The organism is Pseudomonas multiresinivorans, from assembly GCF_012971725.1.
Classification (GTDB): Bacteria; Pseudomonadota; Gammaproteobacteria; order Pseudomonadales; family Pseudomonadaceae; genus Pseudomonas; species Pseudomonas multiresinivorans.
In genome coordinates, this window is sequence record NZ_CP048833.1 from 226,360 (window position 1) to 282,191 (window position 55,832).

Here is a 55,832-nt window from a genome sequence, read left to right on the forward strand (position 1 = left end):
CAGGCGCACGGTGCTCGCAGTGGCGGCCTCGATGGCCGATTGCGCCTCGATCACCTGGGAGCTGGCGGCAGCGATGCTGGCCTGAGCCGAGACAACCTGCGAGCGCGACGCAGCCAGCGCCGCCTGGGCGCTCTGCAGGGTCGCGCGGTCATCGTCGAGTTGCTGTTGCGGCAGGGCGTTGCGCTTGACCAGTTGCTCGGTGCGGGTGAAGCGCTTCTGAGCGGCGGTCAGCTCGGCCTGGCGCTGGGCGACCATGGCTTCGGCGGTGGCCTTCTCGCTGTGCCGCTGGGCCACCAGGGACTCGGCGGTGAGCTTGGCGTTCTGCGCCCGCCGCACCTCGGCCTCGGCTTGTGCCAGCTGGGCCCGGAGCACCTGCGTGTCCATCTTCGCGACAACCTGGCCGGTCTTCACGAAGTCGCCTTCGTCCACGAGGATTTCCGCCACCCGCCCGGCGAGCTTGGTCGCGACATCCACCTCGGTGGCTTCGATACGCCCATTGCCGCTGGCAAAACCTTCGCCCAGCCCGGTCGGCTTGAACGTCTGCCAGGCCAGCGCGGCGAGCACGGCCACCACCAGCACCGCGAGACCGCGGGTGCGCCAGCTTTTTGCGTTTCCTGTCATCCGATTTCCCCTTGTCCAGGCGCTCGAATTCGAGCGAGTCATGAGGGGATGTTCGGCGACCGGCGGCAAATGGGGTTTGATTCAGGTCAGGCGCGCAGAGGAAATTCCCTACGCGCCTTGCGCGGCGGGACTTTCAGACCGGCATTGCGGCGGGTGGCCGCAGCTGGAAAACGGAGGCGCCTGCGGTACGCAGATGAGTTGCGCTCATGCAGGCGCCTCGGGAAACGCTCAGGGCTGGACGATCAGGTTGTTGAACAGCAGGTCGTCGACCAGTGGTTTGCCTTCTTCCTGCTGGATGACCGTCTGCACCTGCTTGAGGGCTTCCTGGCGCAGCTTCTCCTTCCCGTCGACACTGCCGAGGGAGTCGTCGGTCTGTTGAGCGAAGAGCATGACCAACTGGTTGCGGATGAGTGGCTCGTGGTGCTCAACCTTCTCCGACGCTTCCTTGCCGATAACCTTCAGGGCGATATCGGCCTTGAAGTACTTCAGGCGCGGACCGCTGCCGTAATTGCCGACGAGCGCGGGCGTGAGGTCGACGAAGACCGGCTTGTTGGCGTCTTCCGGCTTGGCCTCTTCGGACTCGGAGGCGATAACGAAGGGGCTGAAGGAAAGGACCAGCAACAGGGCGAGGAAAGCTCTCAAGGCGATGTCTCCGGATTCGATGGGCGAAAGGATAGCCACACTCGCGCCGCCGCCCAAGCTATATCGGGGCATAAGCCCAGACCATGGTGATTTGCCCCCTTCGCCTGCGCTCCTACACTGCGGCCATACCCAGAGTGGAGTACTCCCCATGAAAGCCGTGCTGTGCAAAGCCTTCGGCCCCGCCGAAACCCTGGTGCTGGAAGACATCGCCAGCCCCGAGCCGAAGAAGAACGAAGTCCTGCTGCAGGTGCATGCCGCCGGGGTGAACTTCCCCGACACGCTGATCATCGAGGGCAAATACCAGTTCAAGCCGCCCTTCCCGTTCTCTCCGGGTGGCGAGGCTGCCGGTGTGGTCGGCGCGGTCGGTGAGAAGGTTACCCATGTGAAGCCCGGCGACCGCGTGATGGCGCTGACCGGCTGGGGCAGCTTCGCCGAGGAAGTGGCGGTGCCCGGCTACAGCGTGATGCCGATCCCCGACGGCATGGACTTCGCCAGCGCCGCCGCCTTCGGCATGACCTACGGTACTTCCATGCACGCACTCAAGCAGCGTGCCAATCTGCAACCGGGCGAGACCCTGCTGGTGCTTGGCGCCTCCGGTGGCGTGGGCCTGGCTGCCGTGGAAATCGGCAAGGCCATGGGCGCCAAGGTGATCGCCGCCGCCAGCAGTGAGGCCAAGCTGGAAGTGGCCAAGGCCGCCGGTGCCGACGTGCTGATCAACTACAGCGAAGGCAGCCTGAAGGACAAGCTCAAGGAAATCACCGGCGGCCAGGGCGTGGACGTGATCTACGATCCCGTCGGTGGCGACCTGTTCGAAGAAGCCTTCCGCTCCATCGCCTGGAACGGCCGCATGCTGGTGGTCGGCTTCGCCAGCGGCACCATCCCGGCTCTGCCGGCCAACCTCACCCTGCTCAAGGGGGCCTCGCTGGTCGGCGTGTTCTGGGGCTCCTTCGCCCAGCGCCAGCCGCAGGACAACGCGGCGAACTTCCAGCAGCTGTTCAAGTGGTTCGCCGAAGGCAAGATCAAGCCGCTGGTGTCGCAGACCTTCCCGCTGGAGAAAGCCGCCGACGCAATCAATCACCTGGGCCAGCGCAAGGCGGTGGGCAAGGTGGTGGTGACGGTTCGCTGATAGCTTTGCACGACATGAAGAAGCCCCGCTGATGCGGGGCTTTTTCATTGCGTCGCTCCGGCGTTGGGCGATTCGCGAGCAAGCTCGCTCCTACAGTTACACCCAGCTGTGGAGCGCTTTTCGTAGGAGCGAGCTTGCTCGCGAACAGCGTCAGGCCGGAGCTCAGGAATACAGCGCCTTGAACTGCTCGCGCAGCACGTTCTTCTGCACCTTGCCCATCACATTGCGCGGCAGCGCATCGACCACCATCACCCGCTTGGGCTGCTTGAAGCGCGCCAGTTTGCCGTCCAGCGCGGCGAGTACCTGGGCCTCGCTCGGCGCCTGGCCCTGGGTGGCCACCAGCACAGCGGTAACGCCCTCGCCGAAGTCCGGATGCGGCACGCCGATCACCGCCGACTCGACCACGCCCGGCAGGGTGTCGAGGATTTCCTCCAGCTCCTTGGGGTACACGTTGAAGCCGCCGCTGATGATCATGTCCTTGTTGCGGCCGACGATCTGCACGTAGCCCTTGTCGTCGATGAAGCCGATGTCGCCGGTCATGAAGTAGCCGTCCGCGCGCAGTTCCTCGGCGGTCTTCTCCGGCATGCGCCAGTAGCCCTGGAACACGTTCGGCCCACGCACCTCGATCATCCCCGGCTCGCCCTGGGGCAGCGGGGTCGGCTCGGACTGCGAAGGATCGGTGATGCGCAGTTCGACGCCCGGCAGCGGGAAGCCAACGGTGCCGGCGATGCGCTCCCCATCCAGCGGGTTGGAGGTGTTCATGCCGGTCTCGGTCATGCCGTAACGCTCGAGGATCGCCATGCCGGTACGCTCGGAAAACGCCTTGTGGGTCTCGGCGGTGAGCGGCGCGGAACCTGAGATGAACAGGCGCATGTGCGCCACCGCCTCGCGGGTCAGGCCGGGTTGGTCGAGCAGGCGGGTGTAGAAGGTCGGCACGCCCATCAGCAGGTTCACCTGGGGCAGCAGGCGGAGCATCTGCGCGGCGTCGAACTTGCTGAGGAAGAGCATCGAACCGCCCGCCATCAGCAGGCTGTTGCAGGCCACGAACAGGCCGTGGATGTGGAAGATCGGCAGCGCATGGAGCAGCCAGTCCTCGCTGGTGATCTGCCAGGCATCCACCAGTGCGTGGGCGTTGGAGACGAGGTTGCCGTGGCTGATCATCGCCCCCTTGGAACGCCCGGTGGTGCCGGAGGTATAGAGGATCGCGGCGAGGTCGCTGGAGGCGCGCGGCACGTCGACGAAGCGCCCCGGCTTGCCATGCACGGCGTCCATCAGCGAGCCGTCGCCCTGGTCACCCAGGGTCGCCACACGAGCCACACCGCTGGCTTCGGCCAGTTCGCGTGCCTGGGCTTCGAAGGCCGGCGCACAGACGAACAGCGAAGGCTCAGAGTCGTCGAGGAAGTAGCGCAGCTCATCGCCGGTATAACCGCTGTTGAGCGGCAGGTAGACCGCGCCAACGCGCAGCACGGCAAGGTAGAGCATCACCGTCTCGGGGCTCTTGTCGACCTGCACGGCAACGCGGTCGCCCGGCTGCACGCCGAGTTCCACCAGCGCATGGGCGAACTGCGAAGTGCTGCGCAGCATGTCAGCATAGCTGTAGCCGCCACCCAATGGCGTGCGGATGAAGGGTTTGGACAGGTCGCTGGGCAGGTGCTTGCCGACTTCGGCGAAAAGGCTCTGGTTCATGGTGAGGTCCTAGCGTTTTGTTTTCGCCGACAGCGTCGCGAGCTTGCGCACCTCGAGTGAGGCCGCGACCGCGCCCTGGTTGGCGTAGGCTTCGTGGTTCTTTTCGATCTGGCGCAGTTCGTAGCGGTAATTGACCATCAGCCCGGCGGCCTGGCGCAGGCCGCTGGCGGAAAGGTCCCCGCGCCAGTTCAGGCGCTCCAGGCGAGCGCCGTTGCCAAGGTGGAAGCGTGCCACCGGGTCGAGCGGCAGGCCGGCGCCATTCTTGGCGTGCAGGAAATATTCGGCGGCCAGCGCCAGCAGCGGCTGCTCGGTGCGCGGCGGTGGCGGCGCGTCGGGCTTGAGTGCCTTGAGCAGGTCGGCGGCGGCCGCGCCCAGTTGCGGGTCGTCGCCCAGGCCGTCGAGCCAGCGACGGAAGCCGGGTACCGGCGACAGGGTGACGTACTGGCGCAGGCCGGGAATCTCCCGCGCCAGCTCTTCCACCACCTGCTTGATCAGGAAGTTGCCGAAGGAAATGCCGCGCAGGCCGTCCTGGCAGTTGCTGATGGAGTAGAAGACGGCGGTGTCGGGTTCTTCCAGCGGCTGCGCGGGCGAACCAGGCTCCAGAATATCGGCGATCGCACCGGGCATCGCACGGGTCAGCGCCACCTCGACGAAGATCAGCGGTTCTTCCGCCAGCGCCGGGTGGAAGAAGGCGAAGCAGCGGCGGTCGGCCGGTTGCAGGCGGCTGCGCAGGTCGTCCCAGTCCTTGATGGCGTGGACGGCCTCGTACTTGATGATCTTTTCCAGGATCGACGCCGGGGTCGACCAGTCGATGCGCCGCAGCACCAGGAAGCCACGGTTGAACCAGGACGCCAGCAGGTGCTGCAGGTCGTGATCCACGGCCGCCAGCTCGGGCTTGCCCTTGAGTTCCCCCAGCAGCCGGCGGCGCATGGCGATCAGCTCAGCGGTACCGCCCGGCGCCTGATTGAGGCGGCGGAACAGTTCCTGGCGCGGCGGTTCGCTGGCCTCGAACAGCTTCGTGGTGTTGGCCGACGAAGGATCGTCGAGATAGCGCTGGCAGGCTTCGGCCAGCGCGTCATGGGGCGGCGCGAAGTCCTTGAGCAGCGTGTCGAAGAAAGCCTTCTGCTGCTCCTCCGGGCAGTCGCGGTAGGCGCACAGCACCTGCCGCGCCAGCGCCACGCCGGAAGCCTCACCGTGGCCGGAAATCAGTTTGCGACAGGCCTGCGCCAGCGCCTGGGCATTGCCCGGCGCCGGTTCGCGCGACTCCAGCAATTGCCGGCCGCGCTCGCTGATGCTCTGCAGCAGTTCCTGGAAGAAGCTGATGTTCATGCGTCCCCCTCGCTTGTGAATAAGTGATCAGTCGCCCTTCAGCATGGGCGGCGGGCAGCGCTGGTACCAGCGCGAAGCCTGCTCGTAGGCGTGGGCCAGTTGCAGCACGGCCATGTCGGCCTGGTGCTTGCCGATGATCTGGATGCCCATGGGCAGGCCCTGTTCATTGAAGCCCACCGGCACGTTGGCCACCGGGCATCCGGACAGGGTGGCCGGGATCACCACTTCCATCCAGCGGTGGTAGGTATCCATGGCCTTGCCGGCGACTTCCTTCGGCCAGTCCCAGCTCTTGTCGAACGGGAACAGTTGCGCGCTGGGCAGCAGCAGGTAGTCGTAGCGCTCGAACAGCTGGCTGATGGCGCGGTACCAGTCGCTGCGCGCGGCAGAGGCACGGAACACGTCCATGGCGGACAGCTTCAGGCCGTTCTCCACTTCCCAGATCGCCTCGGGCTTGAGCAGTTCGCGCTTGGCCGGATCGGTATAGGCCGCGCCGAGGGAGCCGGCGACCATCCAGTGACGCAGGGTGCGCCAGGTGTCCCAGAGACGCTCGGCGGAGAAGCCCATGGCGGTGTCTTCGATGTGGCAGCCAATGGCTTCGAAGTCGGCGAAGGATTTGCGGCATAGCTCCAGCACGCCCTTTTCCATCGGCAGGTGGCCGCCCAGGTCGCCCAGCCAGCCCAGGCGCGCGCCCTTGAAGTCGCGCTCCAGCCTGCCGGCGAACTGCTCGCCACTCTCGGCAATGGACAGCGGCGCGCGGGCATCGCCGCCGGCCTGCACCGACAGCAGCAGCGCCACATCCTGCACGCTGCGGCCCATCGGACCTTCGTAGCCGAGCTGGTCGATGAACAGGTCGGCGCTGTCGTCGAAGGGCACGCGGCCCTGGGACGGACGGAAGCCGACGATGTTATTGAAGGCCGCGGGGTTGCGCAGCGAGCCCATCATGTCGCTGCCGTCGGCCACCGGGACCATCTGCAGCGCCAGGGCCGCCGCCGCGCCACCGCTGCTGCCGCCGGCGGTGCGTTCGGGCGCGTAGGCGCAGCCGGTAGCACCGAAGATCGGGTTGTAACTGTGCGAGCCGAGACCGAATTCCGGGGTGTTGGTCTTGCCGATCAGCACGGCGCCGGCCGCGCGGATGCGCTCGACCATGATGCCGTCGCGTTCGGGCACATAGTCGCGGAACAGCGGCGAGCCGAGGGTGGTGCGGATGCCCTGGGTCAGCGACAGGTCCTTCACCGCATGAGGCAGGCCATGCATCCAGCCGCGGTATTCGCCGCGCGCCAGCTCGGCGTCGCGCAGGTCGGCCTCGGCGAGCAGCTGCTCTTCGGGCTGCAGGCTGATGATGGCGTTGACCGCCGGGTTGTAGCGCTCGATCTGCGCCAGGTGCGCCTGCATGACTTCGCGGCAGGACACCTGGCGCAGGCGGATGTGCTGGGCCAGTTCATGGGCCTGGAGCTGGACGAGTTCGTTGTTGTGCTTGTACTGGCTCATGGAGCGCGGCCTTCTTTCATCGGGAGCTTCCGGCAGATGGGAAGCCTATGTCGGGTTCAGCAACCCCGCTGGCAGGCGAGGCTTGTTGCGTTCTTCAGGCCGAGCGATGCCGCTGCGCCGAGCTGGCGCACGCGTGCATCGCTGTGCCGTATTCCCGTCTGGCGAGATCAGCGCATCAGGTTGGTCCAGATACGGTCGGCCAGGCGGATCGCGCCTTCGCCGCAGGTCTTGCTGAACACCACCTTGGTGCCCTCGGGGATGTGCAGTTCCGGCGCATCCTTGAGGCTGGCATCGAGGAAGGGTTCCACGCCCTTGATCGGGCTCTGGTGCTTGAGGAAGTTCTGGGTCATCGCCGAGTTTTCCGGCTGGCTGAGGAAGGCGATGAACTTCTTCGCGTTCTCCGGGTGCTTGGCGCCGGCCGGGATCACCAGGTTGTCCACCCAGGCCATCACGCCCTCTTTCGGGTAGAGGTACTTCAGGCTGGATTTCATCTCACGCGCACGCATCGACGAGCCGCCCCAGAACATCGACATGTCGACTTCGCCCGAGGCCAGGTTCTCGCGGATCGAGCCGGCCTTGGAGCTGTAGGTCTTCACGAAGGGCTTCTGGGTCTTCAGCAGGGTCAGCACCTGTTGCATCTGCTTGGGGTCCTCGCTGCACAGCGGGATGCCCAGGTAGAGGCTGGCGGTGTCGATCACTTCGCTGGCCGAGTCGAACATGTTGATCTTGCCCTGCAGCTCCTTCGGCGGGGTGAACAGCACCGAGTAGCTGTCGGCCGGGCCGCTGTATTTCGCGCTGTCCAGCACCACGCTGGTGGTGCCCCAGATGAAGGGCACGGCGTAGGCGCCTTCCGGGTCCCAGGCGGGTTTCTTCAGGTTGTCCTCGACGTTGGCGTAGTACGGCTGGCCGGCCGGGTCGAAGCGCTCCAGCAATTTTTCCTGGATCAGGATCGGCACGAACTGGTGCGAGGGAATCGCCACGTCGTAACCGGTGCCACCCTGCTTGAGCTTGGCCAGCAGGGTCTCGTTGGAGTCATAGGAATCCACGGTGACCTTGATGCCGCTTTCCTTCTCGAACTTCTCCAGGATCTGCGGGGTGAAATAGCCACTCCAGCTCACCACGTTGAGTTGCTCGGCGGCCTGTGCGTTGGCCATGGCCAGGCCCAGCGTCAGCGAGGCCCCTACAGCAGCGATCAGTTTGCTCATCTTCTACTCCGGTATGTGGGCTCAGGCCTTCTTCTTGCCGAGCAGGTAGGACAGGGTTACGAACAGCACGGAAACGCCAAGGATCAGGGTCGACACCGCGTTCACATCGGGCGTCACGCCCATGCGCAACAGGCCGAAGATGAAGATTGGCAAGGTGGTGGTACCGGCCTGGGAGACCATCATCGAGATCACGAAGTTATCCAGCGAGACGATGAAGGCGAGCATCACCCCGGAGAAGATCCCCGGCATCAGCAGCGGCAGGGTGACCTTGCGGAAGGTCCGCCAGGGCCCGGCGTAGAGGTCGGCGGCGGCCTGCTCCAGGGACAGGTCCATGTCGTTCAGCCGCGCGCGGATCGGCAGGTAGGCGAACGGGATGCAGAACACCGTGTGGGCGATGATCAGGTTGCCGTAGCCCAGCGACAGGCCGAGGGTGGAGAACAGCGCCAGGGTGGCGACGCCGACCACGATCTCGGGCAGCACCAGCGGCAGCATGATCGTTCCCATGGACAGGCGCAGGCCCTTGAACTTGGCCCCGCGCGAGGTGCCCAGAGCGGCCAGGGTGGCGATCGCCGTGGCGATCACGCTGGCGCACACGGCGATCAGCAGGCTGTTGCCGGCGGCCTGGCGCAGCGCCTGGTTGGCGAAGGCGCTGCGGTACCAGTCGAGGCTGAAGCCGGTCCACACGGTGGCGGACTGGTTGGCGTTGAACGACAGCACCACCAGCACCACGATGGGCGCGTAGAGGTACAGGTAGAACAGGAAACTCAGGACGCCGAAGCCACGGAAATCCTGCACGCCCAGACGGCGCTTGGTCAGCAGCGAGAGCATCATTCACCTCCCCGGGCGATGCGCAGGCGCTCGGCGCGCATCGCGTAGAACATCAGCACCAGCATCACGGCTCCCATCAGCACCAGCGACAGCGCCGCGCCGAAGGGCCAGTTCCGCGAGTCGCTGAACTGCCGGAAGATCAGGTTGCCGAGCATCATCTTGGTGCCGCCGCCGAGCAGCTCGGGGGCGATCATCGCGCCCAGGCAGGGCACGAAGGTGAGGATGGCGCCGGCGAGAATCCCCGGCCGGGCGATCGGCAGGACCACCTTGCGCAGGGTGCGGATACGCCCGGCGTAAAGGTCCTGGGCCGCTTCGAGCAGGCGCATGTCCATCTTCTCGAGGGTCGCGTAGATCGGCAGCACAACGAAGGGCGCGTAGGTGTAGACCAGGCCCAGCAGCACGGCGCCGTCGGTGTAGAGCAGGTTCAGCGGCTGGTGGATCAGCCCTAAGCTCATCAGCGTGCCGTTGACCACACCGGTGCCGCGCAACAGCAGGATCCAGGCGTAGGTGCGGATCAGCAGGTTGGCCCAGAACGGCACGGTGATCAGGAAGATCAGCAGGCCGCGACGGTGCGCCGGCTGCATGGCCAGCCACACCGCCACCGGGAAGCCCAGCAGCAGGGTGATCACGGTAGTCGCCGCGGCGATGCCGATGGAGCGCAGCGCGATCATCACGTAGGAGTCGGCGAAGGCCAGGCTGTCGTCGAGCTGGCGCTCGAACAGCAGCGAGACGTAGGCGTCGATACTGAAGTGCGGGTTCACGCCACCGTAAGGGTTGGCCTGCATCAGCGAGTAACCGACGACGATGAAGATCGGCACAATCAGGAACAGGCCGATGGACACCAGCGCGGGCGATACGCCAAGGAAGCTGCGCAGCGCCTGGCGCCGCTCCAGCGCATTGCCGGAGGTTGTGGATAACGGGTTCATGCTCACCTCCGCTCAGTCCACCAGGACGCTGGCGCTGCCTTTCTCGAACAGCAGCCCGGCGCGTTGCCCGGCTACCAGGCGCTGACGCTGGCCGGCACTGTTGGGCGCGCGGACAGTCAGCTTGCTGCCGTCGGCGAGTGCCACCTGGTACTGCAGGTCGGTGCCCAGGTAGATCTGCTGGACGACGGTGCAGGGCGCGGCGGACGACGCGTCCTCGGCCACCAGTTGCAGGCGCTCGGGGCGGATCGACAGGGTGACTTCGGCGCCGACCTTCAGGCCCTCGCGGGAGCCGGCCTCGATCAACTGCTCGCCGCCGATGCGGTAGTACGCGCGGTCGCCGTCGAAGTTCTCGACGCGGGCCGGGAGGAAGTTGGTCTCGCCGATGAAGTCGGCGACGAAGCGGTTGCGCGGATGCTCGTAGATGTCGTCCGGGCGACCCACCTGCTGCACCTCGCCCTCGGAGAGCACGGCGATGCGGTCGGACATGGTCAGCGCTTCTTCCTGGTCGTGGGTGACGAAGATGAAGGTGATGCCGGTCTTGGCCTGGATCGCCTTGAGCTCTTCACGCATGGCCTGGCGCAGCTTGAGGTCGAGCGCGGAAAGCGGCTCATCGAGCAGCAGCACCTTCGGATGTGGCGCCAGGGCACGGGCCAGGGCGACGCGCTGCTGCTGGCCGCCGGAGAGCTGGGTCGGCTTGCGCTGGGCGAAGCGTTCCATCTGCACCAGGGCGAGCATCTCGCGGACGCGCTCGGCGACCTGCACCTTGCTCATGCGCTGGCCCATCGGGTGGGATTCCAGGCCGAAGGCGAGGTTCTCGGCGATGGTCATGTGCGGGAACAGTGCGTAGTGCTGGAAGACCGTGTTGACCGGGCGCTCGAACGGTGGCCGGTCGGCGATGTTCTCGCCGTACAGCTGGATTTCCCCGGCGGTGGGGAATTCGAAGCCGGCGATCATCCGCAGCAGGGTGGTCTTGCCGCAGCCCGAAGGGCCGAGCAGGGTGAAGAATTCGTTGTCGCGGATGTCCAGGTCGACGCATTTGAGCGCGACGGGACCGCTGGCCGGGTCGCCGTAGACCTTGCGCACGGAGCGGATCGAGACCGCCGCCGTCTGCAGGCTGTGCAGGGCATTCATGGTGAAACCTCCGCATCCTTCCCGTCCGCCGCACGCTGGCGTTCGGGGGATCTTGTAGTTGTTCTGGCAGGGCTGGAGTAAACGCTGGATGCAGCGCTGGCCGTGGGTTCGGCTCGATATTGTGGTGATGCTGCTGGAGCGGATATTCGAAGAAAGGTGGTTGAGCGAAAAGCTCAATTTTCTTACATTCGATATTAAATAATTTAACAGCTGAAATTTAACAGCTCAGCCCGCCTTCGAGGTCAGCCATGTCCATCCAGCGTCTCCCGCCGCTCAATGCCGTCCGCGCCTTCGAGGCCGCCGCACGCCTGGGCAGCTACGTCGCCGCCTCGAAAGACCTGCATGTGACGCAGCCGGCCATCGGCCGTCACGTGAAGCTGCTGGAAGATTGGCTGGGCGTGCAGTTGTTCGAGCGCACCCCGCGCGGAGTCAGCCTGACGCCCGCCGGGCAACGCTACTACGCGAAGATATCCACAGCCCTGCAGCAGATCGCCGATGCCGGCCATGAACTGGCCCCCGGCGGCACCGCGCGCTGGCTGAAGATCCTCGTGGTGCCGGCCTTCGCCAAGCGCTGGCTGATGCCGCGCCTGGAAACCCTGCGCCAGCAGCGGCCCGGCCTGAAGGTGGCAGTGGAACCCAACCCGACTTTCAGCGAAGTGGACGGTAAAAGCGCCGATCTGGGGATTGTCTACGGGCTTCCCGGCGTCTATCCGCAGTGCCACAGCACCCTCGTGCGGCCGGCGGTGTTCCCGGTGTGTTCACCCGCCTATCTCGAGGAACACGGCCCGCTGACCAGCGTGCACGAACTGGCGCAGCACAAGCTGATCCACGTGGACGACGGCGAGTGGTGGAACCTCTGGCTATCCACCATCGGCCTCGACCTGCGGGTGAACTCCGACGTGCTCTACGTCAGCAACGACCACGCGCTGTCCATGGCCGAGGCCGGCCACGGTATCGCCCTGGCCAACCTGGTGCTGGTGAAGCACCAGTTGGCCGCTGGCACGCTGGTGCGGCCGCTGCCCGAGGAAGTGCCGTTGGAGAGCTATCAGCTGCTGCTGCCTACCGGTGCGGTAAGCGCCGACGTGGCCTGGTTCGAGGACTGGATTCGCGCGGCGCTGCAGGAGGAATTCTCCACCGGCATCCCCGTATGAAGCTCGTCGCGCAGCTGAACATGTAGGAGCGAGCTTGCTCGCGAACACGCCCAACACCGACGCCGCCGGACACATCGTTCGCGAGCAAGCTCGCTCCTACAGAAAGCCTCCGCCCCTGAGCTGAATCAGCCTCGTGGGGCGTAGGCGAAGACATCCGCGCGCATTTGATGCGGGTCCATGCCCGCCGCCACCAGCGCATCCAGCGTGCCATAGACCATCGCCGGCGAGCCGCTGGCGTAGACGCGCAGGCCGGACAGTTCGGCAAAGTCCTCGCACACCGCCTCATGCAGCAGGCCGCAACGCCCCTGCCAGCCGCAAAGGTCGCTGACGATCTTGTGCAGCTGCAGGTTGGGCACGCCCTGCCACTCATCCCAGTGCGGCAGCTCGTAGAAGTCTTCCGGGCGGCGCACGCCCCAGTACAGATGGACCGGGTGGGCGAAGCCGGCGGCGCGGCAGAATTCGATCAGGCTGTGCATCTGCGCCATGCCGGTGCCGGCGGCGATCAGCACCAGCGGGCCGTCCGGCAGGTCGGCGAGGTGCGCGTCGCCGAAGGGCATCTGCACGCGGGCGAAACGGTCGCGCTGGAGTTGCGCCAGCAGGTCGATGGCGCTGCTCTCGCGGGCCAGGATGTGCAGCTCCAGGTCACGGCCTTCCTGCGGCGCGGAAGCCAGGGAGAAAGCCGCCGGGTCGCTGCCCTCGCGCTCGATCAGCAGGTACTGCCCGGCGTGGTAGCGCGGCGGCTTGCCGGCCGGCGCGCGCAGACGCACCCGCCAGACGTCGCCGCCCACCGGCTCGCAGAGCGTCAGTTGGCAGGACAGCGCACGCACCGGCAACTCGCCGGGGGCCAGCACGCCGTCCCAGTGCAGCACGCAGTCTTCCAGCGGCTCGGCCAGGCAGGTGAAGAGTTCGCCATGGTCACGCACCTCGCCATCCTGGCGCACGCGGCCTTCCACCAGCAGCGCCGCACAGATGTGGCAGTTGCCGTTGCGGCAGCTCTGCGGGCACTCATAGCCCAGGCGCCGCGCACCGTCGAGGATACGTTCCCCGGGCGTCAGCTCGAGCTGGGCGCCGGAGGGTTGCAAGGTCACTTTCAAGCGTCGTTCTCGTTCTTTTAGTTGTAGGAGCGAGCTTGCTCGCGAACACCCCCAGCAGCGGAGTTGGGTTCACGAGCAAGGACTAGGCGTCCCCCTCGGTCCTACAGGCGGGCGGCCACATCAATCGATGCCCAGGCTCGCCCAGATTTCATCGACCCGACGGGTTACCGCCGGGTCCTTCTCGATCACCCGGCCCCACTCGCGGCTGGTCTCGCCCGGCCACTTGTGGGTGGCGTCCAGGCCCATCTTCGAGCCCAGGCCGGAAATCGGCGAGGCGAAGTCCAGGTAGTCGATCGGCGTGTTGTCGATCATCACCGTGTCGCGCTTGGGGTCCATGCGCGTGGTAATGGCCCAGATCACGTCGTTCCAGTCGCGGGCGTTGATGTCGTCGTCGGTGACGATAACGAACTTGGTGTACATGAACTGTCGCAGGAACGACCAGACACCGAGCATCACGCGCTTGGCGTGGCCGGGGTACTGCTTCTTCATGGTCACCACCGCCATGCGGTAGGAGCAGCCTTCGGGCGGCAGGTAGAAGTCGGTGATCTCCGGGAACTGCTTCTGCAGGATCGGCACGAAGACTTCGTTCAGCGCCACACCGAGGATCGCCGGCTCATCCGGCGGGCGACCGGTGTAGGTGCTGTGGTAGATCGGCTTCTGCCGGCGAGTGATGCGCTCGACGGTGAACACCGGGAAGCGGTCCACCTCGTTGTAGTAGCCGGTGTGGTCGCCATAGGGGCCTTCATCGGCCATCTCGCCGGGGTGGATCACCCCTTCGAGGACGATTTCGGCGCTGGCCGGTACCTGCAGGTCGCTGCCGATGCACTTGACCAGTTCGGTCTTGTGGCCGCGCAGCAGGCCGGCGAAGGCGTATTCGGAGAGGTTATCCGGCACCGGAGTGACAGCGCCGAGGATGGTCGCCGGGTCCGCGCCGAGGGCCACGGCCACCGGATAGGGCTGGCCGGGATGCTTCTGGCACCACTCGCGGAAGTCCAGCGCGCCGCCACGGTGGCTCAGCCAGCGCATGATGACCTTGTTGCGGCCGATCACCTGCTGGCGATAGATGCCCAGGTTCTGCCGTTCCTTGTTCGGCCCGCGGGTGACGGTCAGGCCCCAGGTGATCAGCGGCGCGACGTCGCCGGGCCAGCAGGTCTGCACCGGCAGTTTCGACAGGTCGACATCATCGCCCTCCTCGATCACTTCCTGGCACGGCGCGTCCTTGAGGACCTTGGGCGCCATGTTGATGACCTTCTTGAAGATCGGCAGCTTGGACCAGGCGTCCTTCAGCCCCTTGGGCGGCTCAGGCTCCTTGAGGAAGGCCAGCAGCTTGCCAATCTCGCGCAGCTCGGAGACGTCCTCGGCGCCCATGCCCAGGGCCACGCGCTCGGGCGTACCGAACAGGTTGCCGAGCACAGGCATGTCGAAGCCGGTGGGCTTTTCGAACAGCAGGGCCGGGCCCTTGGCGCGCAGGGTGCGGTCGCACACCTCGGTCATTTCCAGCACCGGGGATACCGGCGCCTGGATGCGCTTGAGCTGTCCGCGCTGCTCCAGGGCAGCGATGAACTCGCGCAGGTCGCGATACTGCATGAGGGTCTCGATGGCGGCAGGATGATGCGACAGTCTACCGCCTATCAGCGCCCGGCAGAAACACGAAGGCCGGGTTTCCCCGGCCTTGTGGCTTGCATCAGAACAACAACGGCGCTTACTTGCTGCGCTTCATCGAATCGAAGAACTCGTCGTTGGTCTTGGTCTGGCGCAGCTTGTCCAGCAGGAACTCGACCGCGGCGATCTCGTCCATCGGGTGGAGGATCTTGCGCAGGATCCACATGCGCTGCAGCTCTTCCTCACCGGTGAGCAGCTCTTCGCGACGGGTGCCCGAACGGTTGATGTTGATCGCCGGGAACACGCGTTTTTCCGAGATGCGACGGTCGAGGATCAGCTCCGAGTTACCGGTGCCCTTGAATTCCTCGTAGATCACTTCGTCCATCTTCGAGCCGGTTTCGATCAGCGCGGTGGCGAGGATGGTCAGCGAACCGCCTTCCTCGATGTTGCGCGCGGCGCCGAAGAAGCGCTTGGGCTTTTCCAGGGCGTGGGCGTCGACACCACCGGTGAGCACCTTGCCGGAGCTGGGGATCACGGTGTTGTAGGCACGGGCCAGGCGAGTAATGGAGTCGAGCAGGATGATTACGTCCTTCTTGTGCTCGACCAGGCGCTTGGCCTTCTCGATCACCATCTCGGCAACCTGCACGTGGCGGGTCGGCGGCTCGTCGAAGGTGGAAGCGACCACTTCGCCGCGCACGGTGCGCTGCATCTCGGTCACTTCTTCCGGGCGCTCGTCGATCAGCAGGACGATCAGGTGGCACTCGGGGTTGTTGCGGGTGATGTTCGAGGCGATGTTCTGCAGCATGATCGTCTTGCCCGCTTTCGGCGGGGCGACGATCAGGCCGCGCTGGCCCTTGCCGATCGGCGAGCAGAGGTCGATCACACGGCCGGTGAGGTCCTCGGTGGAGCCGTTGCCGGCTTCCATGGTCAGGCGCTTGGTCGGGAACAGCGGCGTCAGGTTCTCGAAGAGAATCTTGTTCTTCGCGTTCTCCGGACGATCGAAGTTGATCGAGTCGACTTTCAGCAGGGCGAAGTAACGCTCGCCTTCCTTCGGCGGACGAATCTTGCCGATGATGGTATCGCCCGTGCGCAGGTTGAAGCGACGGATCTGGCTGGGCGAGACATAGATGTCGTCCGGGCCGGCCAGGTACGAGGAATCGGCGGAGCGCAGGAAGCCGAAGCCATCCTGGAGAATCTCCAGCACGCCGTCACCGGAGATTTCCTCGCCGCTTTTCGCGTGCTTCTTCAGCAGCGCGAAGATGATGTCCTGCTTGCGCGAACGGGCCATGTTTTCCAGGCCCATGGCATCGGACATTTCCAGCAATTCGGCAATCGGCTTTTGCTTGAGTTCGGTCAGATTCATAGAAGGGACGTAAATACGCTGAAAGGGGAAAAGGGAACAAGCGTGATGCTTGAAGAGCCGCGCCGTAGATGACGGACAGGATCGCTTTGAATTCGAATGGGAAGTGCGTCGGCGACGGCTTGCAGGGGACAACGAAAAACTCGTTGTGGCCCGAATTTAACACCCGAGTTTCGGAGCGTCTAGGGGCAGAAAGAAAAAAGCCCCGCGAATCTGCGGGGCTTTTCGGACTTCGTCGACTCAGATGTTGCTGTCGAGGAAGGCAGCCAGCTGCGACTTGGACAGTGCGCCGACCTTGGTGGCTTCGACGTTACCGCCCTTGAACAGCATCAGGGTCGGAATGCCACGCACGCCATACTTCGGCGGGGTGTCCTGATTCTCGTCGATGTTCAGCTTGCAGACTTTCAGCTTGCCCTGATAGTCCTTGGCGATCTCGTCGAGTACCGGGGCGATCATCTTGCACGGACCGCACCATTCGGCCCAGTAGTCGACCAGCACGGGACCGTCGGACTTCAGTACGTCCTGCTCGAAGCTGGCATCGGTAACATTGACGATATGTTCGCTCATGTATTCTCTCCGTCAATCGGATGCGAAAAAGTGTCCGCCATCATATCCCGCCTCGGCCCACACCGAAAGGCGCAGCCGATTGAGTGTATCTATCGCTGCCGCGGCGACTTCTGATCGGTGACAACCCCTTCATTGGCACTACCTGCCTAAAATGGCAGGATGTCTCCCGTATTTTCCCGGACCTGCCCCTATGCCCCATACCCCTGCCAAGACCTTCCCGATGATCGCGGCCATTGACCTTGGCTCGAACAGCTTCCACATGGTTTTGGCGAAGGCCGATCACGGTGAGATCCGCATCCTCGAACGCCTGGGGGAAAAGGTCCAGCTGGCCGCGGGCATCGGCGAAGACCGCATGCTCACCGCAGAAGCGATGCAGCGCGGCTACGACTGCCTGAAGCAGTTCGCCCAGTTCATCAACGGCATGCCGCCCGGTTCGGTGCGTGTCGTGGGCACCAACGCCCTGCGCGAAGCGCGCAACCGCGCCGAATTCATCCGCGTCGCCGACCAGATCCTCGGTCATCCGGTGGAGGTCATCTCCGGCCGTGAAGAGGCGCGCCTGATCTACCTGGGCGTTTCCCACACCCTGCCGGACAACCCCGGCAAGCGCCTAGTGGTCGACATCGGCGGCGGCAGCACCGAGTTCATCATCGGCCAGCAGTTCGAATCGCAACTGCGCGAGAGCCTGCAGATGGGCTGCGTGAGCTTCACCCAGCGCTACTTCAAGGACGGCAAGATCACCCCGGCGCGCTACGCCCAGGCCTACACCTCGGCCCGCCTGGAGCTGATGAGTATCGAAAACAGCCTGCGCCGCCTGGGCTGGGACGAGGCGGTCGGCGCCTCCGGCACCATCCGCGCCATCTGCCTGGCGATCCAGGCCGGCGGTCACGGCAACGGCGAGATCAACCCCGAAGGCCTGGCCTGGCTCAAGCGCAAGATGTTCAAGCTGGGCGAGGTCGAGAAGCTCGACATCGACGGCATCAAGCCCGACCGCCGGCCGATCTTCCCGGCCGGCATGGCGATCCTCGAGGCGCTGTTCGACGCCCTCGAGCTGACCCGCATGACCCATTCCGAAGGCGCCCTGCGCGAAGGCGTGCTCTACGACCTGTTGGGCCGCCACCACCATGAGGACGTGCGCGAACGCACCATCGGCGCGCTGATGGAGCGCTACCACGTCGACCCGGAACAGGCCGCGCGCGTCGAGGCCAAGGCGCTGGAATCCCTGGACCAGGTCGCCAAGGCCTGGGGCCTGACCGACGAAGGCCACCGTGAACTGCTGATGTGGGCCGCTCGGGTGCACGAGCTGGGCCTGGACATCGCCCACTATCACTACCACAAGCACGGCGCCTACCTGCTGGAGCACTCGGACCTGGCCGGTTTCTCGCGCCTGGACCAACTGACCCTGGCGCTGCTGGTGCGCGGTCACCGCCGCAACATCCCGGTGGACAAGTTCAACGAACTGGGCGATGAGGGCGACAAGCTGATCCGCTTGTGCGTCGTATTGCGCTTCGCCATCCTCTTCCACCACATCCGTGGCACCCAGGAAATGCCGGCTGTGGCCCTGAAGGCTTCGGGCAAATCGCTGGACGTGCGCTTCCCCGACGGCTGGCTGGCGGCCAACCCGCTGACCCAGGCGGACTTCGAGCAGGAAGCCGAATGGCTCAAGCGCGTGGGTTACTCGCTCAGCGTGAGCTGATCGCACGGAGCAATACGAAGGCCCCGGCGCGCAAACGCCGGGGCCTTTTCACTTCCAGCCCGGGCAGGTGCCTGCACGCCGCGTAGGAGCGGACTCCGTCCGCGATCGCCCATTGCCGGCACCACAATGTCCGGACGCGCATAAAAAAGCCCTGCCGAGGCAGGGCTTTCGATATCACCAGCCTGATCAGCGAACGCTGATCACCGGCGTGCACAGGCGTTCCAGCAGGGTCGCCTGGGCGTTGCGGGCGTTCTGGTTGCCGCTGGGGCTCTGGCGCACGTAGCTGCCGTCGGACTGCAGCACCCAGGCCTGAGTGTTGTCGGTCAGGTAGGATTCCAGCTCCTTCTTCACCCGCAGCACGAGTTTCTTGCCTTCCACCGGGAAGCAGGTCTCCACGCGCATGTCGAGGTTGCGCTCCATCCAGTCGGCACTGGAGAGATAGAGCTTCTCCTCGCCACCGTTGAGGAAGTAGTAGATCCGGCTGTGCTCGAGGAAGCGGCCAATGATCGAGCGCACCTGGATGTTGTGCGACACCCCCGGCACGCCCGGACGCAGGCAGCACATGCCGCGCACCACCAGGTCGATCTTCACGCCGGCCTGGCTGGCCTTGTACAACGCGCGAATGACCTTGGCGTCGGTCAGCGAGTTGACCTTGGCCATGATGTGCGCCGGCTTGCCCTCGGCGGCCTGGGCAGCCTCGCGGTTGATCATCTCCAGCAGGTTCTTCTTCAGGGTGAAGGGCGCGTGCAGGAGCTTCTTCATGCGCAGCGTCTTGCCCATGCCGATCAGCTGGTTGAACAGCTTGTGCAGGTCCTCGCAGAGCGCCACATCGGCGGTCAGCAGGCTGTAGTCGGTGTACAAGCGGGCGTTGCCGGCGTGGTAGTTGCCGGTACCCAGGTGCGCGTAGCGGCGCAGCTCGCCGTCCTCGCGACGCAGGATGAGCATCATCTTGGCGTGGGTCTTGAAGCCGACCACGCCGTAGATCACCACCGCGCCGGCCTGCTGCAGGCGGCTGGCCAGCTGCAGGTTGGATTCCTCGTCGAAGCGCGCCCGCAACTCGATCACCACGGTCACTTCCTTGCCGTTGCGCGCAGCTTCCACCAGCGCGTCGACGATCTCGGAGTTGGCGCCGGAACGGTACAGCGTCTGCTTGATCGCCAGCACGCTGGGGTCCTTGGCGGCCTGGCGCAGCAGGTCAATCACCGGAGTGAAGGACTCGAACGGGTGCATCAGCAGCACGTCGAGCTTGCCCAGCACGTTGAACAGGTTTTCCTTCTTCTGCAGCAGCTTGGGGATCGTCGGGGTGAACGGCGGCGACTGCAATTCCGGGTGACTGGCCAGGCCGGTGACGCTGAACAGGCGCGTCAGGTTGACCGGCCCGCTGACGCGGTACAGCTCGGTCTCGGACAGGCCGAACTGCTTGAGCAGGTAATTGGACAGTGGCACCGGGCAGGTATCCACCACCTCCAGGCGCACGGCGTCGCCGTAGCGGCGCGAGAACAGCTCGCCGCGCAGCGCGCGGGCCAGGTCCTCGACGTCCTCGGCGTCCACCGAGAGGTCGGCGTTACGGGTCAGGCGGAACTGGTAGCAGCCCTTCACCTTCATGCCGTGGAACAGGTCGTCGGCGTGGGCGTGGATCATCGACGACAGGAAGACATAGTTGTCTCCTGGGCCTGCGACTTCTTCCGGCAGGCGGATAATCCGCGGCAGCGAGCGCGGCGCCGGGATGATCGCCAGGCCGGAGTCGCGACCGAAGGCGTCCAGGCCTTCGAGCTCGACCATGAAGTTCAGGCTCTTGTTCACCAGCAGCGGGAACGGGTGGGTCGGGTCGAGGCCGATCGGGGTGACGATGGGGGCGATCTCGTCGCGGAAGAAGCGACGGACCCAGGCCTTGATCTTCGGCGTCCAGTAGCGGCGGCGGATGAAGCGGATGTCGTGCTTGGCCAGCTCCGGCAACAGGATGTCGTTGAGGATGCTGTACTGGCGGGCAACCTGCTCGTGCACCTGCTCGCTGATGCGAGCCAGCGCCTGGTGCGGCAGCAGGCCATCGGCGCCGGCCTGCTCGCGGGCGAAGGTGATCTGCTTCTTCAGGCCGGCAACGCGGATCTCGAAGAATTCATCCAGGTTGCTGGAGAAGATCAGCAGGAACTTCAGGCGTTCCAGCAGCGGGTACGACTCATCCAGCGCCTGCTCCAGCACGCGGATGTTGAACTGCAGCTGCGAGAGTTCGCGATGAATGTAGAGGGCACTGTCGTCCACGTTGATCGCCGGCACCGCCGGTTCGACGGGCGGCGGCGGCGTCTCGACCACCTCCGTTACGACGACTTCGGTGACTTCAGCAGTGGTGTCAGCTTCGATAACTTCGGTTTCGCTAATGCCTTCGGTATTCATCGCTCGTCTCATCGACGGGGTCAGCCCCCGCTTTTCATTTTCAATTGTTGTGCCGCGCGCTTGGCGAAGTAGGTCAGGATGCCATCTGCGCCCGCGCGTTTGAAGGCCAGCAGCGATTCGAGGATCACCGCCTCGCTGAGCCAGCCGTTGTTGATCGCGGCCATGTGCATCGCGTACTCGCCGCTGACCTGGTAGACAAAGGTCGGGGCGCGGAATTCGTCCTTGGCCCGGCGAACGATGTCGAGATAGGGCATGCCCGGCTTGACCATGACCATGTCGGCGCCTTCGGCGAGGTCAGCGTAGATCTCGTGCAGGGCTTCGTCGCTGTTGGCCGGGTCCATCTGGTAGGTGGCCTTGTTGCCCTTGCCCAGGTTGGCGGCGGAACCGACGGCGTCGCGGAACGGGCCGTAGTAGGCGCTGGCGTACTTGGCCGAGTAGGCCATGATGCGGGTGTTGATGTGGCCGGTGGACTCCAGGGCCTCGCGGATGGCACCGATGCGGCCGTCCATCATGTCCGACGGAGCCACGACCTGGGCGCCGGCTTCGGCGTGGGAAAGTGCCTGCTTGACCAGCACATCGACGGAAATATCGTTCAGCACATAACCATCCTCGTCGAGGATGCCGTCCTGGCCGTGGCTGGTGAACGGGTCCAGCGCCACGTCGGTGATGATGCCCAGCTCCGGGAAGCGCTCGCGCAGAGCGCGGGTGGCGCGCTGGGCAATGCCATCGGGGTTGAAGGCTTCGGCGCCGTCGAGGGATTTCTTCTCCAGCGGAGTCACCGGGAACAGCGCCAGCGCCGGGATGCCCAGTTCCACCAGTTCTTCGGCTTCCTTGAGCAGCAGGTCGATGGACATGCGCTCCACGCCCGGCATCGAGGGCACCGCTTCACGCTGATTCTTGCCGTCGAGGACGAACACCGGAAGGATCAGGTCGTTGGCGGTCAGGACGTTTTCGCGCACCAGGCGGCGGGAAAATTCGTCACGACGGTTACGACGCAGTCGAGTGAAGGGGAAGGCACGATCGGCGGGAATGAAGCTCACGGCGTACTCCAGGGCCTGATACAGCAGGCACAGTCTGACAGTTATAGCCCTGAATTATGACCGATTGGTAACAACCGGTAACAGTGACCCTTGGTCGCGGCATCCTGCCGCAGCGGCATGCCGCCGCTCTGCACCGGTACAGACTTGTTCCAGGTCAGTTGTGCGGACCGGGATACCTTCCCTGCGGGCGACAACCGGGTTAGGCTTCGCGTTCATTTCGCTGCGTTGCCTCGATAATGCTCCAACAATTCCTGCAGGATTTCGGCTACTTCGCGCTGTTTCTCGGCACGTTCTTCGAGGGTGAGACCATTCTGGTCCTGGCCGGCTTCCTGGCATTCCGCGGCTACATGCAGCTGGAGTACGTCATCGCGGTGGCGTTCTTCGGCAGTTACGCGGGCGACCAGCTCTGGTATTTCCTCGGCCGCCGCCACGGTCGCAAGCTGCTCGCGCGCAAGCCGCGCTGGCAGAAGATGGGTGACAAGGCGCTGGAGCATGTGCGCAAGCATCCCGACCTGTGGGTGCTGAGCTTCCGCTTCGTCTACGGCCTGCGCACCGTGATGCCAGTGGCCATCGGCCTGTCCGGCTACCCGCCGGCGCGCTACCTGCTGCTCAACGGCATTGGCGCCATCGTCTGGGCCACGGTGCTGGGCAGCGCCGCCTTCTACTTCGGCAGCGTGCTCGAAGGTGTGCTGGGCAACATCAAGAAGTACGAGCTCATGGTCCTTGGCGGCCTTGTGGTGATCGGCCTGCTGTTCTGGCTGCGCCGTCGCTACAAGGCCAGCAAGTCCGAGTAATCGCGCTGACTGATCAGGCCGCCTGCGGCAGGCGCTCGGCGCGCCGCAGGCCGAGCAGACCGATCAGGCTGAGCAGCGAGTAGACCGCCAGCGCCCAGGGCGCCCACTGCGGCAACTCGATCCCTCCCCACAGCGCCAGCGCCGCCACTGCCGGCACGTTCAGCGCCAATCGCAGCAGTTCCAGGCGCAGCGCCCAGGCACGGTTCTCCAGCCAGCAGCCGATGGCGTAGAGCCCGAAAGCCATCCAGCCCCAGCCAATCACCAGCGGCAGCACTTGCCAGCCCTCCCCGACGCCCAGCAACCAGGTGCCGACCACCACGTAGGTGGCGAACTGCAGACCGGCGTACCACTGCCGGCCGCGCGTCAGCGGCACCTCGAACTTGCGGAAGGCCGCCAGGTCAGGCTTGGCCATGGGATAGCGCTGGGCGACGTCCGCGGGGCGCCAGCCGGTACGCATGAACCAGATGCGCAGCTTGTCCCACAGGCTGCCGGTACGGCGCGCATCGTTCCACAGGTGTGCATAGACCTGCAGATTGGCCCACAGCGGGTTCCAGCTGGCCAGGGGGACCGTCACGCCGAACACCACCGGCTCTTCGTCCAGTTCTTCCTGGAAGGTGCCGAACAGGCGGTCCCAGAGAATGAACACGCCACCGTAGTTGCGATCCATATAGACAGGGTTCTGTGCGTGGTGCACGCGGTGGTTGGACGGGGTGATGAACACCCATTCGAACCAGCCCAGCTTGGGAATGTGCCGGGTGTGAACCCAGAACTGGTAGAGCAGGTTCAGCGCACCGACGGTGAGGAACACCAGCGGCGGCACCCCGGCGATGGCCATGGGCAGGTAGAAGATCCAGCCGAAGATGAAGCCGGTGCTGGTCTGCCGCAGCGCGGTGGAGAGGTTGTAGTCCTCGCTCTGGTGGTGCACCGAATGGGCAGCCCAGAGGACGTTGCGCTCATGGCCGAGGCGGTGGTTCCAGTAGTAGCAGAAGTCGTAGAAGACGAAGGCGAACGCCCAGACCCACAGGCTTTTCGCCGACAGCTCGAACAGCGCGAGGTGCTGCCAGGCGATGCTGTAGGTCACCAGCGCCAGTCCCTTGGTCAGCAGGCCGCTGGTGGTCGACAGGACTCCCGCGCTGAGGCTGTTCAGCGCATCGCTCAGGCGATAGGTGCGCAGGCCGCGCCAGCGGTCGGCGAGCAGCTCGATCGCAATCAGCAGGAAAAAGAAAGGCACGGCGAAGAGGATGTAGTTCATGGTGCGACCGAATCGTTATGCTTATGAGGAAGGATCCTAGTCCCTTGCCCGCCGCCGGCCACGGCCGTCGGCGACAGCCCGGGCGGCATATCGCGACAGCCCCGGCCCCCTCGAACAGGAGCAGTCCATGAAGAAAGTTGCCGTTATCCTTTCCGGTTGTGGCGTCTACGACGGCGCGGAAATCCATGAAAGCGTGATCACCCTGCTGCGCCTGTCCCAGCGCGGCGCCCAGGTGCAGTGCTTCGCGCCGAACATCGAGCAGCACCACGTGCTGAACCACCTGACCGGCGAGGAAATGGCCGAGAAGCGCAACGTGCTGGTGGAGTCCGCACGTATCGCCCGCGGCGAGGTCAAGGATATCCGCGAGGCCAAGGCCGAGGACTTCGACGCCCTGATCGTGCCCGGCGGCTTCGGCGCTGCGAAGAACCTCAGCGACTTCGCCTTCAAGGGCGACCAGTGCCAGGTGCAGCCGGATGTGCTGGCGCTGGCCAAGGCCTTCGCCGCCGCGAAGAAGCCGGTCGGCCTGATTTGCATCGCCCCGGCCATGGCCGCGCGCATCTTCGGTGAAGGCGTGGAGTGCACCATCGGTACCGACGAGGGCACCGCCCAGGCGCTGACCAGCATGGGCGCCAAGCACATCGACTGTGCCGTGGAAGACATAGTCGAGGACAAGGACCACAAGCTGGTCACCACTCCTGCCTACATGCTCGCGCAATCCATCGCCGAAGCCGCCAGCGGCATCAACAAGGCGGTTGATCGGGTGCTGGAGCTGGCCTGAAGCTCTCCTCGACTGAGGCATTCGCGAGCAAGCTCGCTCCTACAAAGAGCGGCTGCGACCTGTAGGAGCGAGCTTGCTCGCGAACTGCCGCAACGCCGACATAGCCCATCGGAATAAAATCGCCCGGCATTGCCGGGCGTTTTCGTTTCAGGCCTTGCGGCTCTCCGCCTCGCGCATGAGCCGCGTCAGCAGCCGGTCCAGGCTGTTGGCGAAGGCCTGGCGGTCCTTGTCGCCGTAGGGCGCCTGCCCTCCTCCCACCTGGCCCTGCTCGCGCAGGTCGGTGAACAGGTTGCGCACGGCCAGGCGTTCGCCCATGTTCTTCTCGTCGAACTCACGGCCTCGCGGGTCCAGCGCATCGACTCCCTTCTTCACCAGCCGGTCGGCCAGCGGCACGTCGCTGCAGATCACCAGGTCGCCCGGCTCAGCCTGCTCCACCAGGTAATCATCGGCTGCGTCCATCCCGCTGGGCACGACGATCAGGCTGACGCAGGCGAACGGCGGCTTGGCCACGGGCTGCCCGGCGACCATCACCACCTCCAGCTTGCGCTTGAGGGCGAACTTCGCCACCAGGTCCTTGGCCGCGCGCGGGCAGGCGTCGGCATCGATCCAGATACGCATCGGAAAACCATTCTCCAGAAAGCACGACGGCCAGTATCGCACTGGCCGTCGTGTATCGCTCAGCTATCGCCTCAGGAAGAGGCCACCTCGGCCGCCTTGCGGCGCTCGGAGAAGTAGCTGCGTCCGTAGAGCACAACCACTGCCAGCAATGCCACGGCCTGGGCCGACAGCGAGTAGGCGTCGGCCTTGATGCCGAGCCAGTCGAAGTCGAAGAACGGCACCGGGCGGGTACCGATCACGCCGGCTTCCTGCAGGGCGACCACACCGTGGCCGGCGAAGACCACCGACAGGGCACAGAGCAGCGCGGCGTTGACGGTGAAGAACAGCTTCAGCGGCAACTTCGCCGAACCGCGCAGGATCACGAAGGCAATCGCGATCAGGACCACCACGGCGGTGCCTGCACCGGCAATCACCGCGTTGTGACCGGCCGGACCAGCCTGCAGCCAGAGGGTCTCGTAGAACAGGATGACCTCGAACAGCTCGCGGTAGACCGAGAAGAACGCCAGCACGGCGAAGCCGAAGCGTCCGCCGCCGCCCACCAGGCTGCTGCGGATGTAGTCCTGCCAGGCCGCGGCATGGCGGCGGTCATGCATCCACACGCCGAGCCAGAGCACCATCACGCAGGCGAACAGCGAGGTGAAGCCTTCCATCAGCTCGCGCTGGGCGCCGCCGATATCGATCACATAAGCCGCGACTGCCCAGGTGGCGAAGCCGGCGACGAAGGCCAGGCCCCAGCCGATGTGCACGCCGCGCACGGCCTTCTCCTGCCCGGTGTTGCGCAGGAAGGCGAGGATCGCCGCCAGCACCAGGATCGCTTCCACGCCTTCGCGCAGGAGGATCAGCAGCGCCGAGAGGAAGCTGATGGAGAAGCTCAGCGAGTCGCCGCTCAGGGCCTTGGCGGCATCCACCAGCTTGGCCTTGGCCAGCTCCAGCTGCTGGGCCGCCTCGGCTTCCGGCAGGCCGTCACGCAGCGCCTGACGGTACGCCATCAGTTGCTTCTCGGTGGCCTTGCGCAGGTCGGCGTCGACGTTGTCCAGCGACGACTCCACCAGCTCGAAGCCTTCCAGGTACGCGGCGACGGACAGGTCGTATGCCTGGTCGTGGTCGCCGGAGCGGTACACGGCGAAGCTCTTGTCCAGGGTCGCGCTGGTGTAGTCGATCAGTTGCGCCGGGCCGCGGTGTTCCAGCGGCGGGTGCGCGCGCAGGGCGCGGAAGCTTTCGGCCGCTGCCTCGCCGTCGTGCTCGGCGACATCCGCCGGCGTCTGGGTCGACAGGGTTGCCAGCGGGTAGGCGTGGGCCGGGTCGACCTTGGCCTGGCCGGCGCTGAGGCTGGCGACGTAGGACGCGAGGTCCCAGCGCTGGCGCTCGTCGAGCTGGTCGGCGAAGGCCGGCATGTCGGTGCCGGAAACACCCAGGCCGATGACGTTGCGCAGATCGTAAAGGCTGAGCTGGTCGAGGCGCGCGCGGTCGGTCAGGTTGGCCGGCGGCGGCTCCAGGCCGATTCCGGCCGGGCCATCGCCCTTGCCGCCGTCACCGTGGCAGATCGAGCACTGCTGGGCGTACACCTCGGCGCCGCGGGCCGGGTCCGGGGTGATCGCGGGGGTCTGTACCACCTGGTAGATGTCGGCGACGCGCGCCTCCAGGTGACGAGCCTGCTGGGCAACCTGCTTGCCCGGCTGACGCTGCTCGATGGCCTGCTTGAGGCTCGCGGCGTCCTTTTCCAGGTCGGCGCGCTCAGGGCGCGCCGGCAGGGTGAGGATCAGCGAATGGAGATTGCCGACGAATTCCTGCTGCTCCTTGTATTCGCTGTCGTTGATTACCCTGCCATCGGCGACGGTGGCGGGGTAGTCAGCAGCGAGATAACTGAGCAGGTGAAGCGCTTGAGCCGGGTCGACAGCCGTGTCGGCGTGAGCTCCAAGGCTGCAAAGGCCGACCAGCGGCAACAGCCAGACGAAAAGTTTGGAGGGGCGCATACGGGAAGTTAAATGAGAATGAAAGAGATTAAATTGTCACCTCAGGTTTCCGTCTATGCAAGGACAATGTCCCGCAGAACTGCGCCCGAAGTATTCGTGCGGCCACGCCCGCACTTCCGCCAGCGCCCCTCAAACGCCCTCAGGCCGGGGCTCGGCGCACAGTGGCGAGCAGCGCAGCGGCGCCCACGAAGAGGGTAGCGAAAGTACGATTCATCACCCGCTGCTGGCGCTGCGAGCGCAGCGCACGCAGCACGCGGGCGGCCAATCCGGTGTAGCCGGCCATAACGATCAGGTCGACGGTGATCATGGTCGCGCCCATGATCACGTACTGGATTGCCATCGGACGGTGCGGGTCGACGAACTGCGGCAGTACCGCGAGCATGAAGATCACCGCCTTGGGGTTGCTGGCATTGACCAGGAAGCCGCGCAGCACCAGGGTCAGCGGCCGCCCGATGGGGCGCTCGCCGCTCGCCGCCATCACCTGCGGGGCAGCGGTCCACTGGCGGTAGGCGAGATAGACCAGGTAGACCACGCCGAACCACTTGATCGCGCTGAATGCCACGGCCGATGCCGAGAGCAGCGCGCCGACGCCGGCGGCAACGATGGCGATCTGCAGGGCGAGGCCGATCTGCAGGCCCAGGGCATTCCAGTAGCCGCGCCAGAAGCCGTATTGCAGCCCGCAGGACATCGAGGCGATGGCCCCGGCACCGGGCGACAGGCTGATCACCCAGCAGGCGATGAAGAAGGCGAACCAGGTACTGGCGAGCATTGCGGACCTCACGACGCCCAGGCAGGCGCAATAATTTGTTACGGAGGCCCAGTGTGCCTCAGTCAGGCTGCGCCGCCCAGCGCTACCGACGAAGGTCGGGTGAACCTTGTAGGAGCGAGCTTGCTCGCGAACCACTTCAGCTGCGGAGTCGCTGGAAACTCTGTTCGCGAGCAAGCTCGCTCCTACGAAAAACAAAAAGCCCGGCGCTAGGCCGGGCTTTTTTCAGCGCAGAGCAATCAGCTCGGAATGTCCTTGCGCAGCTTCACCGGCTCTTCGCCGCGCTTGCGCGCCAGGGCACCGCGCAGACGGATATTGACCGCCTCCACTGCCAGCGAGAAGGCCATGGCGAAGTACACATAGCCCTTGGGCACGTGGATCTCGAAGGCTTCGGCGATCAGCACGGTACCGACCACAATGAGGAACGACAGCGCCAGCATCTTCAGCGACGGGTGCTTCTCGATGAACGCGCTGATGGTGCCGGCCGACAGCATCATCACGCCGACCGAGATGACGATGGCCGCCACCATCACCGGCACGTGCTGCACCAGGCCCACGGCGGTGATCACCGAGTCCAGGGAGAAGACGATGTCGATGATCGCGATCTGGATGATGATGCCCATGAAGCCGCGGGACTTGCCGCCCTGCTGGCCGCCCTCCTCCGCGCCTTCGAGGCTGTGGAAGATTTCCATGGTGCTTTTGAACAGCAGGAACAGGCCACCGAAGAACAGGATCAGGTCGCGTCCGGAAATACCGTGGTCGAACACGGTGAACAGGTCCGCGGTCAGGCGCATCACCCAGGTGATCGAGAGCAGCAGCAGGATGCGCGTACCCATCGCCAGCGCCAGGCCAAAGAAGCGCGCCTTGGGTTGCTGGGCCGCCGGCAGGCGGCTGACCAGGATCGAGATGAAGATGATGTTGTCGATGCCCAGTACGATTTCCAGGGCAGTCAGGGTCAGAAAGGCAACCCAGATCTCAGGGCTTGTGAGCCATTCCATAGTGGGAGACGTCCGTCAGGGGGTGGTGGGAAAGTTCGGCCCGCGCCAACGGCGAATGGCCTTCTGGAAGAACAGGTTGTTCGGTACTTGCAGCAGTGCGCCGGGCGCGCCGTCCTCGGCGACTTCCTCCAGCGTGGTGTAGAGCAGGTTGATTGCCACGACCCGGCCTTTGACTCCGGGCTTGTCGGCGGACTCGATGACTTCCACCCGGTCGCCCAGGCGGAACGGCCCCATGGTGAAGATCATCAGGGCGCAGAACAGGTTGGAAAGCACGCTCCAGATCGCGAAGAAGGCCACGGCGGCGACGGCCGCAAAGCCGGTCAGCGCAGCCCACAGCACGTCCGCGGACACACCCAGGCGCTCCAGCACCAGCATTACCGCCGAGCCCATGATCAGCCAGCGCAGGCCGCCGCGCAGGGGCAGCAGCAGTTCCGGCGGCATCGGGTAGCGCTCACCGAGGCGACTGATGGCGCGCGTCACGATGCGCTGGACCACCCAGGCCAGCAGCAGGATGAGGATGATCTGCCCGCCACGCAGCAGTGGTTCGCTCCACGCCACCAGCAGGTTCACGTCATCCATCACTCACTGGCCTCGAGCTGGCGCTGCAGCTCTTCGAGGGTTTCCAGGGCCATCAGCCAGGACTCTTCCAGTTCGCTCTCGCGGGTCTTGAGGGTTGCCTGGCGCGCCAGCAGGTCGCGCAGTTCGTCCTTGCGCGCGGCTTCGTAAAGGGCGCTGTCACCCAGACGCTCCTCCAGTTCGGCGAGCTGCTCGTGGACCTTGCCCAGCTCCTTCTCCAGCTTGTCGGCTTCGCGCTTGTGCGGGGCGAGTTGCTGGCGCAGCGCAGCGGCCGCTTGGCGCTGGGCGCGCTTGTCGGTCTTGTCGCCGGCGGGAGCAGCGGGCGAAGACGGCGTCTGGCGGGCGCGGAAATCCACCAGCCAGCGCGCGTAATCGTCGAGGTCGCCATCGAACTCGCGGATGCGCCCATCGGCCACCAGCAGGAATTCGTCGGTGGTGCTCTTGAGCAGGTGACGATCGTGGGACACCACCACCACGGCACCGGAGAACTCCTGCAGCGCGAGGGTCAGCGCCAGGCGCATTTCCAGGTCGAGGTGGTTGGTCGGTTCGTCGAGCAGCAGCAGGTTGGGCTTCTGCCAGGCGATCAACGCCAGGGCCAGGCGCGCCTTTTCGCCGCCGGAGAAGTTCAGCACCGGCTCGTCGCAGCGCTCGCCACGGAAGTCGAAACCGCCGAGGAAGTCGCGCAGGGTCTGCTCGCGCTCAGCCGGTGCGATACGTGCCAAGTGCAGCAGCGGGCTGGCCTTGGGGTCCAGCGAGTCGAGCTGGTGCTGGGCGAAGTAACCGATGGCGAGGTTCTCGCCACAAGAGAGTTCGCCGGCCAGCAGCGACAGGTCGCCGGACAGGGTCTTGATCAGGGTCGACTTGCCCGCGCCGTTGGGGCCGAGCAGGCCGATGCGTGCGCCGGGCACCAGTTGCAGCTTGACCTTCTCCAGCACGGTCTTGTCGCCGTAGCCCAGGCGAGCCTCGGAGAGGTTGAGCAGCGGGCTGGAGATCTTGTCGGACTCACGGAAGGCGAAGTCGAACGGCGAATCGACGTGGGCCGGCGCCAGTTCTTCCAGGCGTTCCAGCGCCTTGATCCGGCTCTGTGCCTGGCGAGCCTTGGTGGCCTGGGCGCGGAAGCGGGCGATGTACTTTTCCATGTGCGCGCGTTGCGCCTGCTGTTTCTCGTATGCCTGTTGCTGCTGGGCAAGGCGTTCGGCGCGGGTGCGCTCGAAGGCCGAGTAGCCGCCGCGGTACAGGGTCAGCTTGCGCTGTTCGAGGTGGGCGATGTTGTCCACCACGGCATCGAGGAAATCGCGGTCGTGGGAGATCAGCAGCAGCGTGCCTGGATAGCCCTTGAGCCACTCTTCCAGCCAGAGGATGGCGTCGAGGTCCAGGTGGTTGGTCGGTTCGTCGAGCAGCAGCAGTTCGGACGGGCACATCAGCGCCTGCGCGAGGTTCAGGCGCATCCGCCAGCCACCCGAGAAGTCGCCGACGCGGCGGTCCATCTGCTCGGGCGTAAAGCCAAGCCCCGCCAGCAGCTTGCGCGCACGGGCGTCGGCGGTGTATCCGTCGGCACTGTCCAGCTCGCTGTGCAGGCGCGCCAGAGCAGTACCATCGTGGGCGTCTTCGGCCGCGGCGAGGTCCGCCTGGATCTTGCGCAGGTGCACGTCGCCGTCGAGTACATAGTCGACGGCAAGGCGGTCGAGGGTATCGACCTCCTGGCGCATGTGCGCGATACGCCAGTCCGCCGGCAGGTAGCAGTCGCCGGCATCCTGGCCGAGCTGGCCGCGCAGCAGGGCGAACAGGCTCGACTTGCCGGCGCCGTTGGCGCCGATCAGGCCGACTTTCTGTCCGGCGTGCAAGGTGAGTTCGGCACCTTCCAGCAAGCGCTGGGGGCCACGCTGTAGCGTAAGATTTTGTAGTCGAATCATGGCGGCGGAGTTTATCAGCTTCGCCTGGCAATCGCTGTGGGTGCTCTATGTCTGATGATGTCTGGTCGTATGCGCTGAAACTCTACGCCCGCCCTGGGGTTGAGGCGGCTTGCCTGTCGCTGCAGGAAGGCGGTGGGGATGTCTGCCTGCTGCTCGCTTCGGCCTGGCTGGGAAGCACTGGCGTGGCCTTCTCGCCGTCGCGAATGAGCGCGCTGGAATGCACTGCGCGGGAGTGGCGCGAGGAAGTGATAGTGCCGCTGCGTTCGCTGCGTCAGCGCTGGCGCCAATCGGCGAAGCAGGACGCAGAGCTGGCGCCGCTGCGAGAGCGGATCAAGCAGCTCGAACTGGAAGCGGAAAAGGTGCTGCTGGGAAGACTGGAGGCGGTGGCAAGGGGTTGGCCACGAGGTGAAGCGCAGGAACTGGTGTACTGGCTGGAAGCTGCAGCCGGTGAAGCGGGCGGCTTGCGCCGCGATGCGCAGGAAACCCTGCGCATCGCGGCGAGCCTCTCCTGAGCCTCAGGAAGCGCTGGAGGGGGTGCTGCTGGCCGGAGTAGCCGGTGCCGGAGTGGTGCTGGCAACCGGGGTAGCGGCCGGAGCGCTCGGCTGGGCAGCCGGTGCGCTCGGGGCAGCCGGAGCGGCCGGTTTGGCAGCGGCGGCAGGCTTGGGCGCAGCAGGCTTGGCGGCCGGTTTTGCGGCTGGCTTGGCAGCGGCTTTCACCGCAGGTTTGGCAGCCGGTTTCGCGGCGGGCTTGGCAGCGGCGGCAGGCTTGGCAGCCGGCTTCGCGGCGGGTTTCGCAGCCGGCTTGGCAGCGACGGGCTTGGCCGCAGCAGGCTTGGCAGCGGCTTTCGCGGCGGGCTTGGCGGCCGGTTTGGCAGCGGCTTTCGCAGCTGGCTTGGCAGCCGGTTTCGCGGCAGGTTTGGCAGCAGGCTTGGCCGCAGCAGCGGCAGGCTTAGCAGCGGGTTTGGCTGCCGGCTTGGCGGCGGCTTTCGCAGCTGGCTTGGCGGCTGGCTTCGCGGCAGCTTTGGCAGCCGGTTTGGCAGCAGCGGGTTTTGCAGCGGCAGTTTTCGCAGCCGGTTTGGCAGCGGCTTTAGCGGCAGGCTTGGCGGCGGGCTTCGCAGCAGGCTTGGCAGCGGCTTTGGCAGCAACAGGCTTGGCAGCGGCAACCTTGGCAGCCGGTTTCGCAGCAGGCTTGGCAGCGGCTTTCACGGCAGGCTTGGTGGCGGGTTTGGCAGCGGCTTTAGCGGCCGGTCTGGCGGCAGCCTTGGCAACCGGCTTGGCAGCAGCAGCGACCGGCTTGCGGGTAGCGAGGGACTTGCCAGCGGCTTCCTTCACCTTGGTCACGCCCTGGGCGAGCTTCAGGCTCTCCTGCACATCACGCTTGAGATTGGCGATGTAGGCACGGGTTTCGGTCTGACGGGTCTTCAGGACATCCAGGGCGCCGTCGATATCGGCGATGGTCGACTTGGCTTTTGCCTGCGCCTTCGCCTTGCCGGCCTTGGTCGCGTCCTGCAGTTTGGCGCGAGCCTTGTGCAGCTTCTCCTGTGCCTTGCCGCGTTGTTTCTCGAGCTTGGCGAGCAGCTTTTCGGAATCGACCAGCGCCTGCTTGCAGGCACCTTCGAGGTGTTCGATCAGACTGTTGGACAACTGGTGCAGCAGATGCAACGGAGTGGTGACGGGTTTCTTGTTGGCCGACATGACGTGCCTCCTGGCGGACGTGGTTGCGCCCATACTAGCCCCGCTGATGGCCTCTCGCCAATGTCCTGATTACGCTGCAGGCCGCAGCAGGCATCGGCTTCAGAGGTTTTCAGCGGTGCGCGAAGGCGCGTTTTTTCACTCACCCAGTGACGCTGTAACTCGCACTTGGTTCCCGCAAGTGATCGCCTGGCCACACGCAAAGCCGCATGACGCGCGGGTTTGAGCACCGAAAATAAATTTTTCGAGACTGCCGCAAAGCCGCGTCGCAGAGCCTTTCAAGCCATCATTCGCCAGGCCGCCAGGCCGCCATTCAGAACCCACTGACGCACCTCGACGCCGCTCGAAAATATCTCCGGCGAAGGAGCGAATCGATGCTCGCTCACACCCTTGCACACAATCGAAAAACAACCGCCTCGGGCATCGTTTTCACCTTCGAAAAATTCACGCACCACCCTCATTGCGAGCTGCCGAACGGCGTGAGTTTTCACCATGGCACGCTGACGCCGAGACAAGCTGCGAAGTGCGAAAAAAATCGCGGACAGGGCCCGCCCCTGCGCTCCGGGACGATGCTGGGGAGGGACGCGAAATAGCCCCACGGCAGAGGACCGGGGCGAAGAGATGGCCTGGTACAGATTCTTCAAAAGACGACGGCGCCTTTTAACCGAACATGAACCACGAGCAGGCTCTGTCCGTGATCGGCTTGAACGGCACGAACCCAACCCTGAAACGAAAACGGCGCGATCACTCCCGGTGATCGCGCCGTTTTCGGCAACACCATGATCAGGCCAGGACGGCTTTCTGCTCGTGGGCGTTGTGCAGCACCTCGATCAGGCAATCTTCCAGCTCGAAGCGTTCGTGCAGTTGCTGGCGCAGACTCTTCAGCTCGCTGGTCAGGCAGGTGCCTTCGCGGCAGTCGCCGTTATCGCAACGGTCGTTGAAGTTCAGCGCGTTGGCGGTGATGGTTTCCAGACGCGGGTAGATCTGCTTGGCCAGTTCCAGGCCCCGCGTATCACCAAAGGCCTGCGCCTCGTTCATCAGCTGTTCGTAGACTTCGAAGTGGCCCGCCGACACGTAGTCGAGCAGGAGCTGACAGAAGTTCTGGAGATTCTCGGCGTTGGTCTTCGGCGCCTGGACACCGTCCAGGGAATCGAATGCCCGGACCAACTCATGTCGATCCCGCAACCAGCGGTCGATCAGCTGGTGTACGCCTCCCCAACGTTCCTGGGCATTACGGCAGCTCTCGAGCATGTTGTCCTCACTTCCCTTTTCGCCGTCCCGGCAAAGTCCGCCCCGGGACAATATTCTGTCGAATCTCGACATCCGCGATGTGTGAAGCTTGTTCGGCGGCGGCTTTCCGACGGAGTGGAAACCCAGAGTATGCCCGCCCGTTATCGCCTTCAAGACACCAGCAGCGGGAAAATTCATACGGGCGTTTAATCGACAGACCGCGATGCCTCTGGCCTGCACCGATCAGGTGCAGGCCATGGCGATTTGAGATGCGACGCTCAGCCGCGGCGGCGGAAGAACTGCACGATGGCGAACAGGGCGAAGCCAATGAAAGCCAGCAGACTCCACTCCGGAATGCTCAGGCCGAGCAGGGTCCAGGAGACTTCGGCGCAGTCGGCCGAACCGTGGAACATGGTCCAGATGATGTCGGCGTAGGGCATGCTCTCCATCATGTATTCCAGCGGTGGCAGGCAGGACGGCAGCTGGTCCGGCGGCAGGGTCTGCAGCCAGACCTGGCGCCCTGCGGTGCCGGCGCCACCCAGGGCGCAGAGCAGGATCAGCAGTGAATACACGCGCGGCGCACGGCCGTGCAGCGCGGCGATCAGCGAGAACAGCCCGCAGCCGGCAAAGAAGATGCGCTGCAGGATGCACAGCGGGCAGGGCTCCAGCCCGACCATGTACTGCAGGTAGAAGCCCGTGCCGAGCATGGCGACGCAAGCGAGGAAAGCGAGGAAGAACAGTGACCGAGGGCTGGCCAGATTCATGGCGGCTCCGCTGAAAAGCGCTGTTGCAGGAAAGGCCGCTACGGTAGAGGAAACACCGCGATCAGTTCAAGGCAAGTGTCTAGACTGGCCGGGGCACTCATCCGGGAATCCATGCCATGCGTCGTCATTTCCTGCTTTGCTCGCTGCTTTCCCTGACAGCGGTTCCAGCCATCGCCGCCACAGACCTCAGCCACATCCGCTTGCCTGAAGGCTTCCATATCAGCTTGCTGACCGACCAGGTTCCCGGCGCGCGCGCCATGGCCTGGGGCGACAAGGGCACGCTGTTCGTGGGCAGCCGCTCCTCCGACAAGATCTACGCGGTGAAGCCCGACGGCCAGGTGAAGGTGCTCGCCGATGGCCTGCAGATGCCCGTGGGCGTGACCTTCCACAAAGGCGACCTGTACGTATCCTCGCTCAGCCGCATCGTCATGCTGCGCGATATCGAGGCGCGCCTCGATGCGCCTCCCAAGGCAGAGGAACTGCCCGCAGAGTTTCCGAAGGAGACTGCGCACGGCTGGAAATTCATCGCCTTCGGCCCGGACGACAAGCTCTATGTGCCGGTCGGCGCCCCTTGCAATATCTGCCGCCCGGATCGCGAACAGTACGCCAACCTGCAACGCATGAACGCCGATGGCAGCGCACGGGAGGTGGTCGCCTACGGCATTCGCAACACCGTCGGTTTCACCTGGCATCCGCAGACGAAGCAGCTGTGGTTCACCGACAATGGACGCGACATGCTGGGCGATGACAAGCCCGACGACGAGTTGAACAAGGTCAGCAAGGTGGGCGAGGACTTCGGCTATCCCGACTGTCACCAGGGCGACATCGCCGACCCGGAGGAAGGCAGGAAACCCTGCTCCGCATTCACCCCCCCAGTGGCCAGACTCGGCCCGCACGTGGCGGCGCTGGGGCTGCGCTTCTACACCGGCGAACAGTTCCCGGCCGAGTACCGCAACAACCTGTTCATCGCCGAACACGGCTCGTGGAACCGCACGCAGAAGATCGGCTACCGAGTGGCGCGGGTCGAGCTCAACGAAGACGGCACGCTGAAGCGCCAGAGCGTCTTCGCCGAAGGATGGCTCGGCAAGGACGGCGAGGTGCACGGGCGGCCGGCGGACGTATTGGTAGCGCCGGACGGCTCGCTGCTGGTCAGCGACGATCAGAACGGCGCGATCTACCGCATCCGCTACGGCAACCCCTGAAAACGAAAACGGCGCCCTCGGGCGCCGTTTTCACTGCCAGTGACGGGATCAGGCCCGCACCGCCACCGCCGAGGAAGCCGGAGGGGCCAGCAAACCCAGGCCTTCCTGGAACAGCTGGTTGCTGCGCTCCACTTCACCGAGCTGCGCCAACAGGCGCGCCAGTTCGGCGCAGGTTTCCGCGCTGCGCTGGCGAGCCAGGCTGGCTTCCAGGTATTCGCGCGCCTTGCCCCACAGCTTGTTCTGCAGGCAAAGGCGACCGAGGGTGAGCAGCAGCTCCGGATCGTCGCCGTGCTGCTTCAGCCAGCCTTCGGCGGTCTTCAGCTGGTGCGCGCCATCACGGCCACGGGCGCGGCCGTAGAGGTGTACCAGACGGCTGTCGTAGCCCTCCTTGAGCGCCTTGCGCAGTACTTCCTCGGCCTCTTCCGGCGCACCCAGGCGCAACAGCTGATCGGCGTAAGCTGCCACCAACGGCGGTTGCGCGCGAAGGTTGGTCGGCACGTTCTGCCAGCGCTGGGTCAGCGGCTGCAGGCTGCTTTCGCCCTGGCCAACGCCCTGCTCGCCCGCCTCGCCCAACGCGGCCATCCAGGTGCGGCGCTCCAGATCGGCCAACTCGGCGTTCTGCAGCACGCGCTCCTTGCGCAGCTCAGGCAGCAACACACACAGCGCCTGCCACTCGTGGAGGCTGACGTACAGCTGCTGGAGCAGCCGCAGCACGGTCGGATGACGTGGGTGATCCTGGTGCAGCTTGTCCAGCACCACTCGGGCGCGGGCGAAATCGCCCCGGTTGATCAGCAGCTGCGCACGTGTCAGGCCCACGGCGAGCTCGGTGCCGGGCTCGCGCTCCTGCGCGCGGTCGAGCAACTCGTCGCATTCTTCGGTCTTGCCCAACTCGTTTGCCGCGCGAGCGGCGCCCAGGTAATGCGGCAGTGGGCGATCGCTAAGCTCCGCGGCACGACGCAAATGACGCAGCGCCTGCGCCCAGTGGCCTTCAGCGAGATCACGTTGACCATGTTCCTCGGCCAGTTGCGAGCGGCGACGACGATTGAAGCGCGACCAGGGATTCACCACCCGACCGGATACGCCCAGCAGGCGCAGCACCAGGCGCACGGCGAGATAGATCACCCACAGCACCACCAGCAGCGCGAGGAAGGTCCACAGGCTGGATTCGTAGCGGAAGCTCTTGTAGGCGATCAGCACGTAGCCCGACTGCTCGGCGATGGCCAGCCCGACCAGGGTGGCCGCCAGGACCACGGCGAGGATCAGGACATAGACGCGGCTCATGGCTGGGTCCCCGCGTCCGGCGCCACCGCCTCCTGCTGCTGCACCGCGCTTTCGCGGCGCGACAGGTAGGCCTGCAGCGAACTCAGGGCAGGGCCAAGGTCCGGCGTCTGCACGGTGACAGCCTGGCCGCTGAGCTCATCCAGGCGCGCGATCAGCGCACGGCTGTCGGCGAGGTCCGCGTTGAAGAAGTCGCCGACGATCTGCCTGGCTTGCTTCAGCGCCTGCTCGTAAACGTCCTGCTTGCCATTCAGCGCGGCCCACTGCGCCTGTTCCAGCGCCAGGCTCAGGGCCAGGCGCACGCGATCCAGTTGCTGACCGGAGAGCAGCGGGCGGATGTCCTGCCCGGCATTGAAATCGATGCGCACGTAGCGCGAGATGCGTTCCCACCACTGGTCCCAGGTGCTGCTGCCATCACCCCAGGCGGTGCTCGGGCCGGTACCGCCCTCGGAAGGCTTGAACGCCGGGTTCAACGGTTGCAGCTGGGCAGCCTGGTCACGCAGCGCGCCCAGTTGCAGGAACAACCCGGTGCGGTCCGGACGCGGCAGAGCGCGCAGCGCTTCGAGGCTCTTGGCCAGTTGTGCACGAGCGGCGAAGGCGCCCGGATCATTGTTCACACGAAGAATATCGTCCGCGCCCTGGACCAGCTCGGTGGCGCTGTCGATGTCCTGCAGCGCGGAGAGGCGCAGCGCGGCCAGGCGCAACAGGTGTTCGGATTCAGCCAGTCGCCACTGCTGGCGGCTCTGCCCCAGCACCTGTTTCACCTGCTTGGCCAACTGCTGCTGGTCGCCCTGCAGCTCCACCACCAGACGGCGACGGGCTTCCAGCTCATCGGCGTTGGGCAGGGTGTCCAGGCGCTTGTTCAGGTCCGCGTTGGCACTCTGCACACCCTGCGCCTGGGCGCGGGCATCTTCCAGTTGCGCCGCGCGCTGCTGCTCGGCGCCCTTGAGCTGCTGGACCTGCCAGATGCCCCAGCCGCCTGCGGCGAGGCCGGCGGCGCCGACCAGGAGGGCCAGCAACGCGATACCCGTGCCACCCTTGCGCGGGGCCGGCGCGGGGGCCGGACTGGACGATGTTGGTGAAGTCTCTTGGGGAGTGACGGCTTCGCTCACAGATCCATCCTTCGCTCGGAAATTGTTCTAGTCGGCGCTTCTCAACGCTTCCATTAGTGCCGCAGGGCTTGCGCCCCGGCAATCGATTACTTGCAGCGCGCCCATCTCCCGCGCCTGCTCAGCCACACGCGGGCTGGGCACGAACAACGGCATCGCACTCACCTGCGGCCAATCCTGGGCGGCGAGCAGCTGCAGATGCTCCAGCCCCTGCCCACTACTGACCGCGATGGCATTCAAACGCTCCCGCTGAATTCGCCGCAGCAATTCGCCTTCGGGGTAGCACGGCATTTCGCGCCGGTAGAGTTCCAGATAGTCCACCGCCACGCCTTGGCCGCGCAGGCGCTCGGCAAGGAATTCTCGGCCACTCTCACCGCGCATGATCAATACCTTCGGATCATGCACCTGCAGGGCCTGCTCGAACGCTGGCAGTGCCAGCAGCGCTTCACTGTCGTCGCCGTCCTGCGGGCAGACCACATCCAGGCCGTAGTCTTCGAGGATAGCCGCCGTAGCGGCGCCGACGGTAAACCAGCGCTGGGTCAGCGGCGGTTGTGGCCAGTAGCGGTCGAGCCGCTCCAGGCCCAGGCGCGCCGCGGGCTTGCTGACCACGATAACCGCGCAGTAGCGGTCCAGGTCAAGGATCAGGCTGCGTTCGACGGGAGTCTCTTCGCGGGGCGTGATCGCCAGCAAGGGCATGCAGTCGCCGTGGATACCGTGCTCGGCGAGGGTGGCGGCGAGCGCCGCGCAATCCTCTTCGGGACGGGTCAGCAGCAGCCGCCAGCGGCTCACGGGTGGCCGGCCTCGCCGTAGACCGCGTTGAGGATTTCCTCGGCGCCTTGGCCCAGCAGGTCTTCCGCGACCTTCACGCCGAGGGTTTCGGCTTCGGTTACAGGGGCGCGAGCTTCGGCGCGCAACAACTGGCTGCCGTCGGGCTGGCCGACCAGGCCGCGCAGCCACAGTTGATCGCCTTCGAGGATCGCGTAACAGGCGATGGGCACCTGGCAGCCACCATTGAGGCGCTTGTTCAGCGCACGCTCGGCAGTAACGCGCAGAGCGGTCTCGCGGTGATGCAGCGGCTGCAGCAGAACGTGGATTTCTGCATCGGCGGTGCGGCACTCGATACCCACCGCGCCCTGGCCGCCGGCTGGCAGGCTGGCTTCGACGCTGATGGAGGAGCGGATGCGGTCTTCGAAGCCGAGACGGATCAGGCCGGCGGCGGCGAGGATGATGGCGTCGTATTCGCCAGCATCAAGCTTGGCCAGGCGGGTGTTGACGTTGCCGCGCAGGAAACGGATCTGCAGGTCCGGACGGCTGGCCAGCAGCTGGGCCTGGCGGCGCAGGCTGGAGGTGCCGACCACGCTGCCGGCGGGCAGGTCGTCGAGGCTGGCGTAGGTATTGGAGACGAAGGCGTCGCGCGGGTCTTCGCGCTCGCAGATGCAGTACAGGCCCAGGCCTTCGGGGAAGTCCATCGGCACGTCCTTCATGGAGTGCACGGCGATGTCCGCTTCGTTTTCCAGCAGGGCGGTTTCCAGCTCCTTGACGAACAGGCCCTTGCCACCGATTTTCGCCAGGGGCGCGTCGAGCAGTTTGTCGCCGCGGCTGGTCATCGGCAGGAGGGTCACGGTCAGGCCGGGGTGGGCCTGCTCCAGGCGGGCCTTGACGTATTCGGCCTGCCAGAGTGCCAGGGCGCTCTGGCGCGTGGCGATACGGATTTCGCGAGACATGGGCATTTCCAGGCAAAGGAAGCGTGCAAGAAAGTGCCCGCATGATAACAGCTCACGCAAACGAAAAGCCCGGGGGCCGCCCCCCGGGCTTCAGGCGCTGCGGCACTGTGTCGCTACAGGTTGTGCATGAGCCGCCGGACACCGGCGACATGGCGGCGGCTGACGGTCAGCGCATCGCCGTTGAGTCCTTTCAGGTACAGCTGGAAGTGTCCCAGCGGGGTGCGCTGCAGGCGCTCAATACGTTCGCGGGAGACCAGCGCGTTGCGGTGGATACGCACGAAGCGATCACCGAACTCGTCTTCCAAGGCTTTCAGCGGCTCGTCCAGCAGCACTTCGCCGCCGGCGTGGCGCAGGGTCACGTACTTGTGGTCGGCAATGAAGAAGATCACGTCTTCCAGCGGAATCAGCTCGATGCCCTTGCGGGTCCGCGCGCTAATGTGACTGCGCGGGCCGGGGCCGCCGGCCGCCGGGGGCTTGGTCAGCGCCGCCAGTTGCACGCGGTTGGGCCGCGAGGCCTTCTTCAGGGCCTCGGCCAGGTCCTCGCTGCGGACCGGTTTGACCAGGTAGCCGACCGCACTGACCTGGAACGCCTCCAGGGCGAATTCATCATGGGCGGTACAGAAGATCACCGCCGGCGGGGCTTCGCGCTCGCACAGCTTGGCGGCCACCTGAAGCCCGTCCAGGCCGGGCATGCGGATATCCAGCAGGACGATATCCGGCTTCAGGCTGTCGATCAGCGTCAGCGCTTCTTCACCGTTGCTGGCGGAGGGCTCGAGGACGCGATAGCCGTCCAGTTGCCCCACCAGCCGGGCCAGGCGCTCTCGCGCCAGGGGTTCGTCATCGACGATCAGGACATTCATAAGCTCAGGCTTCCTGCATGAGACGCGCACATGGATAGCGTAGACAGGTGAAGTGCCGTCCGTCACGGCGCTCGACGCTGAGACTAGCTTTTGGCCCGAAAAGTGCCGCAAGTCGCGCTGCAATATTTTGCAGGGCCTGCTTGGTCCCCTTCGTGGGCAGCGTCTCGGTCGATTCGTCGTACGGGTTGCTCACGCAGAGCTGGAACACACCGTCACGGTATTCCGCCTCAACTTTCACCAGCCCGCCTTCGATGCGCGGCTGGATGCCATAAATCAATGAGTTCTCGAGCAACGGCTGCAGCGTCAGCTGGGGAATCGGCACGCCATCGGGCACGCCGCTCACCTGCCAGTCCATCTGCAACCGGTCGCCAAGACGGAACTGCTCAATGGAAAGATAGCGTCTGGCCAGCTCAAGTTCCTCTCCCCAGGAAATTAATGTTCCAGGTTTGGCCAGGCTGGCGCGAAAAAGATCCGAAAGATTCAGCACCGCCAGCTCGGCCTTGCCCGGATCGATCTCGATCAGGCTGGCGATACTGTTGAGGCTGTTGAACAGGAAGTGCGGACGGATGCGCGCCTGCAGCGACTCGATCCGCGCCCGCAGCTCGGCCTGTTCCTGCCGCCGCCATTGGCTCTGGAGATAAAAGTAGCGTAGCAACAGCGTGGACATGATGAGCGCAATCAATGCGTGTCGCAGGTAGAGATTGACTTCGCCGGTGCGCGACATGGGGCCGCCGAGGGAGAAATAATCCGCCACCCAGGTGCAGCCCAGAGTCAGCAGCACCACCAGCGCGCAGCTGAGCAGCCCGGAGACCCACGTCGGCCAGCGCGCCATGAACGGTCGCAGCTGGCACAGCAGGCCGGCCGAGAGCAGCACGATCCACTGCACGAACAGCGAGGACAGCGCCAGGCGCACCCAGTTGAAACTGGGTGTCATCGGCTCGGCGAGCACCAGCACGAGCACCAGCAGCTCGGCGAGCAGCACCAGGCTGAACAGCGCCTCGGGCTGGCAGAGTTCGGGAATGAAGAAGTCTTCGTTGGGCGCCGGCTTGTCGCCGGTCTTCGTCAGTATGGGCATCGACGCAGTTTCCGTAAGCGCCTGCACGGCGGCAAGCACCGCGTGCGACCAAAAGCCTGGAATTGTCGGCCAGCGCAAGGATCGGCCACCGGCCCCGCGGCGATTCGCCGCCGCTGCCCGGCCGCAACCCGCCAAAGCGCCGCCGGTTTTGTCCCTCAGCCTGCTATTATCGTCGCACTTTGCCCTTCATGCAGGCCGCGCGCCGCGCCTGCCCGTTTCAGCGAGAGAGATCCATGAGCGTAGAGAAGACCAACCAGTCCTGGGGCGGCCGCTTCAGCGAGCCCGTCGATGCCTTTGTCGCCCGCTTCACCGCTTCCGTCGACTTCGACAAGCGCCTCTACCGCCACGACATCATGGGCTCCATGGCCCACGCCACGATGCTGGCCAAGGTCGGCGTGCTGACCGACGCCGAGCGCGACACCATCATCGACGGTCTGAAGCAGATCCAGGGCGAGATCGAGGCCGGCACCTTCGACTGGCGCGTCGACCTGGAAGACGTGCACATGAACATCGAAGCGCGCCTGACCGACCGCATCGGCATTACTGGCAAAAAGCTGCACACCGGCCGTTCGCGCAACGACCAGGTCGCTACCGACATCCGCCTGTGGCTGCGTGACGAGATCGACCTGATTCTCGCCGAGATCACCCGCCTGCAACAGGGCCTGCTGGGCCTGGCGGATGCCGAAGCCGACACCATCATGCCCGGCTTCACCCACCTGCAGACCGCCCAGCCGGTGACCTTCGGCCACCATCTGCTGGCCTGGTTCGAAATGCTCAGCCGCGACTACGAGCGCCTGGTGGACTGCCGCAAGCGCGCCAACCGCATGCCCCTGGGCAGCGCCGCGCTTGCCGGCACCACCTACCCGATCGACCGAACCATCACCTGCGAACTGCTGGGATTCGAAGCGATCTCCGGCAACTCGCTGGACGGCGTCTCCGACCGTGACTTCGCCATCGAGTTCTGCGCCGCGGCCGCCGTGGCGATGATGCACCTGTCGCGCTTCTCCGAAGAGCTGGTGCTCTGGACCAGCGCCCAGTTCCAGTTCATCGACCTACCCGACCGCTTCTGCACCGGCTCCTCGATCATGCCGCAGAAGAAGAACCCGGACGTTCCGGAGCTGGTGCGCGGCAAATCCGGCCGCGTGTTCGGCCATCTCGCCGGCCTGCTGACCCTGATGAAGGGCCAGCCGCTGGCGTACAACAAGGACAACCAGGAAGACAAGGAACCGCTGTTCGACGCCGCAGATACCCTGCGCGACAGCCTGCGCGCCTTTGCCGACATGGTTCCGGCGATCAAGCCCAAGCGCGAGATCATGCGCGAAGCGGCCCGCCGTGGCTTCTCCACCGCCACCGACCTCGCCGACTACCTGGTCCGCCGCGGCCTGCCGTTCCGCGATTGCCACGAGATCGTTGGCCACGCCGTGAAGTACGGCGTGGACAGCAGCAAGGACCTGGCCGAGATGAGCCTGGACGAGCTGCGCCAGTTCAGTGACCAGATCGACGACGACGTGTTCGCCGTGCTGACCCTGGAAGGCTCGGTGAATGCCCGCGACCACATCGGCGGCACCGCACCGAACCAGGTTCGTGCCGCTGTCGTCCGCGGCAAGGAATTGCTGGCTTCGCGCTGATTGCGCTACTCGCGAGAAGCAAAGGCCGCGTCAATCGACGCGGCCTTTTTCATTTCAGCTTCTGCCTAGAAAGCCCAGCTGCGCTGGCGTCAGCCGCAACATCCGCGCAGCCTTGTGTTCGGTCAGGGTCGGCAATTCGCTCTCCGGCAGGCGCGCTGCGCTGGAAGCCAGGTTGACGATCAGCGCCTCGCGGCTGAACACACCGTTGTCGATGGCGTAGGCAGCGGCGATCAGGTTGCGCAGTTCCAATGGCAGGCGCCAGCGGGTGCGCAGGGCGGAGCCGAAGCTCGCGCCGTGCTCCTTCAGGGACTTCTCCACCTCCACCGCGCTCAGCGCGCCGCCGGCGCTGTGCCAGTCCTGCAGGCTGCGCAGCAGCGCGAGGTCCCCCAGGCAGTGCAACAGCCCGGCGGTGAAGCAGCGGTCGGCATCGGCACCCAGGGACTCAGCCAGGGCGAAAGCGCCATCGGCGGTGTGCCGCGACAGTTCCCAGAAGAGCTCGGCGCGCTCTTTCAGCAGCGGGTCGGCCAGCGTTGCGGCGCGCTGCAGCGCCACTGCCAGCATCAGGTTCAACGCCTGCGCTACACCCAGGCGCGACAGCGCCTGCATCAGCGTCTGGCAGGGCATGCCGACGTGTCGCGCGGCGCTGTTGGCGGCGGAGATCAGGCACGCGGTGATCTGCGGATCATGGCCGAACTCCTGTTCGAGCATTTCCAGGTTGATGTCACTGGCTTCCATGCAGCGATTCACCGCTGCACCGACCTCACCCATCAGCGGGGCGCCCTCGGTGGCGTCGCGTTCGGTTTGCAGGAAGCGCTCCAGCGACAGGCTCTGCTCCAGCGTGGGCAACTCGCAGACGACGTTCTCGCCCGGCGCCAGCAGCAGCGAGCGCAGCCGCTCGCGCAGGTTCTCGGCGTTGAACGGTTTGACCAGGTAGGCCGTAGGCGCCAGCGGCAAGGCAGCGCGCACACTGGCGGCATCGGCCTTGGAGCTGATCAGGATGAAAGGTTGGGCGACCGGTCCGCGGCGGCGCATGCGCACATGACGCAGCAGCTCCAGCCCGTCGCTGCCGGGCAGCTCGCGCTCGGCCAGGATCAGGGCGAAGGGATGACGGCGACAGGCCTCGATGGCCGTGTCGCCGTCTTCGCAGAATTCGACGTTCGCGTCGCAGCGCACGCTCAGCACCAGTTGGCCGAGCAGCTCGCGGCTCCAGGGATCGCTGGCAGCCACCAGCACGCCGGGAGAAACGCTCATGGATCACACCTCGTTCGGGACGAATGCCGTCGCGGGCGGAAACAACCGATCCAGAGCCTTCCCTGCCGAGTGCCCGGTCCTTCGGATGCCGCCGGCCAACGGCCTACGGATACTGCGCAGCGTAGTCCAAAGCCCACAGGCTTCCCATGCGCACCATCAACTTCGGATGGCCAATTCTCACAAAAAAAGACGCAGAAAAAGAAAGGCCCGCTTGCGCGGGCCTTTCTCCTGAACGGCTAGAGCGATGAGGCTCAGGCCAGTTCGTCGAAGCACTCGGCCAGGATGGCCAGGCCTTTTTCCAGTTGTGCGTCAGGGATGGTGACGGGCATCAGGAAGCGGATCACGTTGTAGTAGGTACCGCAGGAGAGCAGGATCAGACCCTTCTCACGGGCACGAACCACGATCTTGCTGACCAGTTCAGCGGCCGGCTTGTTGTGATCGCCGCCTTCGAACAGCTCGATGGCGATCATCGAACCCAGGCCACGAACGTCGCCGATTACCTTGTGCTTGGCCTGGATGTCGCGCAGACCAGCTTTCAGGCTTTCGCCAACGGCTTGCGAACGCTCCAGCAGTTTCTCTTCGTCGAACACTTTCAGCACGGCCAGAGCAGCGGCGCAAGCGATCGGGCTACCGGCGTAGGTGCCGCCCAGGCCGCCCGGAGCGATGGCGTCCATGATTTCGGCTTTACCGGAAACACCGGAGATCGGGAAACCACCGCCAACGGACTTGGCGAAGGTGGTCAGGTCCGGAACGATGCCCAGTTGCTCGGTGGCGAAGAAGGTGCCGGTACGACCAGCGCCGGTCTGCACTTCGTCAGCGATCAGCAGGATGCCGTGCTCGTCGCACAGGGCGCGCAGGCGCTGCATGAAGGCCTTGGAGTTGACGTAGAAGCCACCTTCGCCCTGAACCGGCTCGATGATGATGGCAGCGATGTCGCGCGGCTGAGCGTCGTTCTTGAAGATGCGCTCGATGCTGGCGATGGACTCGTCTTCGCTCACGCCGTGCAGTTCGCACGGAGCCAGGGCACGGAAGATGCCGCCCGGCATCAGGCCCATGCCAGCGGAGTACGGAACGACCTTGCCGGTCAGGCCCAGGGTCATCATGGTACGGCCGTGGTAGGCGCCGGTGAAGGCGATCACGCCAGCGCGGCCGGTGGCGGCACGGGCGATCTTGACGGCGTTCTCAACAGCTTCGGAGCCGGAGGTGACCAGCAGGGTCTTCTTCGGGAAGTTGCCCGGAACGCGCTTGGCGATTTCTTCGGCCAGCTCGATGTAGGGCTCGTACGCCAGCACCTGGAAGCAGGTGTGGGTCAGCTTGGTCAGTTGTTCCTGAACGGCGGCAACCACTTTCGGGTGCAGGTGGCCGGTGTTCAGTACGGCAATGCCGCCGGCGAAGTCGATGTACTCACGACCTTCGACGTCCCACACGGTGGAGTTCTCGGCGCGCTCGGCGACGACCGGGTGGATCTGGCCTACACCGCGCGGTACGGCGGCCTGACGACGTTGCAGCAGGGATTCGTTGGTTTTGCTCATAGCTTCCTCAGTGGCCGCTCATCGGGCGACCGGATCAAAGGATGAAAGCGGGGAGAAGCCTCACGCGACAGCATACGATGATCGACTGTCGTGGAACTTGCGGCCCGCCAGACGGGTTGTCCGGTGCTACCACCGGAAAACGCCGACGCGAAGGTGGCTGTCAGCTCTTGCCTGCCACCTCGCGCCCACGGAAAAAACGGATCAGATACCGCCGAGGCAGAGGTACTTGATCTCGAGGTAGTCCTCGATACCGTACTTCGAACCTTCGCGGCCAAGGCCCGAGGCCTTGATGCCGCCGAACGGCGCCACTTCGTTGGAGATCAGGCCGGTGTTGATACCCACCATGCCGTATTCCAGCTGCTCGGCGACGCGGAACACGCGGGCCAGGTCGCGGGCGTAGAAGTACGAAGCCAGGCCGAACTCGGTGTCGTTGGACATGGCGATGACTTCGGCCTCGTCCTTGAAGCGGAACACCGGCGCCAGCGGGCCGAAGGTTTCGTCCTTGGACACCAGGGCGCTCTTGGGCACGTCGACCAGGATGGTCGGCTCGAAGAAGGTGCCGCCCAGGCTGTGCGGCTTGCCGCCAGTGAGGACTTTGGCGCCCTTGGAAACGGCGTCGGCGATGTGCTCTTCGACCTTGGCAACAGCCTTGGAATCGATCAGCGGGCCGGTGGTGACGCCCTGCTCCAGGCCGTTGCCGATGTTCAGCTTGGCCACGGCGGCCTTCAGCTTCTCGACGAAGGCGTCGTACACGCCGTCCTGAACGTACAGGCGGTTGGCGCAGACGCAGGTCTGGCCGTTGTTGCGGTACTTGGAGATCAGCGCGCCTTCGACGGCGGCATCCAGGTCGGCATCGTCGAACACGATGAACGGAGCGTTGCCGCCCAGCTCCAGGGACACTTTCTTGATGTCCTTGGCGCACTCGGCCATCAGCTGGCGACCGATCTCGGTGGAGCCGGTGAAGGTCAGCTTGCGCACGATCGGGTTGCTGGTCAGCTCGCCGCCGACTTCGCCTGCGCTGCCGGTAACCACGCTGAACACGCCTTTCGGAATGCCGGCGCGCTCGGCCAGCTCGGCCAGGGCCAGGGCGGAGTACGGAGTCTGCGAAGCAGGCTTGAGCACCATGGTGCAGCCAGCGGCCAGGGCCGGGCCGGCTTTACGGGTGATCATCGCGGACGGGAAGTTCCACGGGGTGATGGCCGCGGTTACACCGATCGGCTGCTTGATCACGATGATGCGCTTGTCGGGCTGGTGGCCCGGAATGGTGTCGCCGTAGATGCGCTTGGCTTCTTCGCCGAACCACTCGAGGAAGGAGGCGGCGTAGGCGATCTCGCCCTTGGCCTCGGCCAGCGGCTTGCCCTGCTCGATGGTCATCAGGCGAGCCAGGTCGTCCTGGTTGGCGATCATCAGGTCAAACCACTTGCGCAGCTTGTTGGCGCGCTCCTTGGCGGTCAGCGCACGCCAGGCCGGCAGGGCCTTGTCGGCGGCTTCGATGGCGCGACGGGTTTCGTCGGCGCCCATCTTCGGCACGGTGCCGATGATCTCGTTGGTGGCCGGGTTGTTCACGTTGATGGTCTTGCCGTTATCGGCATCGACCCAGGAACCGTCAATGTAAGCCTGTTGGCGGAACAGCTTGGCATCATTGAGTTGCATGACCTGTCTCCTTTCGAGGAAAGCCTGTGGACGGCGGGTCTACCTCGAGTCCCCGCCTGCCTTGTTGTCTGGATGGGAGAGACCGCAGTCTCTGCCGTTCATTCGCCCCGGCCGACCATTATCGACCCTGGATGCGAATGTCGCCCTGCTATGGAGGCGACGCCAGGCGAACGGCTCTTAGTTCGCTCGGCATGCGGACACGGAAAAACGCAGGCCGGGGTCATTGCCCGGTCTGGTTGAACTCGTTCACGCGCAGATTCCCGGGCTCGGCCCAGGAGTACGACTGCCCTACAACCTTCCGGTACGCTGATCGACGGAAGCCGCACGGAGACCTGTCACAAGGGACATGCGGTGGGTGCAACGGAAGACTGTCATCCCGCAGGCTGATTGCCGGCTGGTGTGATGCCAATTCTCCGGTCTCCTGTTGTTGTGATGGGGAGGCGTTTGAAATCTCAAACGAATCCTAGGGCCCTCGACTGCAAAGGGCAATAGCTCGTTCGACAAAACCAACGAAGGTATCAGGTTGCAGGGCGTTTTCGGAGGATTTCTACCGACAGGCGGCTGTTTTCGTTCGATATCATGAACGAGCGTACCCGCATTGGACGCCCGCGAAGGAGATGCGTATGATTGCCGCCTGCCGCGCCAGCCGCGGCATACGCACCAGTAGCTCAGCTGGATAGAGTACTGCCCTCCGAAGGCAGGGGTCGTGGGTTCGAATCCCGCCTGGTGCGCCATCTGCCTTGTTTCGGGTTGCCTTAGGCCATCTGCGAAACCGCCTGAAAGGCCCGCTCTCAGCGGGCTTTTTCGTTTCTGCCTGTAAAGCCTTGCGCCGCTCGCCGGCGCCCCACTGTGCGAGCCGGCAGGCTCGGAGGCGAGGGTTATCCTCGACGCCCGACGATTCAACTTCGCCGCCCAAGGCTGTATAAGCCTTGCGCCATCGCGCGAGAAAAGGACTCACCGCCCATGCTTCGGCTCTCGATGCCAGCCCTGCTCCTGGCTCTTGCCGGGTGCGCCACCAAACCCCCGGCGCACCCCGAAAACCTCTGCGAGATCTTTCGCGAAAAGCCGAAATGGCACGAAGCGGCGCTGAAGGTGCAGAAGCGCTGGGGCGGGACGATCCAGGTGCCGATGGCGATGATGTACCAGGAGTCTTCCTTCAAGCACGACGCCCTGCCACCGCGCTATTACTTCCTCGGCTTCATTCCCTGGGGCCGGGTCAGTTCCGCCTACGGCTACGCCCAGGCCAAGGATGAGACCTGGGCGGACTACAAGAAGGAAGCGGGAGGATGGGGCGCCGACCGCGACGACTTCGCCGACGCGCTGGATTTCATGGGCTGGTACATGAACAAGACCTACAGCGTGAACCGCGTTTCCAAGTGGGACGCCTATGCCCAGTACCTGAACTACCACGAGGGCTGGGGCGGCTATCGCAACCGCAGCTACGATGCCAAGCCGTGGCTGAAGGCGACTTCACAGAAGGTCCAGGCTCGCGCCTCGCTGTACGGAGCCCAGTACAAGAGCTGTGAGCAGGAACTGTCGAAAGGCGGCTGGCTCTAGCACCCCCGAATGTTCACGCTACAGCACAGGGGCGCTCAGCGCCCCATGATCCGCTGATATTCGTCGCGGTATTCCTCGTACGGCAGGTTGCGCCGCTGCAACTCCATCAGGCGCTGCTCCTTGGTGAGCGGCCGCGAGACATGGGCGACGGTTTCCGCCGCGGTGGGCGAAACCGGTTGCGGGACCGCCTCGGGCGGTTGCGCCGGCGTAGTGGCAGGCCGCGGCGCCGGCAGGCTGCGCGACGGGCGGGCGACCAGCAGGGCTCCGGTGATCTCCTCGACTATCTGCTCGGACACCGCACCGACTTCAGACGAACTCATGGAATTGAACAGGTCGCCATCGGCCTCGCTCTCGTAGCGCCGCGAGGCGAGCAACTGGCCGGTGAGGCCATCGTGGTAACGCACGGTGGAAGTGATCCATTCCTCGCCATCGCCGCTCGTACGGCTGTTCGCACTGTGACCGGCGCCCACCTCGATCACCACCAGGGTCGACAGGGTGTCGGTGGCGCGCGGTTCGCCGTCCTGTTCGGTGAGCTGATAGTCCGCCGAACCCGCCTCGTCACGCAGCGCCTCGCGCCAGCTGGTTTTCAGCGCGCCCCAGCGCGGGTTGGTCGCCACCGTGGGGTCGGGCTGGAAATTCACCACCATCACATGGCGGGTATCACGGTAGAGGGAGATGGGCGCGGTGCGGTCATCCCGGCGGACGTCAGAAGAACATCCGCAAAGCAGGGAGACGGCCAGGGCGAGCGTGACGTAGCGCATGGTGCTTTCTCTTTATTGTCTGGCCAGCATTCTGCCAGCCAATCATGACGCCCGGGTATCGTCCGAAGGTCAGTCCTCTACCAGTCCTCGTCGTCGTCCAGGCCCGGCTGGTATTCATCCGCTGCCTCGTCCTCCTCCTCGCGATCGCCGGGCTGATCTTCGAAGAAGGCCGCATCCTCCTCCAACAGGCCGTCGAGGTCGTCGTCGAGGTCCAGCAGGTGGTCGTGTTCGGGCTCGTGGAGGTCGAGGTCTTCGTCAGTCATGGCCGGTCTTTCGTGAGGCAGAAACGCACAAGGGAATCACAGTATAAATCGTGCCGGGACGGGATGACGCTCTCGATACGGTGGACGGCGCTTTCCGACCTTGCCGGATCGCGATCTGTTTACGATTCTCTATGAACCACGGGCATCGCGCCGTGAACGACGAACAGGGGGTAGGAATGAAGACTGTGGCTCAGCTGTTGAATGCCAAGGCGGACCAGCAGGTTTACACCATCGCCCCGGACGCGATGGTGGTCGACGCATTGCGCCTGATGGCGGAGAAGAACCTCGGCGGCCTGCCGGTGGTGGAGGCCAACCAGCTGGTCGGCTTCTTCAGTGAGCGCGATTACGCCCGGCGCCTGGCGCTCAAGGGGCGCAACTCGGAAGACACGCCGATCAGCGCGGTGATGACCGCGCCGGTGATCACCGTGGACACCCACCTGAACGTCGACAAGTGCATGGGCATCATGACCGAGCGCCACCTGCGCCACCTGCCGGTGGTGGAGAACGGCGAGCTGCTCGGGCTGCTGTCCATCGGCGACCTGGTGAAGGCTGCCATCGCCGAACAGGCCGAGCTGATCCAGCAGCTGGAGCAGTACATTCGCGGCGAGTGATCGCCCCGGCGGCCGCTCAGCGCGCGGCCGCCGTTTCCACCTCGCCACTGTGCATGTCGACGATGCTCAGGCAACCGTCGGCATAGCCGCTGCCCGTGTCAATGTAGTGGGTGTTGCCCAGGGGACGGACCGCCTTCTGCGCGGTATGCCCCACATAGAGACGCTCCAGGCCTTCGATCGCCGCGGCATCTTCCTTCTCGATCCGTGTACGAGCCCACATCGCCAGGCCGACGGCGTTGCGCCGGGCGGTCTCTCCCAGCTCGCCAGCCAGCGCGGCGACGCCGCTGTCCCAATCCGGAAATGCCGGGGAGACCGGCGCCTCGGCATGCACGATGCCAACGCGGCGGTCTTCGTCCAACTCGACTTCGATCACCAGCGGCAACTGCTGCAACCGCCGCGCGATGCGCTCGCGAGTCACCGGCGTGAGCTTGTAGAGCCAGGCGCCACCGTTGCGAAAGTGCAGGTCGCGGTCATCGCCGGCGAGCACCACGTCGATCACCAGTTGCTCATGGTTGCCGCGCACCGAGGCAAACCAGGGCTTGGCGAGCCAGTCCAGCACCTGCGGCGAATAGGGACCGCGGTCCACAAGGTCGCCGGCGCCGAACAGGCGGTCGGCGGACGGCTCGAACCCGACCTGATCAAGCAGACGCTGCAACAGTTCGAAATGGCCGTGCACATCCCCGACCACGAAGTCGCGGCCGCGCAGGTTGCGCGCAAAACGTTGCAGGGGTTGCTCCGGCAAGAGCGTGTTCATTGCCAACTCCAGGTCATGCGAGGGACCAGCTTAGCAGCCGCAGCCGGCCATCCCGAGCCTGTGCGACGAAAGTCCCGCGCGGGCACGAGGTCCCGGCGGGAGCGCTTTTACCACTGCGCTGCGCCGGAGCTCTTGGCGTATTTCTCGAACTTGGCGCAGGTGTTGTAGGTGTTCATGTCATCCACCAGGTTCGACAGGCAGCGGCCGTAGGCGACCATTTCGTACACCTGCAGCTTGTGCCGCTTGGCCAGGTAGTACTCGACGGGTAACAGTTGGGTCATGTAGCCGATTTCCTCGTGGGACGCGTTGATCGCCTCCAGCACCTGGCGGCTGTCGCCACTACGGTCTACCTGCTTGAACAGGTAGTTGAAGGTCCAGGCGGTGCGCCCGTTGCTCTGCAGGCTGCGGGTGAGGTTGTCAGCGGCGCGCTGCTGGTCGCCGGCGATGTTGTACGCCATTGCCAGCTTGTTGGTGACGGCCACGTTGCCGGCCAGCGTCGGCGGCAATGGTTGCGCCTGGACCCGGGCCAGCGCCGCGATGAGCTGTTTGCGGTCGCTGGAGACCAGGCTGTTGAGGCCGAACAGGTAATTCACCGAAGCGAAGCTCGGCGGCGCTCCCGCCGGGCGTCGCCGACGCTGGTCGTCGGGCAGGCTGGCGGCGTAGTCCATCACCGGTTTCAGGCGTGCCGGGGCGGTCTGATAAACGCTGGCGCCGGAGCCGCTCAACTGCTTGCCGCATTTCTTGAAGTTGAAGGTGTAGACGCCGTTCTTGCTGGTCACGCATTGCGGCGGCGGTTCGCTGCTGCGCGCCTGCAGGGCGCCGGCACTGTAGGCATTGAGCCGGCGCACGGCCATCTTCAGGCCGTCCAGCGAATAGCCGGCCTTGACCAGCAGTTGCGCCGAGAAGGCATCGGCGGCTACTTCCTGCTGTTCGTTGAAGCGGTGGTAGATCAGGCCCTTGGCAACATCGTCCACCGTCTCGCCGAACATCATGGTGTAGCCGCCGGCCCCGGCGGCCCAGCCACCGGCCTTGACGACCTGCAGCGCGGTTTCCTGCAGCGTGCCCTTGGTCGTGTCGCCCTGGTAGACATGGCCCAGCTCGTGGGCGATCACGGCGGCGATCTCGTCTTCGGAGCCGGCCTGGGCGACCAGCCCGGCGGAGACCACGATGGTACGTGTGGACAACGAATAGGCTTCGTAACCGCCGAACGAGTCCACCAGTACGGTGCAATCGCATGGCTGGCCGTGGGCCTTTTCGAGACGGGCGCGGACGGTCTGTACGTAGTTGAGCAGGCCGGCGTCCTGCACCGGTGTGCGGTCCATCTGGCGCAAACCGCGCACGTCGCTCATGTCGACCTTGCGATCCACGCCTTGCATAGGTTGCAGCGTGCTGTAGCGGCCATCGCTGGCGCAGCCGCCGAGGATCAGCAGGCTGGCAGCCAGCCATGGCCAGCGCCAGCGGCTCATTTGCAGCCCTCGCCGGCACCTTTCACGCTCGCCGAACGGGCGTCGCCCGGCAAGGTCGCGGGGATGGTGCTGCAGGCGTCCACTACCAGTTTCTCGTCGGCCAGTACCACGTCCGCACGGGAAATGGCCCAGGTCTCGCCGCCCTGCTGGAACTCCAGCGCGCCATTGCCGGCGGCCCTGGCGGCCAGCGGGAATTGCAGGGATCCCAGCTCGCCGATGTTGCGGTACTGGCCGCTGCTGCGCGCCTGGACCTCGGTGTAGGCCGGATCCACCAACGCGGTGATGTGCAGGCCGTCAGCCAGCGCCGACCCCAGGTTCAATCCCGCCAGCAGCAGGCCGATCGTCACAATCCCTTGCTTCATTGCTCACCTTCTCGCTTTCTGAGTACTTCTTCTCGCCCGCCAGCACGACCTCGCGCAGGAAGGGCATCAACCCGATCAGCGACAACCAGCCCTCTGGCGTAGCGTGGCCGAACCACTGGAACAGTCCGTAGAGCAGCAGCACGATGCTGCTGAAGACCAGGCCGAACAACAGTGTCGTCAGCAGCCTGCGGTGCAGCGCGGCGTGCTCATCAACCTCGGGAAACAGCCAGCCCAGCGGCCGGCGCGCGTGGCGGCGAATGCCGCCGAGCATGCACAGCGCGATGGTCAGTGCGACGGCGGCAACGCTCCACCACTTGAGGTTGCGTTCGCGCAGGTAGTCTTCGTCCTTGCGCAGCAGGTTCTCCAGCGCGTTGGCATGCAGATAGACGCCGGCTACCTGTCCATACAGCGGCGACGGCACGTAGTCGCGCAGGCTCGGCATGACCACGCCGACCAGCACGGCGTACGGCTCGCCCGGTGCCAGTCCCGGCGGTCGCAGGCTGGCCGGGTGTTCGCCATAAAGCTCGGAAAGACGGACCTGATGGATTGGCATGCAGGCGGCTTCGAACGCCGTGTCCTCGGTGGCGAAGCCGACCACACGGCCGACGCCCGACCACAGATCACGCCCCAGGTTGCGCCAGAAACCATCGCAGGCGCTGTCGGTGCGGACCCGCCATTGCACCGCGAGATTGTCCAGGCCCTCCTCATCGGCCCAGCGGCAGTCCTTTCCAGCGGCCGTGCACAGGGTTCGATAAAGCGCGGTGGCGGCACTGGCCTGCGGGGCCGCGGCGGTCCCCAGCGAGGCGTGCAGCGGATAGAAGTCCCCCATGCCATCCCAGGCGGAGACGGCCAGCGCGGGGTGTTGCAGAGCAGCAAAGGCAGCCGTGGACATCGGCACGAAACTCCCGCCGCCGGCGAGGAACACCCGTGGCATGCCCGGGTCGTTGCGCAGACGCTGCAACTGCCGGCCGAGCGGCTCCAGGTCGCCGCTGATGACCCGCGGACGCTCGAAGAAGATGTCGTAGAAGATCGCCGCCGGCGCCGGCTCACCACGAGGAGCGCTGAGGTCGCGAAGGATGCGGCGGTGGTCGGCGTAGGTCAGTGGCCAGTCGTTGGCGGTCATCCAGCCGCGTCCGCCGTTGTGCAACCCGTCGATGCTCGGGTAGTCGATGGCCACCACGGTGACCGCTGCAACCGGCTCCGGAAACAGATAGGACACCAGGCGGCTGATCTGGGTGGCCAGCGCCTTGTCGGTGGCGGCGGAGAAACCGAACGGATCGCTTTGCAGCGCCCAGTAGCCGAGCAGCACGTACATCGCCCAGCGCATCAGCCAGGCCATGAAGAGACGCGGCGAAAGCCATTCCTTGGGGAAAATCGACGGCATATCCATCCTTGGCAAACCGGCCGAGCACAGCAGTGATATCGCTTGGCCATCACCCAAGAATAACGAACCAGTTCACAAATCACCAGCTTGCGGGCCCGCTGCTGCAACGCTGTTGCCCAGGCAACGGCG

At 65.3% G+C, this 55,832-nt stretch carries 51 protein-coding genes and 1 tRNA gene (1 of these 52 running past the window's edge); 12 read left to right on the forward strand and 40 right to left on the reverse strand.

Annotated features, from left to right (window positions below; all coding sequences use genetic code 11):
- Together G4G71_RS01050 and G4G71_RS01055 are read right to left on the reverse strand one after the other, a co-directional pair.
- On the reverse strand, window positions 1–621 hold the 5' portion of the coding sequence (locus tag G4G71_RS01050) for an HlyD family secretion protein (RefSeq protein ID WP_169935058.1). 453 nt of this gene lie to the left of the window's left edge; the window shows 621 of its 1,074 coding nt (coding positions 1–621); it begins with the start codon at window positions 619–621; its stop codon lies beyond the left edge, outside the window.
- Window positions 622–849: 228 nt separating this feature from the next.
- Window positions 850–1,263 carry a flagellar basal body-associated protein FliL gene (locus G4G71_RS01055; protein ID WP_169935059.1) on the reverse strand — a complete coding sequence of 138 codons (414 nt, stop codon included), beginning with the start codon at window positions 1,261–1,263 and terminating at the stop codon, window positions 850–852.
- A 148-nt stretch (window positions 1,264–1,411) separates the two neighbouring features.
- On the opposite strand from G4G71_RS01055, the gene G4G71_RS01060 reads away from it, so the two are divergent.
- Complete coding sequence (locus tag G4G71_RS01060; RefSeq protein ID WP_169935060.1) at window positions 1,412–2,389, forward strand: NADPH:quinone oxidoreductase family protein; 978 nt, start codon at window positions 1,412–1,414, stop codon at window positions 2,387–2,389.
- 162 nt (window positions 2,390–2,551) lie between these two features.
- On the opposite strand, the gene G4G71_RS01065 is transcribed toward G4G71_RS01060, so the two are convergent.
- The 7 genes from G4G71_RS01065 to G4G71_RS01095 form a co-directional block, all read right to left on the reverse strand.
- On the reverse strand, window positions 2,552–4,075 hold the full coding sequence (locus tag G4G71_RS01065; RefSeq protein ID WP_169935061.1) for a malonate--CoA ligase: 1,524 nt from the start codon (window positions 4,073–4,075) through the stop codon (window positions 2,552–2,554).
- 9 nt (window positions 4,076–4,084) lie between these two features.
- On the reverse strand, window positions 4,085–5,404 hold the full coding sequence (locus G4G71_RS01070) for a malonyl-CoA decarboxylase (protein ID WP_169935062.1): 1,320 nt from the start codon (window positions 5,402–5,404) through the stop codon (window positions 4,085–4,087).
- 27 nt (window positions 5,405–5,431) lie between these two features.
- A complete protein-coding gene (locus tag G4G71_RS01075; RefSeq protein WP_169935063.1) occupies window positions 5,432–6,892 on the reverse strand; it encodes an amidase in 1,461 nt (486 codons plus the stop codon).
- Between the two features lie 167 nt (window positions 6,893–7,059).
- Window positions 7,060–8,097, reverse strand: a complete 1,038-nt coding sequence (locus tag G4G71_RS01080; protein WP_169935064.1) for an ABC transporter substrate-binding protein — start codon at window positions 8,095–8,097, stop codon at window positions 7,060–7,062.
- A 21-nt stretch (window positions 8,098–8,118) separates the two neighbouring features.
- Complete coding sequence (locus G4G71_RS01085; protein ID WP_169942454.1) at window positions 8,119–8,925, reverse strand: ABC transporter permease; 807 nt, start codon at window positions 8,923–8,925, stop codon at window positions 8,119–8,121.
- Window positions 8,925–9,851: an ABC transporter permease gene (locus tag G4G71_RS01090; protein ID WP_169935065.1), complete on the reverse strand. Its 927-nt coding sequence runs from the start codon at window positions 9,849–9,851 to the stop codon at window positions 8,925–8,927. Before G4G71_RS01090 ends, G4G71_RS01085 begins: the two co-directional genes overlap by 1 nt.
- A 12-nt stretch (window positions 9,852–9,863) precedes the next feature.
- The gene (locus G4G71_RS01095) at window positions 9,864–10,982 is read right to left on the reverse strand and encodes an ABC transporter ATP-binding protein (RefSeq protein WP_169935066.1); all 1,119 of its coding nucleotides are present in this window, start codon (window positions 10,980–10,982) and stop codon (window positions 9,864–9,866) included.
- A 248-nt stretch (window positions 10,983–11,230) separates the two neighbouring features.
- On the opposite strand from G4G71_RS01095, the gene G4G71_RS01100 reads away from it, so the two are divergent.
- On the forward strand, window positions 11,231–12,133 hold the full coding sequence (locus tag G4G71_RS01100; RefSeq protein ID WP_169935067.1) for a LysR substrate-binding domain-containing protein: 903 nt from the start codon (window positions 11,231–11,233) through the stop codon (window positions 12,131–12,133).
- 125 nt (window positions 12,134–12,258) lie between these two features.
- Here the strand turns inward: G4G71_RS01100 and G4G71_RS01105 are convergent, their stop codons facing one another.
- From G4G71_RS01105 to trxA, 4 genes are all read right to left on the reverse strand, one after another.
- Window positions 12,259–13,227 carry a CDP-6-deoxy-delta-3,4-glucoseen reductase gene (locus tag G4G71_RS01105; protein WP_169935068.1) on the reverse strand — a complete coding sequence of 323 codons (969 nt, stop codon included), beginning with the start codon at window positions 13,225–13,227 and terminating at the stop codon, window positions 12,259–12,261.
- A gap of 120 nt (window positions 13,228–13,347) precedes the next feature.
- Window positions 13,348–14,814, reverse strand: coding sequence for a 4-hydroxy-3-polyprenylbenzoate decarboxylase (gene ubiD / locus G4G71_RS01110; protein ID WP_169935069.1), 1,467 nt, complete (start codon window positions 14,812–14,814; stop codon window positions 13,348–13,350).
- A 115-nt stretch (window positions 14,815–14,929) separates the two neighbouring features.
- On the reverse strand, window positions 14,930–16,192 hold the full coding sequence (gene rho, locus G4G71_RS01115; RefSeq protein ID WP_015475046.1) for a transcription termination factor Rho: 1,263 nt from the start codon (window positions 16,190–16,192) through the stop codon (window positions 14,930–14,932).
- Window positions 16,193–16,429: 237 nt separating this feature from the next.
- Window positions 16,430–16,756: a thioredoxin TrxA gene (gene trxA / locus G4G71_RS01120; protein WP_015475045.1), complete on the reverse strand. Its 327-nt coding sequence runs from the start codon at window positions 16,754–16,756 to the stop codon at window positions 16,430–16,432.
- A gap of 190 nt (window positions 16,757–16,946) precedes the next feature.
- Between trxA and ppx the strand changes: the two genes are divergently transcribed.
- Window positions 16,947–18,449, forward strand: coding sequence for an exopolyphosphatase (gene ppx / locus G4G71_RS01125; RefSeq protein WP_169935070.1), 1,503 nt, complete (start codon window positions 16,947–16,949; stop codon window positions 18,447–18,449).
- A 186-nt stretch (window positions 18,450–18,635) separates the two neighbouring features.
- Here the strand turns inward: ppx and ppk1 are convergent, their stop codons facing one another.
- A complete protein-coding gene (gene ppk1, locus G4G71_RS01130) occupies window positions 18,636–20,840 on the reverse strand; it encodes a polyphosphate kinase 1 (protein WP_169935071.1) in 2,205 nt (734 codons plus the stop codon).
- A 20-nt stretch (window positions 20,841–20,860) separates the two neighbouring features.
- Complete coding sequence (gene hemB, locus G4G71_RS01135; protein WP_054910217.1) at window positions 20,861–21,880, reverse strand: porphobilinogen synthase; 1,020 nt, start codon at window positions 21,878–21,880, stop codon at window positions 20,861–20,863.
- A 233-nt stretch (window positions 21,881–22,113) separates the two neighbouring features.
- Between hemB and G4G71_RS01140 the strand changes: the two genes are divergently transcribed.
- Window positions 22,114–22,674 carry a DedA family protein gene (locus tag G4G71_RS01140; protein ID WP_054910216.1) on the forward strand — a complete coding sequence of 187 codons (561 nt, stop codon included), beginning with the start codon at window positions 22,114–22,116 and terminating at the stop codon, window positions 22,672–22,674.
- Between the two features lie 13 nt (window positions 22,675–22,687).
- Here the strand turns inward: G4G71_RS01140 and G4G71_RS01145 are convergent, their stop codons facing one another.
- Complete coding sequence (locus G4G71_RS01145) at window positions 22,688–23,926, reverse strand: sterol desaturase family protein (protein WP_169935072.1); 1,239 nt, start codon at window positions 23,924–23,926, stop codon at window positions 22,688–22,690.
- Window positions 23,927–24,053: 127 nt separating this feature from the next.
- Between G4G71_RS01145 and elbB the strand changes: the two genes are divergently transcribed.
- Window positions 24,054–24,704 carry an isoprenoid biosynthesis glyoxalase ElbB gene (elbB, locus tag G4G71_RS01150; RefSeq protein ID WP_169935073.1) on the forward strand — a complete coding sequence of 217 codons (651 nt, stop codon included), beginning with the start codon at window positions 24,054–24,056 and terminating at the stop codon, window positions 24,702–24,704.
- Between the two features lie 147 nt (window positions 24,705–24,851).
- On the opposite strand, the gene G4G71_RS01155 is transcribed toward elbB, so the two are convergent.
- The 6 genes from G4G71_RS01155 to G4G71_RS01180 form a co-directional block, all read right to left on the reverse strand.
- Window positions 24,852–25,322 (reverse strand): YaiI/YqxD family protein, encoded by a 471-nt coding sequence (locus G4G71_RS01155; RefSeq protein WP_054910213.1) that lies wholly within the window; start codon window positions 25,320–25,322, stop codon window positions 24,852–24,854.
- A gap of 71 nt (window positions 25,323–25,393) precedes the next feature.
- The gene (locus tag G4G71_RS01160; protein ID WP_169935074.1) at window positions 25,394–27,295 is read right to left on the reverse strand and encodes a cytochrome c/FTR1 family iron permease; all 1,902 of its coding nucleotides are present in this window, start codon (window positions 27,293–27,295) and stop codon (window positions 25,394–25,396) included.
- Window positions 27,296–27,434: 139 nt separating this feature from the next.
- A complete protein-coding gene (locus G4G71_RS01165) occupies window positions 27,435–28,064 on the reverse strand; it encodes a LysE family transporter (protein WP_054910211.1) in 630 nt (209 codons plus the stop codon).
- A 236-nt stretch (window positions 28,065–28,300) separates the two neighbouring features.
- Window positions 28,301–29,059 carry a TerC family protein gene (locus G4G71_RS01170; RefSeq protein ID WP_169935075.1) on the reverse strand — a complete coding sequence of 253 codons (759 nt, stop codon included), beginning with the start codon at window positions 29,057–29,059 and terminating at the stop codon, window positions 28,301–28,303.
- A gap of 15 nt (window positions 29,060–29,074) precedes the next feature.
- The gene (locus G4G71_RS01175) at window positions 29,075–29,638 is read right to left on the reverse strand and encodes a mechanosensitive ion channel family protein (RefSeq protein WP_169935076.1); all 564 of its coding nucleotides are present in this window, start codon (window positions 29,636–29,638) and stop codon (window positions 29,075–29,077) included.
- On the reverse strand, window positions 29,638–31,548 hold the full coding sequence (locus G4G71_RS01180; RefSeq protein WP_169935077.1) for an ATP-binding cassette domain-containing protein: 1,911 nt from the start codon (window positions 31,546–31,548) through the stop codon (window positions 29,638–29,640). Before G4G71_RS01180 ends, G4G71_RS01175 begins: the two co-directional genes overlap by 1 nt.
- 47 nt (window positions 31,549–31,595) lie before the next feature.
- Here G4G71_RS01180 and G4G71_RS01185 point away from each other — a divergent pair, with 47 nt between their 5' ends.
- Window positions 31,596–32,060 carry a TIGR02444 family protein gene (locus G4G71_RS01185; RefSeq protein ID WP_169935078.1) on the forward strand — a complete coding sequence of 155 codons (465 nt, stop codon included), beginning with the start codon at window positions 31,596–31,598 and terminating at the stop codon, window positions 32,058–32,060.
- A gap of 3 nt (window positions 32,061–32,063) precedes the next feature.
- Here G4G71_RS01185 and G4G71_RS01190 read toward each other — a convergent pair whose 3' ends face one another.
- On the reverse strand, window positions 32,064–33,242 hold the full coding sequence (locus tag G4G71_RS01190; RefSeq protein ID WP_169935079.1) for an AlgP family protein: 1,179 nt from the start codon (window positions 33,240–33,242) through the stop codon (window positions 32,064–32,066).
- A gap of 371 nt (window positions 33,243–33,613) precedes the next feature.
- Between G4G71_RS01190 and G4G71_RS01195 the strand changes: the two genes are divergently transcribed.
- Complete coding sequence (locus tag G4G71_RS01195; protein WP_169935080.1) at window positions 33,614–33,832, forward strand: hypothetical protein; 219 nt, start codon at window positions 33,614–33,616, stop codon at window positions 33,830–33,832.
- 190 nt (window positions 33,833–34,022) lie between these two features.
- On the opposite strand, the gene G4G71_RS01200 is transcribed toward G4G71_RS01195, so the two are convergent.
- Both G4G71_RS01200 and G4G71_RS01205 read right to left on the reverse strand, forming a co-directional pair.
- Entirely contained in the window at window positions 34,023–34,490 is a 468-nt protein-coding gene (locus G4G71_RS01200; RefSeq protein WP_024766399.1) for an Rsd/AlgQ family anti-sigma factor, read from the reverse strand.
- Window positions 34,491–34,747: 257 nt separating this feature from the next.
- Window positions 34,748–35,233: a disulfide bond formation protein B gene (locus G4G71_RS01205; RefSeq protein WP_169935081.1), complete on the reverse strand. Its 486-nt coding sequence runs from the start codon at window positions 35,231–35,233 to the stop codon at window positions 34,748–34,750.
- 116 nt (window positions 35,234–35,349) lie between these two features.
- Between G4G71_RS01205 and G4G71_RS01210 the strand changes: the two genes are divergently transcribed.
- Window positions 35,350–36,435, forward strand: coding sequence for a PQQ-dependent sugar dehydrogenase (locus G4G71_RS01210; RefSeq protein ID WP_169935082.1), 1,086 nt, complete (start codon window positions 35,350–35,352; stop codon window positions 36,433–36,435).
- Window positions 36,436–36,483: 48 nt separating this feature from the next.
- On the opposite strand, the gene G4G71_RS01215 is transcribed toward G4G71_RS01210, so the two are convergent.
- The 6 genes from G4G71_RS01215 to G4G71_RS01240 all read right to left on the reverse strand — a co-directional run bounded on the left by G4G71_RS01215 (window position 36,484) and on the right by G4G71_RS01240 (window position 42,481).
- On the reverse strand, window positions 36,484–37,716 hold the full coding sequence (locus tag G4G71_RS01215) for a heme biosynthesis HemY N-terminal domain-containing protein (protein WP_169935083.1): 1,233 nt from the start codon (window positions 37,714–37,716) through the stop codon (window positions 36,484–36,486).
- Window positions 37,713–38,825 (reverse strand): uroporphyrinogen-III C-methyltransferase, encoded by a 1,113-nt coding sequence (locus G4G71_RS01220; protein WP_169935084.1) that lies wholly within the window; start codon window positions 38,823–38,825, stop codon window positions 37,713–37,715. Before G4G71_RS01220 ends, G4G71_RS01215 begins: the two co-directional genes overlap by 4 nt.
- Window positions 38,826–38,852: 27 nt before the next feature.
- Window positions 38,853–39,611 (reverse strand): uroporphyrinogen-III synthase, encoded by a 759-nt coding sequence (locus G4G71_RS01225; RefSeq protein WP_169935085.1) that lies wholly within the window; start codon window positions 39,609–39,611, stop codon window positions 38,853–38,855.
- Window positions 39,608–40,546 (reverse strand): hydroxymethylbilane synthase, encoded by a 939-nt coding sequence (gene hemC, locus G4G71_RS01230; RefSeq protein WP_169935086.1) that lies wholly within the window; start codon window positions 40,544–40,546, stop codon window positions 39,608–39,610. Before hemC ends, G4G71_RS01225 begins: the two co-directional genes overlap by 4 nt.
- 113 nt (window positions 40,547–40,659) lie before the next feature.
- Window positions 40,660–41,406 carry an alginate biosynthesis regulator AlgR gene (gene algR, locus G4G71_RS01235; RefSeq protein ID WP_024766394.1) on the reverse strand — a complete coding sequence of 249 codons (747 nt, stop codon included), beginning with the start codon at window positions 41,404–41,406 and terminating at the stop codon, window positions 40,660–40,662.
- 4 nt (window positions 41,407–41,410) lie between these two features.
- Window positions 41,411–42,481: a sensor histidine kinase gene (locus tag G4G71_RS01240; RefSeq protein ID WP_054910199.1), complete on the reverse strand. Its 1,071-nt coding sequence runs from the start codon at window positions 42,479–42,481 to the stop codon at window positions 41,411–41,413.
- Between the two features lie 233 nt (window positions 42,482–42,714).
- Between G4G71_RS01240 and argH the strand changes: the two genes are divergently transcribed.
- Window positions 42,715–44,109: an argininosuccinate lyase gene (gene argH, locus G4G71_RS01245; RefSeq protein WP_169935087.1), complete on the forward strand. Its 1,395-nt coding sequence runs from the start codon at window positions 42,715–42,717 to the stop codon at window positions 44,107–44,109.
- A gap of 54 nt (window positions 44,110–44,163) precedes the next feature.
- On the opposite strand, the gene G4G71_RS01250 is transcribed toward argH, so the two are convergent.
- From G4G71_RS01250 to gabD, 3 genes are all read right to left on the reverse strand, one after another.
- Window positions 44,164–45,360 (reverse strand): HDOD domain-containing protein, encoded by a 1,197-nt coding sequence (locus G4G71_RS01250; RefSeq protein ID WP_169935088.1) that lies wholly within the window; start codon window positions 45,358–45,360, stop codon window positions 44,164–44,166.
- A gap of 251 nt (window positions 45,361–45,611) precedes the next feature.
- Window positions 45,612–46,892 carry a 4-aminobutyrate--2-oxoglutarate transaminase gene (gene gabT / locus G4G71_RS01255; RefSeq protein WP_045213232.1) on the reverse strand — a complete coding sequence of 427 codons (1,281 nt, stop codon included), beginning with the start codon at window positions 46,890–46,892 and terminating at the stop codon, window positions 45,612–45,614.
- 201 nt (window positions 46,893–47,093) lie between these two features.
- A complete protein-coding gene (gene gabD, locus G4G71_RS01260; RefSeq protein ID WP_169935089.1) occupies window positions 47,094–48,545 on the reverse strand; it encodes an NADP-dependent succinate-semialdehyde dehydrogenase in 1,452 nt (483 codons plus the stop codon).
- Between the two features lie 657 nt (window positions 48,546–49,202).
- Between gabD and G4G71_RS01265 the strand changes: the two genes are divergently transcribed.
- Together G4G71_RS01265 and G4G71_RS01270 are read left to right on the forward strand one after the other, a co-directional pair.
- Window positions 49,203–49,279 (forward strand) — tRNA-Arg (locus tag G4G71_RS01265).
- A 229-nt stretch (window positions 49,280–49,508) separates the two neighbouring features.
- Complete coding sequence (locus tag G4G71_RS01270; protein WP_169935090.1) at window positions 49,509–50,102, forward strand: transglycosylase SLT domain-containing protein; 594 nt, start codon at window positions 49,509–49,511, stop codon at window positions 50,100–50,102.
- 35 nt (window positions 50,103–50,137) lie between these two features.
- On the opposite strand, the gene G4G71_RS01275 is transcribed toward G4G71_RS01270, so the two are convergent.
- Both G4G71_RS01275 and G4G71_RS01280 read right to left on the reverse strand, forming a co-directional pair.
- A complete protein-coding gene (locus G4G71_RS01275; protein ID WP_169935091.1) occupies window positions 50,138–50,863 on the reverse strand; it encodes a hypothetical protein in 726 nt (241 codons plus the stop codon).
- A 77-nt stretch (window positions 50,864–50,940) separates the two neighbouring features.
- Complete coding sequence (locus tag G4G71_RS01280) at window positions 50,941–51,126, reverse strand: hypothetical protein (protein ID WP_169935092.1); 186 nt, start codon at window positions 51,124–51,126, stop codon at window positions 50,941–50,943.
- Between the two features lie 176 nt (window positions 51,127–51,302).
- Between G4G71_RS01280 and G4G71_RS01285 the strand changes: the two genes are divergently transcribed.
- Window positions 51,303–51,737 (forward strand): CBS domain-containing protein, encoded by a 435-nt coding sequence (locus G4G71_RS01285; protein WP_024766385.1) that lies wholly within the window; start codon window positions 51,303–51,305, stop codon window positions 51,735–51,737.
- Window positions 51,738–51,753: 16 nt separating this feature from the next.
- On the opposite strand, the gene G4G71_RS01290 is transcribed toward G4G71_RS01285, so the two are convergent.
- The 4 genes from G4G71_RS01290 to G4G71_RS01305 form a co-directional block, all read right to left on the reverse strand.
- Entirely contained in the window at window positions 51,754–52,491 is a 738-nt protein-coding gene (locus tag G4G71_RS01290; protein ID WP_169935093.1) for a metallophosphoesterase, read from the reverse strand.
- Between the two features lie 107 nt (window positions 52,492–52,598).
- Window positions 52,599–53,957 (reverse strand): M48 family metalloprotease, encoded by a 1,359-nt coding sequence (locus G4G71_RS01295; protein WP_169935094.1) that lies wholly within the window; start codon window positions 53,955–53,957, stop codon window positions 52,599–52,601.
- Window positions 53,954–54,319, reverse strand: coding sequence for a hypothetical protein (locus tag G4G71_RS01300; RefSeq protein WP_169935095.1), 366 nt, complete (start codon window positions 54,317–54,319; stop codon window positions 53,954–53,956). Before G4G71_RS01300 ends, G4G71_RS01295 begins: the two co-directional genes overlap by 4 nt.
- A complete protein-coding gene (locus G4G71_RS01305) occupies window positions 54,252–55,703 on the reverse strand; it encodes a CHASE2 domain-containing protein (RefSeq protein WP_169935096.1) in 1,452 nt (483 codons plus the stop codon). Before G4G71_RS01305 ends, G4G71_RS01300 begins: the two co-directional genes overlap by 68 nt.
- Window positions 55,704–55,832: the final 129 nt, after the last annotated feature.

Coding starts and splice junctions, on each gene's coding strand:
- G4G71_RS01275 (WP_169935091.1), bottom strand. CDS start 50,863: ATGCGCTACGTCACGCTCGCCCTGGCCGTCTCCCTGCTTTGCGGATGT.
- G4G71_RS01170 (WP_169935075.1), bottom strand. CDS start 29,059: ATGGAATGGCTCACAAGCCCTGAGATCTGGGTTGCCTTTCTGACCCTG.
- algR (WP_024766394.1), bottom strand. CDS start 41,406: ATGAATGTCCTGATCGTCGATGACGAACCCCTGGCGCGAGAGCGCCTG.
- G4G71_RS01200 (WP_024766399.1), bottom strand. CDS start 34,490: ATGCTCGAGAGCTGCCGTAATGCCCAGGAACGTTGGGGAGGCGTACAC.
- hemC (WP_169935086.1), bottom strand. CDS start 40,546: ATGTCTCGCGAAATCCGTATCGCCACGCGCCAGAGCGCCCTGGCACTC.
- G4G71_RS01240 (WP_054910199.1), bottom strand. CDS start 42,481: ATGCCCATACTGACGAAGACCGGCGACAAGCCGGCGCCCAACGAAGAC.
- gabT (WP_045213232.1), bottom strand. CDS start 46,892: ATGAGCAAAACCAACGAATCCCTGCTGCAACGTCGTCAGGCCGCCGTA.
- ubiD (WP_169935069.1), bottom strand. CDS start 14,814: ATGCAGTATCGCGACCTGCGCGAGTTCATCGCTGCCCTGGAGCAGCGC.
- ppx (WP_169935070.1), top strand. CDS start 16,947: ATGCCCCATACCCCTGCCAAGACCTTCCCGATGATCGCGGCCATTGAC.
- G4G71_RS01210 (WP_169935082.1), top strand. CDS start 35,350: ATGCGTCGTCATTTCCTGCTTTGCTCGCTGCTTTCCCTGACAGCGGTT.
- G4G71_RS01095 (WP_169935066.1), bottom strand. CDS start 10,982: ATGAATGCCCTGCACAGCCTGCAGACGGCGGCGGTCTCGATCCGCTCC.
- G4G71_RS01160 (WP_169935074.1), bottom strand. CDS start 27,295: ATGCGCCCCTCCAAACTTTTCGTCTGGCTGTTGCCGCTGGTCGGCCTT.
- elbB (WP_169935073.1), top strand. CDS start 24,054: ATGAAGAAAGTTGCCGTTATCCTTTCCGGTTGTGGCGTCTACGACGGC.
- G4G71_RS01185 (WP_169935078.1), top strand. CDS start 31,596: ATGTCTGATGATGTCTGGTCGTATGCGCTGAAACTCTACGCCCGCCCT.
- G4G71_RS01280 (WP_169935092.1), bottom strand. CDS start 51,126: ATGACTGACGAAGACCTCGACCTCCACGAGCCCGAACACGACCACCTG.
- G4G71_RS01295 (WP_169935094.1), bottom strand. CDS start 53,957: ATGAGCCGCTGGCGCTGGCCATGGCTGGCTGCCAGCCTGCTGATCCTC.
- G4G71_RS01205 (WP_169935081.1), bottom strand. CDS start 35,233: ATGAATCTGGCCAGCCCTCGGTCACTGTTCTTCCTCGCTTTCCTCGCT.
- G4G71_RS01285 (WP_024766385.1), top strand. CDS start 51,303: ATGAAGACTGTGGCTCAGCTGTTGAATGCCAAGGCGGACCAGCAGGTT.
- G4G71_RS01195 (WP_169935080.1), top strand. CDS start 33,614: ATGCTCGCTCACACCCTTGCACACAATCGAAAAACAACCGCCTCGGGC.
- G4G71_RS01085 (WP_169942454.1), bottom strand. CDS start 8,925: ATGCTCTCGCTGCTGACCAAGCGCCGTCTGGGCGTGCAGGATTTCCGT.
- G4G71_RS01165 (WP_054910211.1), bottom strand. CDS start 28,064: ATGCTCGCCAGTACCTGGTTCGCCTTCTTCATCGCCTGCTGGGTGATC.
- argH (WP_169935087.1), top strand. CDS start 42,715: ATGAGCGTAGAGAAGACCAACCAGTCCTGGGGCGGCCGCTTCAGCGAG.
- G4G71_RS01175 (WP_169935076.1), bottom strand. CDS start 29,638: ATGGATGACGTGAACCTGCTGGTGGCGTGGAGCGAACCACTGCTGCGT.
- rho (WP_015475046.1), bottom strand. CDS start 16,192: ATGAATCTGACCGAACTCAAGCAAAAGCCGATTGCCGAATTGCTGGAA.
- G4G71_RS01270 (WP_169935090.1), top strand. CDS start 49,509: ATGCTTCGGCTCTCGATGCCAGCCCTGCTCCTGGCTCTTGCCGGGTGC.
- G4G71_RS01155 (WP_054910213.1), bottom strand. CDS start 25,322: ATGCGTATCTGGATCGATGCCGACGCCTGCCCGCGCGCGGCCAAGGAC.
- G4G71_RS01090 (WP_169935065.1), bottom strand. CDS start 9,851: ATGAACCCGTTATCCACAACCTCCGGCAATGCGCTGGAGCGGCGCCAG.
- ppk1 (WP_169935071.1), bottom strand. CDS start 20,840: ATGAATACCGAAGGCATTAGCGAAACCGAAGTTATCGAAGCTGACACC.
- G4G71_RS01190 (WP_169935079.1), bottom strand. CDS start 33,242: ATGTCGGCCAACAAGAAACCCGTCACCACTCCGTTGCATCTGCTGCAC.
- G4G71_RS01145 (WP_169935072.1), bottom strand. CDS start 23,926: ATGAACTACATCCTCTTCGCCGTGCCTTTCTTTTTCCTGCTGATTGCG.
- trxA (WP_015475045.1), bottom strand. CDS start 16,756: ATGAGCGAACATATCGTCAATGTTACCGATGCCAGCTTCGAGCAGGAC.
- G4G71_RS01080 (WP_169935064.1), bottom strand. CDS start 8,097: ATGAGCAAACTGATCGCTGCTGTAGGGGCCTCGCTGACGCTGGGCCTG.
- G4G71_RS01290 (WP_169935093.1), bottom strand. CDS start 52,491: ATGAACACGCTCTTGCCGGAGCAACCCCTGCAACGTTTTGCGCGCAAC.
- G4G71_RS01180 (WP_169935077.1), bottom strand. CDS start 31,548: ATGATTCGACTACAAAATCTTACGCTACAGCGTGGCCCCCAGCGCTTG.
- G4G71_RS01250 (WP_169935088.1), bottom strand. CDS start 45,360: ATGAGCGTTTCTCCCGGCGTGCTGGTGGCTGCCAGCGATCCCTGGAGC.
- G4G71_RS01300 (WP_169935095.1), bottom strand. CDS start 54,319: ATGAAGCAAGGGATTGTGACGATCGGCCTGCTGCTGGCGGGATTGAAC.
- G4G71_RS01100 (WP_169935067.1), top strand. CDS start 11,231: ATGTCCATCCAGCGTCTCCCGCCGCTCAATGCCGTCCGCGCCTTCGAG.
- G4G71_RS01060 (WP_169935060.1), top strand. CDS start 1,412: ATGAAAGCCGTGCTGTGCAAAGCCTTCGGCCCCGCCGAAACCCTGGTG.
- G4G71_RS01215 (WP_169935083.1), bottom strand. CDS start 37,716: ATGAGCCGCGTCTATGTCCTGATCCTCGCCGTGGTCCTGGCGGCCACC.
- G4G71_RS01065 (WP_169935061.1), bottom strand. CDS start 4,075: ATGAACCAGAGCCTTTTCGCCGAAGTCGGCAAGCACCTGCCCAGCGAC.
- G4G71_RS01075 (WP_169935063.1), bottom strand. CDS start 6,892: ATGAGCCAGTACAAGCACAACAACGAACTCGTCCAGCTCCAGGCCCAT.
- G4G71_RS01070 (WP_169935062.1), bottom strand. CDS start 5,404: ATGAACATCAGCTTCTTCCAGGAACTGCTGCAGAGCATCAGCGAGCGC.
- G4G71_RS01305 (WP_169935096.1), bottom strand. CDS start 55,703: ATGCCGTCGATTTTCCCCAAGGAATGGCTTTCGCCGCGTCTCTTCATG.
- gabD (WP_169935089.1), bottom strand. CDS start 48,545: ATGCAACTCAATGATGCCAAGCTGTTCCGCCAACAGGCTTACATTGAC.